Origin of the sequence: Enterobacter sp. BIGb0383, from assembly GCF_003751845.1 — a bacterium.
Taxonomy (GTDB): domain Bacteria; phylum Pseudomonadota; class Gammaproteobacteria; order Enterobacterales; family Enterobacteriaceae; genus BIGb0383.
In genome coordinates this window covers 287,930-344,905 of record NZ_RJKQ01000005.1, presented here as the reverse complement: position 1 = coordinate 344,905, position 56,976 = coordinate 287,930, and the positions used below count along the sequence as shown (strand labels likewise).

Annotated in this window: 52 protein-coding genes and 2 tRNA genes (2 of these 54 only partly in view); 25 read left to right on the top strand and 29 right to left on the bottom strand. The window is 55.6% G+C overall.

All coding sequences use genetic code 11. The annotated features are described in order from the left end of the window. On the bottom strand, nucleotides 1–1,103 hold the 5' portion of the coding sequence (gene mltD, locus EDF81_RS21615) for a murein transglycosylase D (RefSeq protein ID WP_123350221.1). 262 nt of this gene lie to the left of the window's left edge; only the first 1,103 of its 1,365 coding nucleotides appear in the window; its start codon is at nucleotides 1,101–1,103; its stop codon lies off the left edge, out of view. 75 nt (nucleotides 1,104–1,178) lie between these two features. Beyond that, nucleotides 1,179–1,934, bottom strand: a complete 756-nt coding sequence (gloB, locus tag EDF81_RS21610; protein WP_123350220.1) for a hydroxyacylglutathione hydrolase — start codon at nucleotides 1,932–1,934, stop codon at nucleotides 1,179–1,181. A 28-nt stretch (nucleotides 1,935–1,962) separates the two neighbouring features. On the opposite strand from gloB, the gene EDF81_RS21605 reads away from it, so the two are divergent. Beyond that, nucleotides 1,963–2,688, top strand: a complete 726-nt coding sequence (locus tag EDF81_RS21605) for a class I SAM-dependent methyltransferase (protein ID WP_123350219.1) — start codon at nucleotides 1,963–1,965, stop codon at nucleotides 2,686–2,688. 15 nt (nucleotides 2,689–2,703) lie between these two features. On the opposite strand, the gene rnhA is transcribed toward EDF81_RS21605, so the two are convergent. Further along, the gene (rnhA, locus tag EDF81_RS21600) at nucleotides 2,704–3,267 is read right to left on the bottom strand and encodes a ribonuclease HI (RefSeq protein ID WP_184999551.1); all 564 of its coding nucleotides are present in this window, start codon (nucleotides 3,265–3,267) and stop codon (nucleotides 2,704–2,706) included. On the opposite strand from rnhA, the gene dnaQ reads away from it, so the two are divergent. The 6 genes from dnaQ to EDF81_RS21570 all read left to right on the top strand — a co-directional run bounded on the left by dnaQ (nucleotide 3,221) and on the right by EDF81_RS21570 (nucleotide 8,358). Then, nucleotides 3,221–3,952, top strand: a complete 732-nt coding sequence (gene dnaQ, locus EDF81_RS21595; protein ID WP_221180836.1) for a DNA polymerase III subunit epsilon — start codon at nucleotides 3,221–3,223, stop codon at nucleotides 3,950–3,952. The two genes, rnhA and dnaQ, sit on opposite strands and share 47 nt — an antisense overlap. 129 nt (nucleotides 3,953–4,081) lie before the next feature. Continuing rightward, nucleotides 4,082–4,158: transfer RNA gene (locus tag EDF81_RS21590), tRNA-Asp, on the top strand. A gap of 138 nt (nucleotides 4,159–4,296) precedes the next feature. Continuing rightward, nucleotides 4,297–4,899: a CDP-alcohol phosphatidyltransferase family protein gene (locus EDF81_RS21585; protein WP_123350216.1), complete on the top strand. Its 603-nt coding sequence runs from the start codon at nucleotides 4,297–4,299 to the stop codon at nucleotides 4,897–4,899. 21 nt (nucleotides 4,900–4,920) lie between these two features. Beyond that, entirely contained in the window at nucleotides 4,921–6,687 is a 1,767-nt protein-coding gene (locus tag EDF81_RS21580) for a bifunctional alpha/beta hydrolase/class I SAM-dependent methyltransferase (RefSeq protein WP_123350215.1), read from the top strand. Beyond that, a complete protein-coding gene (locus tag EDF81_RS21575; protein ID WP_123350214.1) occupies nucleotides 6,677–7,972 on the top strand; it encodes a phosphatase PAP2/dual specificity phosphatase family protein in 1,296 nt (431 codons plus the stop codon). The genes EDF81_RS21580 and EDF81_RS21575 overlap by 11 nt, the downstream gene beginning before the upstream one ends. Further along, a complete protein-coding gene (locus EDF81_RS21570) occupies nucleotides 7,969–8,358 on the top strand; it encodes a hypothetical protein (protein ID WP_123350213.1) in 390 nt (129 codons plus the stop codon). The genes EDF81_RS21575 and EDF81_RS21570 overlap by 4 nt, the downstream gene beginning before the upstream one ends. Before the next feature lie 29 nt (nucleotides 8,359–8,387). On the opposite strand, the gene EDF81_RS21565 is transcribed toward EDF81_RS21570, so the two are convergent. After that, nucleotides 8,388–9,158 carry an amidohydrolase gene (locus EDF81_RS21565; protein ID WP_123350212.1) on the bottom strand — a complete coding sequence of 257 codons (771 nt, stop codon included), beginning with the start codon at nucleotides 9,156–9,158 and terminating at the stop codon, nucleotides 8,388–8,390. A 93-nt stretch (nucleotides 9,159–9,251) separates the two neighbouring features. After that, entirely contained in the window at nucleotides 9,252–11,696 is a 2,445-nt protein-coding gene (gene fadE / locus EDF81_RS21560; protein WP_123350211.1) for an acyl-CoA dehydrogenase FadE, read from the bottom strand. Nucleotides 11,697–11,935: 239 nt separating this feature from the next. Here fadE and lpcA point away from each other — a divergent pair, with 239 nt between their 5' ends. Further along, entirely contained in the window at nucleotides 11,936–12,517 is a 582-nt protein-coding gene (gene lpcA, locus EDF81_RS21555; protein WP_123350210.1) for a D-sedoheptulose 7-phosphate isomerase, read from the top strand. 47 nt (nucleotides 12,518–12,564) lie between these two features. Further along, on the top strand, nucleotides 12,565–13,332 hold the full coding sequence (locus EDF81_RS21550) for a class II glutamine amidotransferase (protein ID WP_123350209.1): 768 nt from the start codon (nucleotides 12,565–12,567) through the stop codon (nucleotides 13,330–13,332). Here EDF81_RS21550 and dpaA read toward each other — a convergent pair. Continuing rightward, nucleotides 13,303–14,040, bottom strand: coding sequence for a peptidoglycan meso-diaminopimelic acid protein amidase (gene dpaA / locus EDF81_RS21545; protein WP_123350208.1), 738 nt, complete (start codon nucleotides 14,038–14,040; stop codon nucleotides 13,303–13,305). The genes EDF81_RS21550 and dpaA overlap by 30 nt on opposite strands. 273 nt (nucleotides 14,041–14,313) lie before the next feature. On the opposite strand from dpaA, the gene dinB reads away from it, so the two are divergent. Beyond that, complete coding sequence (gene dinB / locus EDF81_RS21540) at nucleotides 14,314–15,369, top strand: DNA polymerase IV (RefSeq protein WP_123350207.1); 1,056 nt, start codon at nucleotides 14,314–14,316, stop codon at nucleotides 15,367–15,369. Between the two features lie 57 nt (nucleotides 15,370–15,426). Then, nucleotides 15,427–15,837, top strand: coding sequence for an ASCH domain-containing protein (locus EDF81_RS21535; RefSeq protein WP_123350206.1), 411 nt, complete (start codon nucleotides 15,427–15,429; stop codon nucleotides 15,835–15,837). 45 nt (nucleotides 15,838–15,882) lie between these two features. Here EDF81_RS21535 and pepD read toward each other — a convergent pair whose 3' ends face one another. Beyond that, entirely contained in the window at nucleotides 15,883–17,340 is a 1,458-nt protein-coding gene (pepD, locus tag EDF81_RS21530; RefSeq protein WP_123350205.1) for a cytosol nonspecific dipeptidase, read from the bottom strand. A 259-nt stretch (nucleotides 17,341–17,599) separates the two neighbouring features. Between pepD and gpt the strand changes: the two genes are divergently transcribed. The 3 genes from gpt to crl all read left to right on the top strand — a co-directional run bounded on the left by gpt (nucleotide 17,600) and on the right by crl (nucleotide 19,976). After that, on the top strand, nucleotides 17,600–18,058 hold the full coding sequence (gene gpt, locus EDF81_RS21520) for a xanthine phosphoribosyltransferase (protein WP_123350203.1): 459 nt from the start codon (nucleotides 17,600–17,602) through the stop codon (nucleotides 18,056–18,058). 214 nt (nucleotides 18,059–18,272) lie between these two features. Further along, nucleotides 18,273–19,517, top strand: a complete 1,245-nt coding sequence (gene frsA / locus EDF81_RS21515) for an esterase FrsA (protein ID WP_123350202.1) — start codon at nucleotides 18,273–18,275, stop codon at nucleotides 19,515–19,517. A 57-nt stretch (nucleotides 19,518–19,574) separates the two neighbouring features. Beyond that, a complete protein-coding gene (gene crl, locus EDF81_RS21510) occupies nucleotides 19,575–19,976 on the top strand; it encodes a sigma factor-binding protein Crl (protein WP_123350201.1) in 402 nt (133 codons plus the stop codon). A 71-nt stretch (nucleotides 19,977–20,047) separates the two neighbouring features. On the opposite strand, the gene phoE is transcribed toward crl, so the two are convergent. Then, nucleotides 20,048–21,112, bottom strand: coding sequence for a phosphoporin PhoE (gene phoE / locus EDF81_RS21505; protein ID WP_123350200.1), 1,065 nt, complete (start codon nucleotides 21,110–21,112; stop codon nucleotides 20,048–20,050). Nucleotides 21,113–21,429: 317 nt separating this feature from the next. Between phoE and proB the strand changes: the two genes are divergently transcribed. The 7 genes from proB to EDF81_RS21470 all read left to right on the top strand — a co-directional run bounded on the left by proB (nucleotide 21,430) and on the right by EDF81_RS21470 (nucleotide 35,257). Then, on the top strand, nucleotides 21,430–22,533 hold the full coding sequence (gene proB / locus EDF81_RS21500; protein WP_123350199.1) for a glutamate 5-kinase: 1,104 nt from the start codon (nucleotides 21,430–21,432) through the stop codon (nucleotides 22,531–22,533). Nucleotides 22,534–22,543: 10 nt separating this feature from the next. Further along, complete coding sequence (proA, locus tag EDF81_RS21495; RefSeq protein ID WP_123350198.1) at nucleotides 22,544–23,797, top strand: glutamate-5-semialdehyde dehydrogenase; 1,254 nt, start codon at nucleotides 22,544–22,546, stop codon at nucleotides 23,795–23,797. A 111-nt stretch (nucleotides 23,798–23,908) separates the two neighbouring features. Beyond that, a tRNA-Thr gene (locus tag EDF81_RS21490) sits at nucleotides 23,909–23,984 on the top strand. A 626-nt stretch (nucleotides 23,985–24,610) separates the two neighbouring features. Next, complete coding sequence (locus EDF81_RS21485) at nucleotides 24,611–30,682, top strand: hypothetical protein (RefSeq protein ID WP_123350197.1); 6,072 nt, start codon at nucleotides 24,611–24,613, stop codon at nucleotides 30,680–30,682. 237 nt (nucleotides 30,683–30,919) lie between these two features. Further along, nucleotides 30,920–33,025: a hypothetical protein gene (locus EDF81_RS21480; protein ID WP_123350196.1), complete on the top strand. Its 2,106-nt coding sequence runs from the start codon at nucleotides 30,920–30,922 to the stop codon at nucleotides 33,023–33,025. 451 nt (nucleotides 33,026–33,476) lie between these two features. Next, nucleotides 33,477–34,256, top strand: coding sequence for an MBL fold metallo-hydrolase (locus EDF81_RS21475; RefSeq protein ID WP_123350195.1), 780 nt, complete (start codon nucleotides 33,477–33,479; stop codon nucleotides 34,254–34,256). A gap of 14 nt (nucleotides 34,257–34,270) precedes the next feature. Beyond that, nucleotides 34,271–35,257: a GlxA family transcriptional regulator gene (locus tag EDF81_RS21470; protein WP_123350194.1), complete on the top strand. Its 987-nt coding sequence runs from the start codon at nucleotides 34,271–34,273 to the stop codon at nucleotides 35,255–35,257. A gap of 9 nt (nucleotides 35,258–35,266) precedes the next feature. Here the strand turns inward: EDF81_RS21470 and EDF81_RS21465 are convergent, their stop codons facing one another. The 5 genes from EDF81_RS21465 to EDF81_RS21445 all read right to left on the bottom strand — a co-directional run bounded on the left by EDF81_RS21465 (nucleotide 35,267) and on the right by EDF81_RS21445 (nucleotide 38,724). Next, a complete protein-coding gene (locus EDF81_RS21465; RefSeq protein WP_123350193.1) occupies nucleotides 35,267–36,853 on the bottom strand; it encodes an FAD-NAD(P)-binding protein in 1,587 nt (528 codons plus the stop codon). Nucleotides 36,854–36,997: 144 nt separating this feature from the next. Further along, nucleotides 36,998–37,306, bottom strand: a complete 309-nt coding sequence (locus tag EDF81_RS21460; RefSeq protein WP_123350192.1) for a type II toxin-antitoxin system RelE/ParE family toxin — start codon at nucleotides 37,304–37,306, stop codon at nucleotides 36,998–37,000. Next, entirely contained in the window at nucleotides 37,306–37,560 is a 255-nt protein-coding gene (locus tag EDF81_RS21455; RefSeq protein WP_123350191.1) for a type II toxin-antitoxin system Phd/YefM family antitoxin, read from the bottom strand. Before EDF81_RS21455 ends, EDF81_RS21460 begins: the two co-directional genes overlap by 1 nt. 100 nt (nucleotides 37,561–37,660) lie before the next feature. Further along, nucleotides 37,661–37,984 carry an AzlD domain-containing protein gene (locus EDF81_RS21450; protein WP_123350190.1) on the bottom strand — a complete coding sequence of 108 codons (324 nt, stop codon included), beginning with the start codon at nucleotides 37,982–37,984 and terminating at the stop codon, nucleotides 37,661–37,663. Further along, nucleotides 37,981–38,724 (bottom strand): AzlC family ABC transporter permease, encoded by a 744-nt coding sequence (locus EDF81_RS21445; RefSeq protein ID WP_123350189.1) that lies wholly within the window; start codon nucleotides 38,722–38,724, stop codon nucleotides 37,981–37,983. The genes EDF81_RS21450 and EDF81_RS21445 overlap by 4 nt, the downstream gene beginning before the upstream one ends. Nucleotides 38,725–38,827: 103 nt before the next feature. On the opposite strand from EDF81_RS21445, the gene EDF81_RS21440 reads away from it, so the two are divergent. After that, nucleotides 38,828–39,664: an AraC family transcriptional regulator gene (locus EDF81_RS21440; RefSeq protein WP_260232752.1), complete on the top strand. Its 837-nt coding sequence runs from the start codon at nucleotides 38,828–38,830 to the stop codon at nucleotides 39,662–39,664. Nucleotides 39,665–39,730: 66 nt separating this feature from the next. Here the strand turns inward: EDF81_RS21440 and EDF81_RS21435 are convergent, their stop codons facing one another. Both EDF81_RS21435 and EDF81_RS21430 read right to left on the bottom strand, forming a co-directional pair. Beyond that, nucleotides 39,731–40,294 carry a DUF1440 domain-containing protein gene (locus tag EDF81_RS21435; RefSeq protein WP_123350187.1) on the bottom strand — a complete coding sequence of 188 codons (564 nt, stop codon included), beginning with the start codon at nucleotides 40,292–40,294 and terminating at the stop codon, nucleotides 39,731–39,733. Between the two features lie 214 nt (nucleotides 40,295–40,508). Beyond that, complete coding sequence (locus EDF81_RS21430) at nucleotides 40,509–41,135, bottom strand: LysE family translocator (protein WP_123350186.1); 627 nt, start codon at nucleotides 41,133–41,135, stop codon at nucleotides 40,509–40,511. 118 nt (nucleotides 41,136–41,253) lie between these two features. Here EDF81_RS21430 and EDF81_RS21425 point away from each other — a divergent pair, with 118 nt between their 5' ends. Beyond that, a complete protein-coding gene (locus tag EDF81_RS21425; RefSeq protein WP_123350185.1) occupies nucleotides 41,254–42,159 on the top strand; it encodes a LysR substrate-binding domain-containing protein in 906 nt (301 codons plus the stop codon). On the opposite strand, the gene EDF81_RS21420 is transcribed toward EDF81_RS21425, so the two are convergent. The 4 genes from EDF81_RS21420 to EDF81_RS21405 are packed head-to-tail and all read right to left on the bottom strand — an operon-like array spanning nucleotide 42,148 to nucleotide 45,233. Beyond that, the gene (locus EDF81_RS21420) at nucleotides 42,148–42,840 is read right to left on the bottom strand and encodes an amino acid ABC transporter permease (RefSeq protein WP_123350184.1); all 693 of its coding nucleotides are present in this window, start codon (nucleotides 42,838–42,840) and stop codon (nucleotides 42,148–42,150) included. The genes EDF81_RS21425 and EDF81_RS21420 overlap by 12 nt on opposite strands. Next, nucleotides 42,837–43,586 carry an amino acid ABC transporter permease gene (locus EDF81_RS21415; RefSeq protein WP_123350183.1) on the bottom strand — a complete coding sequence of 250 codons (750 nt, stop codon included), beginning with the start codon at nucleotides 43,584–43,586 and terminating at the stop codon, nucleotides 42,837–42,839. Before EDF81_RS21415 ends, EDF81_RS21420 begins: the two co-directional genes overlap by 4 nt. Beyond that, nucleotides 43,583–44,401, bottom strand: coding sequence for an amino acid ABC transporter ATP-binding protein (locus EDF81_RS21410; protein ID WP_123350182.1), 819 nt, complete (start codon nucleotides 44,399–44,401; stop codon nucleotides 43,583–43,585). Before EDF81_RS21410 ends, EDF81_RS21415 begins: the two co-directional genes overlap by 4 nt. Before the next feature lies 1 nt (nucleotide 44,402). Next, nucleotides 44,403–45,233, bottom strand: a complete 831-nt coding sequence (locus EDF81_RS21405; protein ID WP_184999552.1) for an ABC transporter substrate-binding protein — start codon at nucleotides 45,231–45,233, stop codon at nucleotides 44,403–44,405. A gap of 250 nt (nucleotides 45,234–45,483) precedes the next feature. Here EDF81_RS21405 and EDF81_RS21400 point away from each other — a divergent pair, with 250 nt between their 5' ends. After that, nucleotides 45,484–45,669 (top strand): hypothetical protein, encoded by a 186-nt coding sequence (locus EDF81_RS21400; RefSeq protein ID WP_123350181.1) that lies wholly within the window; start codon nucleotides 45,484–45,486, stop codon nucleotides 45,667–45,669. Between the two features lie 53 nt (nucleotides 45,670–45,722). On the opposite strand, the gene EDF81_RS21395 is transcribed toward EDF81_RS21400, so the two are convergent. Further along, the gene (locus EDF81_RS21395; protein ID WP_184999553.1) at nucleotides 45,723–47,159 is read right to left on the bottom strand and encodes a GGDEF domain-containing protein; all 1,437 of its coding nucleotides are present in this window, start codon (nucleotides 47,157–47,159) and stop codon (nucleotides 45,723–45,725) included. Between the two features lie 133 nt (nucleotides 47,160–47,292). Continuing rightward, nucleotides 47,293–48,162, bottom strand: a complete 870-nt coding sequence (locus EDF81_RS21390; protein ID WP_123350179.1) for a D-amino-acid transaminase — start codon at nucleotides 48,160–48,162, stop codon at nucleotides 47,293–47,295. 257 nt (nucleotides 48,163–48,419) lie between these two features. Here EDF81_RS21390 and EDF81_RS21385 point away from each other — a divergent pair, with 257 nt between their 5' ends. Continuing rightward, a complete protein-coding gene (locus EDF81_RS21385; RefSeq protein WP_123350178.1) occupies nucleotides 48,420–49,412 on the top strand; it encodes a LacI family DNA-binding transcriptional regulator in 993 nt (330 codons plus the stop codon). 73 nt (nucleotides 49,413–49,485) lie between these two features. On the opposite strand, the gene EDF81_RS21380 is transcribed toward EDF81_RS21385, so the two are convergent. The 8 genes from EDF81_RS21380 to EDF81_RS21345 form a co-directional block, all read right to left on the bottom strand. After that, nucleotides 49,486–50,250, bottom strand: a complete 765-nt coding sequence (locus EDF81_RS21380; RefSeq protein ID WP_123350177.1) for an HpcH/HpaI aldolase/citrate lyase family protein — start codon at nucleotides 50,248–50,250, stop codon at nucleotides 49,486–49,488. A gap of 18 nt (nucleotides 50,251–50,268) precedes the next feature. Then, nucleotides 50,269–51,051: a 2-keto-4-pentenoate hydratase gene (locus tag EDF81_RS21375; RefSeq protein ID WP_123350176.1), complete on the bottom strand. Its 783-nt coding sequence runs from the start codon at nucleotides 51,049–51,051 to the stop codon at nucleotides 50,269–50,271. A gap of 11 nt (nucleotides 51,052–51,062) precedes the next feature. After that, the gene (locus EDF81_RS21370) at nucleotides 51,063–52,031 is read right to left on the bottom strand and encodes a D-2-hydroxyacid dehydrogenase (RefSeq protein WP_123350175.1); all 969 of its coding nucleotides are present in this window, start codon (nucleotides 52,029–52,031) and stop codon (nucleotides 51,063–51,065) included. 57 nt (nucleotides 52,032–52,088) lie between these two features. Continuing rightward, a complete protein-coding gene (gene tcuC / locus EDF81_RS21365; RefSeq protein WP_123350174.1) occupies nucleotides 52,089–53,399 on the bottom strand; it encodes a tricarballylate/proton symporter TcuC in 1,311 nt (436 codons plus the stop codon). A gap of 119 nt (nucleotides 53,400–53,518) precedes the next feature. Further along, nucleotides 53,519–54,790 (bottom strand): phosphopyruvate hydratase, encoded by a 1,272-nt coding sequence (gene eno, locus EDF81_RS21360; protein WP_123350173.1) that lies wholly within the window; start codon nucleotides 54,788–54,790, stop codon nucleotides 53,519–53,521. Next, nucleotides 54,787–55,815 carry a phosphotransferase family protein gene (locus tag EDF81_RS21355; RefSeq protein WP_123350172.1) on the bottom strand — a complete coding sequence of 343 codons (1,029 nt, stop codon included), beginning with the start codon at nucleotides 55,813–55,815 and terminating at the stop codon, nucleotides 54,787–54,789. Before EDF81_RS21355 ends, eno begins: the two co-directional genes overlap by 4 nt. Before the next feature lie 407 nt (nucleotides 55,816–56,222). After that, the gene (locus EDF81_RS21350; protein ID WP_123350171.1) at nucleotides 56,223–56,645 is read right to left on the bottom strand and encodes an Exc2 family lipoprotein; all 423 of its coding nucleotides are present in this window, start codon (nucleotides 56,643–56,645) and stop codon (nucleotides 56,223–56,225) included. A 148-nt stretch (nucleotides 56,646–56,793) separates the two neighbouring features. Then, a protein-coding gene (locus tag EDF81_RS21345) for a glycoside hydrolase family 28 protein (protein WP_123350170.1) crosses the window boundary here: on the bottom strand, nucleotides 56,794–56,976 show its 3' end. It continues 1,200 nt past the right edge of the window; only the last 183 of its 1,383 coding nucleotides appear in the window; its start codon lies beyond the right edge, outside the window — the gene reads right to left on this strand; its stop codon occupies nucleotides 56,794–56,796.

Genomic DNA, 56,976 nt, shown 5'->3' with positions numbered 1-56,976 from the left:
TGCAGATCTTTCGCCGTCACGCCGAGGCGCGATGCGATGCCTGAAAGCGTATCGCCTGAACGTACCTTGTAGCTACGACTCGGAAGCGGGGTGTTATCCGCAACCAGCGTCGGCTGCACGGCAGCAATTTCACCCGAGGCCAGCGATTCACGCAGCTGGTCCGCATGTTTCTGCGGGACCATTACATACTGCGGGCCGCTGGCACCCAGCGTAGAACCCTTAACGCCTGCGTTAAAGGTCTTCAGCTTATTGACAGGCATACCCGCCATATCGGCCAGCTGCGCTATCTCTACCGGGTTGTTCAGTCGAACACGCGCCAGTGCACGGCTTTCGTCTGTGGTTGGCAGACTGACACCGTAGCGTTTGCTGTTTTTGAGAATATCACTCAACGCCAGCAGTTTAGGCACGTAGATCTTCGTTTCCTGCGGCAGTGAAAGCGACCAGAAGTCCGTGGGTTTACCCCGCGCCTTATTGGCTTTCATTGCCTTCATTACCCGCCCTTCGCCGCTGTTATAGGCTGCGACCGTTAATAACCAGTCGCCGTCAAACATACGGTTCAGACGCTGCATCATGTCGAGTGCTGCCGTTGTAGAGGCAACAACATCACGACGCGCATCGTAGCTGCGGGTCTGTTTCAAACCATAATTTCGCCCTGTGCTCGGTATGATTTGCCAGATGCCTGCGGCATTGGCACCAGACGTTGCGTGCGGGTTAAAAGCGCTCTCCACTATGGGTAGTAGTACCAGTTCCATGGGCATGTTACGTTTTTTAACTTGCCCTGCTATCCAGTACATATACGGCTCTGCCCGTAAAGTTACATCGTGGAGATAGCTCTTATTACTCAAATACTTCTGTTTCTGTTCGCGAATCCGGGTATTTTCCGGAATTCCCATCTTTAGCTCGCCACCTATGAAAGCCCATAAGTCCTGTTCCTGCGCGAGGGATGTTCCATCGTCCATCCAGCGCGCCTGACTTATAAACTTTCCAGCTTCCCCTTGACCAGCTGCAGAAAGGCTCTGTGCGTGCTGCTTAACGTTGCCATCATTTGATGCCTGGCAACCCACCAGCAGGACAGAGGCGAATAATATCGCTTTTGCCTTCATGTGTGTGTCAAATTTTAGTTGCTTAAAAGACGAGCAATGATAACGGCGAAGTCTGGCGATGACAAGTAAGAATTGTCAGAAGTTGTCTTTCTTTGCCCGTAACCAGGCAAAACGCTCTTCAGGTTGTTGCAAATTTGTTTCTTTGCTAATTTCTTTAATTAAATCAGCATCATCCGTGCGTAAGAATATATTTATTTCCCGCTCAGTTTTCAGATTTGTAGGGAGTGTCATTTGGTTTTTTGCGCGTAACTCATTAACTTTTCGATAAAAATCACTAATGTGCGGATCGTGCGGCAGAAGGCTATGAGAAAACTTCATATTTGCTAATGTATACTCGTGCGCGCAACAAATCAGCGTATCCTCCGGAAGTGCATTTATCTTCTGGAAGGATTGATACATCTGCGTTGCCGTTCCTTCAAACAGACGTCCACAGCCGCCGGCGAACATCGTGTCCCCGCAGAAAAGATAAGGAAAACTGAAGAAACAGATATGTCCTAAAGTGTGTCCCGGCGTGCTGAATATGCTAAGCGTCAGGCCCAGTTCGCTGACATTTTCACCGTCTTTTACGCAGTGGGTGATGCCTTTATCGCGGGTTTCTTCCGGTCCGTACACCCGTAGTTCGGGGAAGTGTTCACGTAACGTACTGACGCCGCCAACATGGTCATTGTGATGATGGGTAAGCAGAATGGCCTGCGGCTGCCAGCCATTTTCAGCAATAGCTTTCAGTACCGGGGCCGCTTCGCCGGGATCGACAATCAGGCAGCGTCCGTCATCATCGTTCAGCACCCAGATGTAGTTATCCTGAAATGCGGGAATACTGTTAAGATTCATAAATTACCTCTCAAAGCGGACGGTTGTGATGAAACCAGCAAGGAAATCTGAGATTGTCGCGGCGCCTGAAGGCTGGGCCGGGATCCCCAGAGGGGAGTATTATCGCGAAGCGCTGGAGCAGCAACTCAAACCCTGGTTTGCCAAAATGTACGGCTTTCACCTGCTTAAAATTGGCAACCTCAGCGCGGAAATCAATTCCGAAGCCTGCGCAATCTCACATCAGGTGAATGTGTCACAGCAGGGAAGCCCTGTACAGGTTCAGGCCGACCCGCTGCAGCTGCCTTTTGCGGAAAAATCGGTGGATGCCTGCCTTCTCGCCCATACGCTGCCCTGGTGTTCCGATCCTCATCGCCTGCTACGGGAAGCGGATCGGGTACTGATCGACGATGGCTGGCTGGTTATCAGCGGTTTTAACCCGATAAGCCTGCTGGGGATCCGCAAACTGATGCCTCTGCTACGCAACAGGCCGCCCGCCAGTAGCCGTATGTTTACCCTTATGCGTCAGATGGACTGGCTATCGCTGCTGAACTTTGAGGTTCTGCACTACGGGCGTTTTCATGTGCTGCCCTGGACAAAGCAGGGCGGCAAAATGCTCAGTACGCATCTTCCTGCGCTGGGCTGCCTGCAGGTGATTGTTGCCCGTAAGCGGACCATCCCGCTCACCCTCAACCCAATGAAGCAGCGGAAGACCAAAACTCCGCTGCGATCTGCCGTCGGGGCCACGCGGCAGTATCGCCATCGTCAGGATGAGTAATAAAGAAAGGGCCGACTACTCGGGCTTATAGCCGACGTCATCCTGGGTTGGATTGCCCGCTGCGGCACGCGCCAGTTCATCACAGCGTTCGTTCTCAGGGTGCCCGGCATGGCCTTTGACCCATTCCCAGCGAATCTGATGGTGGCTCAGCGCGCTATCCAGCCGCTGCCACAGATCAACATTCTTCACCGGTTTTTTGTCCGCCGTTTTCCAGCCGCGTTTTTTCCAGTTGTGGATCCACTGGGTGATCCCCTGACGCACATACTGGCTGTCGGTACTGATCACGATATCGCACGGCTCTTTCAGTGCCTCCAGCGAGACAATGGCTGCCATCAGCTCCATACGATTATTGGTGGTGAGTCGATAGCCGCCGCTAAAGCTTTTCTCATGCTGTTGATAGCGTAGAATGGCACCATAACCGCCTGGCCCCGGATTACCGAGGCAAGATCCGTCGGTGAAAATCTCTACCTGTTTGCGCATCTCTGGTAGACTTCCTGTGTTAAAAACGACAAGTCTGACACAAATGACCGCTATGAGCACTGCAATTACACGACAGATCGTCCTCGATACTGAAACCACCGGTATGAATCAGATCGGTGCCCACTATGAAGGGCACAAGATCATTGAAATCGGTGCCGTTGAAGTGATCAACCGCCGTCTGACCGGGAATAACTTCCACGTCTACCTGAAGCCCGACCGGCTGGTGGATCCGGAAGCCTTTGGCGTTCACGGTATCGCCGATGAGTTCCTGCTGGATAAGCCAACCTTCGCCGACGTCGCCGACGAGTTTATGGACTACATTCGCGGTGCTGAACTGGTCATCCATAACGCGTCGTTCGATATCGGCTTTATGGACTATGAGTTCGGCAAGCTTAACCGCGGGATCCCGAAAACGGATACCTTCTGTAAAGTAACCGACAGCCTGGCGATGGCGCGGCGAATGTTCCCGGGCAAGCGCAACAGCCTTGACGCACTGTGCTCACGCTATGAAATAGACAACTCTAAGCGAACGCTGCACGGGGCACTGCTCGACTCCCAAATTCTGGCGGATGTCTTCCTGCTGATGACCGGCGGTCAGACATCGATGAAGTTTTCAATGGAAGGAGAGGGCCAGCAGCAGCAGGGCGAGGCTGAGATCCAGCGGATTGTTCGCCAGGCCAGTAAGTTACGGGTGGTATTAGCCAGTGATGACGAACTGGTCGCCCATGAAACGCGCCTCGACCTGGTGCAAAAGAAGGGCGGAAGCTGCCTCTGGCGGGCCTGACGGCACGCAAGCGGCATGAAAACGACCATTCGGGTTGTTTTTCCAGCAAACGATTCAAAGTGAAAGAAAAAGCGTTGACGAAAATCGAGGTGAACCGTAATATTCGCCTCGTTCCCTCAGGGGGACAGTGGAGCGGTAGTTCAGTCGGTTAGAATACCTGCCTGTCACGCAGGGGGTCGCGGGTTCGAGTCCCGTCCGTTCCGCCACTATTCAGAAGGCCTGAATCAGCAATGATTCAGGCCTTCGTCGTTTCCCCCCCTTCACGCTTTATTTGTCTGTTTTGTTCATCCGGTATATAACGTTTTCTGCTGTGGATGCCTCGGGAGAATACTTAAGGATGAATAATGACGCTCTATGACATAAAGCCACGCTTTCAGGATCTGCTCAGGCCGCTGGTCAAACGCCTGTGGTCGTGGGGCATTACTGCTAATCAGGTCACCTGCACGGCGATGCTGCTATCTATTGCCTGTGGCGCAGCGCTTGCCTGGTTCCCGCATCCTGAACTCTTTCTGATCCTGCCTTTCTTCCTGTTCCTGCGGATGGCGCTGAATGCTATCGACGGGATGCTGGCACGCGAATTCAATCAAAAAACATCCCTGGGTGCGATACTCAATGAGGTGGGCGATCTGGTTTCCGATGCCGCCCTCTATCTCGCATTTGCCATGCTGCCGGGCGTTTCCGTCGGGCTGGTCGTCGGTACGGTGCTGCTGGCCTGGCTGACCGAGTTTTGCGGTATTATCGCCCAGACTCTTAACGGGCAGCGGGACTACAAAGGGCCGCTGGGGAAAAGCGATCGTGCGCTGCTGTTTGGTGCTCTGGGACTGGCCATTGCGCTATGGGATGGCGCACTGGGCTACGGCAACGCCATATTCTGGCTGGCGGCTGTGCTGTCAGTCTGGACCTGTATTAACCGCTGCCGTGCCGCCATTGGCACGCAAAAAAACTAATTCACTATCAGGGAGAGAGAGATGATCGCGCAAAACCGACCATGTGATGAGGCTATATTTACCGCCAGCGATGGAACCGAACTGTTCTTTCGTCGCTGGACAGCGACAGAAACCGCAGCACCGCGGGTGATTGTGATGTTTCACCGCGGGCATGAGCACTCCGGGCGTATGCAGCATGTTGTGGATGAACTGCACCTGCCGGATACCGCTTTTTATGCCTGGGATGCGCGTGGCCACGGGCGTTCACCGGGGGATCGCGGCTACAGCCCGAGCCTGGCGCGTTCCGTTCAGGATGTGGATGAGTTTATTCAGTTTGTCGCCCGCGATGCCGGCGTGCAGATCGGCGATATTATGGTGATTGCCCAGAGCGTCGGTGCCGTGCTGGTCTCCACCTGGGTTCATGATTACGCCCCGAAAATTCGCGGTATGATCCTGGCTTCCCCGGCCTTTAAAGTGAAGCTGTACGTGCCCTTTGCCCGTCCGGGCCTGGCGCTGATGAAGCGGCTGCGCGGTCTGTTTTACGTTAACTCCTACGTGAAAGGGAAATACCTGACTCACGATCCTGAGCGTATTGCCAGCTTTGAGCAGGATACACTTATTACCCGGCCGATTGCCGTCAATATCCTGCTGGATCTCTATCGTACCGCAGAGCGTATTGTCGCCGACGCGCAGGCGATTACCGTTCCGACACAGCTGCTGATCTCCGGGAGCGACTTTGTTGTCCATCATAAGCCGCAAAAACAGTTCTATCGTGGTTTACGCAGTCCGATAAAAGAGCAGCATATTCTCCCCGGTTTCTATCACGACACCCTGGGAGAAAAAGACAGGCATCTGGCTTTCGACAAGATGCGGGCATTTATCGACAGGCTCTATGCGCAACCCGTGCAGCATTTTGATTATGCCGAAGAAGATCGCTTTAGCCCCGGAGCGGATGCGTATCGCGAGCTGCTGGCGCCGCCACCGCGCAACTCTCCTGAAGGCATAACCTATCGTCTGCTGCGCTACGGAATGGCGACGCTGGGTCAAAAATCCGCGGGCGTCCGTCTGGGCTTTGAGACCGGTTTTGATTCCGGCAGTACGCTGGACTATGTCTATCGCAATGAACCGCAGGGCGAAGGCCGCATTGGGCGCTTCTTCGATAAAGTCTATCTGGATAGCATTGGCTGGAAAGGCATCCGCGTTCGCAAAACAAACCTGCAGAAAACCATCCTCGATGCCGTCGCGCAACTGCGTGCGCAGCAGATGCCGGTTCGCGTGGTGGATATCGCCGCCGGTCATGGTCGCTACGTGCTGGATGCGCTGGAGGGCGTGGCGGATATCGAACAGATCCTGCTGCGTGATTACAGCGAGCTTAATGTCAGCCAGGGGCAGCAGCGTATTGAAGAGCGTGGTCTGCAGCAGCTTGCCCGCTTTGAGCAGGGCAACGCCTTTGATTATGACTCGCTGGCCTCGCTCAATCCGGCCCCAACGCTGGGCATTGTTTCCGGTCTTTATGAATTGTTCCCCGGTAACAGGGATATTAAAGCTTCACTTGCCGGGCTGGCTGCGGCCATTCCTCCCGGCGGCATCCTGGTCTACACCGGGCAGCCGTGGCATCCGCAGCTGAAGACCATCGCCTGGAGTCTGACGAGTCATCAGAATAATGCGCCCTGGGTGATGCGGGTGCGCACTCAGGGAGAAATGGATGCGCTGGTCGAAGAGGCCGGTTTTGAGAAGCAGACTCAGCTTATCGATGAGTACGGTATCTTTACCGTGTCTCTGGCGGTGAGACGTGTGAATGACCACTAATGTGTTTATTCCCGGTGCGCCCGGCCTCTGGAAGCGGGCCGTGCTCTGGCTGCTATTGCTGGCTCCGCTGTTTTTTATCAGCTACGGGCAGGTAAACCACTTCACGGCCACGCGGGCGGATGTTCAGAGCGTGGTTTTCGCCTGGGAACATCGGATCCCCTTTGTTCCCTGGACCATTATTCCGTACTGGAGTATCGATCTTCTGTACGGTATTTCCCTGCTTGTCTGCACCTCGCGCCGGGAGCTTGATCGTCATGCGCTGCGGCTGGTGGCGGCATCGCTGGTGGCCTGCGTCGGCTTTCTGCTTTTCCCGCTGCAGTTTACCTTCCAGCGCCCTGAAACCGGCGGGGTGGCCGGACTGCTGTTTCGCCAGCTGGAGCAGTTCGATCTGCCCTATAACCAGGCGCCGTCGCTGCATATTATTCTGGCCTGGCTGCTGTGGTTGCGTTTTCGGGCGCACCTGTCGGCAGGCTGGCGTAAAGTCTCGAGCGCCTGGTTTTTACTGATCGGCCTGTCGGTGCTGACCACCTGGCAGCACCACGTCATTGACGTCTTCAGCGGACTGATTGTCGGCGTGATCATCAGCTATCTGTTGCCCATAAGCTGGCAAGGTCGGGGAAGGGGGCTTCGGCCCTCAAACTACGGGCTGGCGAAGCGCTATGGCCTGGGCGGGCTGCTCTTTTTTGTCGCCGGTCTCTTTCTGCCGCAGGGCTACCTGCTGTTCTGGCCCGCGCTGGCGATGATTATCGTCGCCTGCGGCTACCTTGGGCTAAGAGAAGCGGTCTGGCAAAAAGACAGCAAAGGACAGATCTCGCTCTCTGCATGGATACTCCTTTTGCCGGTGATAGTGGGCGCTCACCTTTCTCGTCGCTATTTCTGTCGTCGTTTATCCCCGGTCAGCGAAATCAGCGAGGGTGTTGCTATCGGCTACTGGCCCGTCAGTATCGTGACGCAGGCATCGGTGCTGGACCTGACGGCGGAATTTAACGCCAGTCCGGCCGTGAAGGGGCGACCCTGTGTCTGTTATCCGCTGCTGGATCTCACCGTGCCCGATCGTCAGCAGTTACAGGAGGCGGTGGAGACACTCCGGCATCTGCATCTCCAGTATGGCTCCGTGCTGGTGCACTGTGCGCTGGGGCTATCCCGCAGCGCGCTGGTGGTGGCTGCCTGGCTGATGACAGCGCGGGGATTAACGGCCGCTCAGGCGGTCGAAACCCTGCGCGCTCGCCGCCCGGAAATCGTTCTCTCCGCCGCGCATATCGCGCTCCTGGAGGAGATCTCGTGAACGAGACGGAAATGACTCACCGGGTTATGCAGGCACACTGCGCCGCATGGCGCTATTTTGCTGCCCTGAGCCTGCCCGCGTTCGGGCTGATGCTGTGGCTGCCGTTAAGCCTCTTCAGCCCGGCGATAGCCCTGGTGTTCCTGGCGATGCACTATTTTTGCTGGCGTCTGTGGCTGGATGAACGCCTCTTTGCCCTGTTGATAAACAGCGACGATCCTGACCTGTTCGATCGTGGGCTACGGCGGATATGGCCCGGGAAAAACACGGTGCCCCGATCCTGGGAATCACGCTGGCAGGGCACCCGCACGCTGTTTTTCCGCGCGGGTGGCTGTTTGCTGCTGCTGTGGCTGCTGTCCTTTGCAGCCTTATTCATTGCGCTCTGGTAATCCTGCCTACGCCGCCAGCCCACCCGAACTCACCCCAGCGTAAAGGGATCGGCATCCTGCTGCGCGGGAAATTTCTCCCGGTATTCGCGTAGCGCGCTCATCGACAGATCGGCATCAATGCGCGTCGCCAGATGCGGCTCGGCGGTGGCGAGGATCTCGCCCTGAGGGCTGATAATCCGGCTGTCGCCGCGATAGTGGTGTCCGTTGCCGTCGGTGCCAACGCGGTTGCATCCGGCGACGTAGGCCAGGTTCTCAATAGCGCGAGCCACCAGCAGGGACTGCCAGTGCAGGGAGCGTGGGGCTGGCCAGTTGGCGACATACAGGGCCAGATCGTAATCGTCGCGGTTGCGTGACCAGACCGGGAAACGCAGGTCGTAGCAGACCAGCGGCAGAATGCGCCAGCCGCGCCACTCAAAGACCACGCGCGTATCGCCCGCTTCGTAGTGATGGTGCTCGTCGGCCATCCGGAACAGATGCCGCTTGTCGTAGAAGTGGACTTTGCCTTCCGGCTCGACCAGCAGAAAACGGTTTACCGGACCGCGTTCGCTTTGCAGCGCTGCGCTACCGGCAATCAGCGCGCCGGTCTCCTGCGCTTTAGCCTGCATCCAGGCCACGACCTCTTCCTGCGGCAGGGACTGCACCGCCGCTTCCATGGCAAAACCGGTGGTGAACATTTCCGGCAGAACGATAATGTCGCGTCCGGTTATCTCTTCCAGCTGGCGATCGAAATGACGAAGATTCGCCGGCCCATCCATCCAGACCAGCGGTTGTTGTAACAGGGTGATTTTTAAGCCAGGCACAATAGCGACTCCCTTAAATACTGCGTTTTCACACTCTAGCATGTCGGGAGCAATAAAAAAGCCCCGCAGAATGCGGGGCCAGGAGGAGTGATGTTATGCCGCTTCAGGCTTGCGGACTTTCTCCGGCACCTTTACCGGCTGGGTCGCCAGCGCTTCAGGCTCAAAGTCATCGACGTTGATACTGCGCAGACGGCTGGTTTCAGCGGTCACCAGAATTTCAGCCTCATCCGGGGTGATAATGCCCTGGGCCAGCGCCTGCTGGGCCAGCTCATCCAGTCGGGTGAAGGAGAGGTTTTTACCCAGCTCTTTACAGATACGCTGGTGGATAGGATCGGCGGCCATCACGTCCAGCAGCGCCTGCTCCATCAGCCCTGCCGGGTTAAACTCGCTCGGCGTCAGATACTGGCCGCGGCCAATACGTGAACGCGTCGCGCAAGGCGTTTGCAGGATCTTCGCCACCTTGTGGTCCAGCTTATCGGACGGCGCGTGGTAGTGACGTCCGGTCGGGAAGATCACCACGCTCAGCAAACCGGCAACAACGCGATTCGGGAAGTTCTTCAGCAGATCGTCCATCGCCTGTTCCGCCTGATACAGCGCATCCTGCACGCCCCAGTGGACCAGAGGCAGATCCGCTTCCTGACGGCCTTCGTCGTCGTAGCGTTTCAGGACCGCGGAGGCCAGGTACATCTGGCTCAGCACGTCGCCGAGGCGCGCAGAGATACGTTCCCGGCGCTTGAGGCTGCCGCCCAGCACGGCCATCGACACGTCCGACAGCAGCGCCAGGTTGGCGCTCAGGCGGTTAATGTGCTGATAGTAGCGGCGCGTCGCATCGCTGGTCGGCGTGGCGCTCGTCAGGCCGCGAGTCAGGCCCAGCCACAGGCTGCGTACTTTATTGCTGCCCACGTGTCCGATATGTTTGAACAGCAGTTTGTCGAAGGCATCCACATCGTTATTCTGCGCGGCGGCCATCTCTTCCAGCACGTACGGATGGCAGCGGATCGCCCCCTGGCCGAAGATCATCATGCTGCGGGTCAGGATATTGGCACCCTCAACGGTAATGGCAATCGGTGAGCCCTGGTATGCACGGGCGAGGAAGTTGCTTTCGCCGAGCATAATGCCTTTCCCACCGGTAATATCCATCGCGTCAATAATGGCGCGCTGGCCGCGATGGGTGCAGTGGTATTTCACAATCGCCGACAGCACCGCCGGTTTTTCACCGAGCATAATGCCGTAGGTAATCAGGGATGCGGCCGCGTCCATGACGTAGGCGTTACCGGCAATCCGCGCCAGCGGCTCTTCAATGCCCTCCATCTTGCCGATGGAAATTTTGAACTGGCGACGAATATGGGCGTAGGCACCGGTGGCCATCGCCACGGATTTCAGGCCACCCGTCGCGTTGGACGGCAGGGTGATGCCGCGTCCGACCGACAGACATTCCACCAGCATACGCCAGCCCTGACCGGCCATTTTCGGGCCGCCAATAATGTAATCAATCGGGACAAAGATATCGTCGCCGCGGGTCGGACCGTTCTGGAACGGCACGTTCAGCGGGAAGTGGCGACGGCCAATTTCCACGCCCGGCGTCGAGGTTGGGATCAGCGCACAGGTGATGCCCGGCTCTTCGTCTTCGCTCAGCAGATGGTCCGGGTCGGAAAGCTTAAACGCCAGGCCCAGCACGGTAGCGATAGGGGCAAGCGTAATATAGCGTTTGTTCCAGGTCAGGCGCATACCCAGCACCTGCTGGCCCTGCCATTCACCCATACAGACCACGCCGACATCCGGGATGGCGCCTGCGTCAGATCCCGCTTCCGGGCTGGTCAGCGCAAAGCAGGGGATCTCCAGGCCACGCGCCAGGCGCGGCAGGTAGTGATTCTTCTGCTCGTCGGTGCCGTAGTGCTGCAGCAGTTCGCCCGGGCCGAGGGAGTTCGGTACCCCAACGGTGATCGACAGGATCCCGGAAACGCCGGAGAGTTTTTGCAGAACCCGCGACTGGGCATAGGCGGAGAATTCCAGACCGCCGTACTCTTTCTTGATGATCATCGCAAAGAAGCGATGCTCTTTCAGGAAGGCCCACAGTTCCGGCGGCAGGTCGGCCAGTTCGTGGGTGATCTGGTAGTCGTTCGCCATCCGGCAGGCTTCTTCCACCGGGCCGTCAATAAAGGCCTGCTCTTCCGCCGTCAGCTGCGGCTGCGGATAGTTATGCAGCTTTTTCCAGTCCGGGTTACCCTGGAACAGGTCGCCTTCCCACCAGGTCGTCCCGGCATCGATAGCCTCTTTTTCGGTGCGCGACATCGGCGGCATCACCTTACGGAAGCTGCGGAATGCCGGAGCGGAGATCATCGCCTTGCGCATCGGCGGCAGGTTAAAGGGCACCAGCATGATGGCCAGCGGCAGCAGCACCCAGAGTGTCCACAGGCCCGCAAAACCCAGCGCCGCAGTCCAGGCCAGCAGTGCCAGGCTGCTGAGAACCAGGCTGACGCGATGATAAAACAGGACGCCGATCAGGATAAGCGTTGCGACAATACTCAAAATCATCATAGAGAATAACTCCCTTTCTTGTAGGAGGTCTGACCACTTGTGATGATTAGGTTGTAGTGGATGTGAATTCCTTTAGCAATCTGTTTACAAGATAATTACAACCTGGTTCACATTGTTGCCGTTTAACGGGGCACGCAAAATCAAAAGTCCGGCGGATATCTGTGGCTTTATCTTCTCGCTGTTCCCGCTATCCGGTAAACTGCCCTCTGTTATTTTCATCCATACTGAAGGATCTCCTCATGTACCAGGATCTCATTCGTAACGAACTGAACGAAGCGGCGGAAACGCTGGCTAATTTTCTGAAAGATGATGCCAATATTCACGCTATTCAGCGCGCAGCCGTTCTGCTGGCGGACAGCTTTAAAGCCGGGGGCAAAGTGCTCTCCTGCGGCAACGGCGGTTCCCACTGCGACGCCATGCACTTTGCTGAAGAGCTGACCGGTCGTTACCGTGATAACCGTCCTGCCTACCCGGCGATTGCGATTTCCGACGTCAGCCATATCTCATGCGTCAGTAACGATTTCGGCTACGATCATGTCTTCTCCCGCTATGTTGAAGGCGTGGGCCGCGAAGGCGACGTGCTGCTGGGCATCTCCACTTCCGGCAACTCTGCCAACGTGATTAAGGCCATTGAAGCTGCGCGTGCGAAGGGGATGAAAGTCATTACCCTGACCGGCAAAGATGGTGGCAAAATGGACGGCAGCGCGGACGTTGAAATTCGCGTTCCGCATTTCGGCTATGCTGACCGTATTCAGGAGATCCACATTAAAGTGATCCATATCCTGATCCAGCTTATCGAAAAAGAGATGGTTAAAGCATAAGTCATCGCGGGGGCGCTGGCCCCCGCTGTATACGGTGGGGGCGAAGTATGTGCGAATTGCTCGGGATGAGCGCCAATGTGCCAACCGATATCTGCTTTAGTTTTGCCGGGCTGGTTCAGCGCGGCGGCGGCACCGGGCCGCATAAAGATGGCTGGGGTATCACCTTTTACGAGGGCAAAGGCTGTCGTACTTTTAAGGATCCGCAGCCGAGCTTTAACTCGCCGATTGCCCGCCTGGTGCAGGAATACCCGATCAAATCCTGCTCGGTGATTGCCCATATCCGCCAGGCTAACCGGGGTCAGGTGGCGCTGGAAAACACCCATCCCTTTACCCGCGAGCTGTGGGGCCGCAACTGGACCTACGCCCATAACGGGCAGCTTACCGGCTATAAAACGCTGGAGACGGGGAATTTCCGTCCGGTAGGGGAAACCGACAGCGAGAAAGCCTTCTGCTGGCTCCTGCATAAGCTGACCCAGCGCTACCCGCGCACGCCGGGCAATATGGCGGCGGTGTTTAAATACATTGCGTCGCTGGCCGGGGAATTACGCGAGAAGGGCGTCTTTAATATGCTGCTCTCTGACGGTCGTTACGTCATGGCCTTCTGCTCGACCAATCTGTACTGGATCACCCGTCGAGCGCCTTTTGGCAAAGCGAAGCTGCTGGATCAGGATGTGGAGATCGACTTTAGCGCCGAAACCACACTAAACGATGTGGTTACGGTTATCGCCACTCAGCCGCTGACGGGCAATGAAACTTGGCATCAGATTATGCCAGGCGAGTGGATGCTATTTTGTCTCGGGGAGCCGGTAGTTTGAGGCCAGCTGCGGCTGGATGGCGTTGCTCAGCGGTTTATTGACCACGTAATTGCCATCCGCCACGGAGACGACCGGCGGCTGGCGCGTGGCGACGAAGTAGTCGTAGCCCGGCTTCAGTTGCTTCCAGAAGTCGATATAGTTTGAATACTTGTGGCGCTGCATATTGTCATCGGTCATGCGAAACGGATAGATGCTGACCTGCACGTTCGGCTGGCCAAACACCAGCGCGGCGGTGACAAACTGGAAGATCTCATCAATACCGCTGTCGGTCATGGCATAGCAGCCAACCGAGACGCAGGCACCGTGAATCATCAAGTAATTTCCCTGATAGCCGTGGGCGCGGTCGAACGCGTTAGGGAAGCCGATATTGATCGCTTTATAAAAGCGGCTGTCGGGCTTGAGCTGATTGCGCTGGACCGAGTAAAACCCTTCCGGGCTTTTGAAATCACCCTGTTTACGCTTGGGGCCCAGGCCACCGGAAAAGTTGCAGATTTTATAGCTGTCGAGGAGCTGATACTGCTCACCCATTTTGACGTACAGCTCAAGGATGCGCTCTTGTTTAAAGATCTGAATAAACACCGGCGAGCCCATCAGCTGCTGTTTATATTCTTTGCTAATCGGCGTGGGGGAACTGTTACTGCCTGTCAGACCGGCAAACGACACACACGGAATCAAAAGCATCGCAATAAAGAATGCGATTTTGCGCATACAACATGTTCCTTGATAGAGCGGTGATGACGGCCTGAGCGGCAGCGGGAACCGGAATTCAGACAATTCTGTATTAAGTGCGCTCACATTAGCATCACGGTAATTTTTCGCAAGCGCGGCCTGCGCGGATTTACGCTTTCATACATCTATTATCATTATTCTTCTCATGACCTGCTTCGATACGTTCCGGAATGCGCCAGGTGTATAAGAAATCGACTTCTCAATCGAGCCAGTAATGCTGTATACTTATCCAGTAACTGGGCGAGGTCAACGATGCGCAAAATCATACATGTCGATATGGATTGCTTCTTCGCGGCGGTAGAAATGCGCGATAACCCGGCCCTGCGCGATATTCCCATTGCCATCGGCGGCAGCCGGGTACAGCGTGGGGTGATCAGCACCGCCAACTATCCCGCCCGCAAATACGGCGTGCGCAGCGCCATGCCCACGGGAATGGCGCTGAAGCTCTGTCCGCACCTGACCCTCCTGCCTGGCCGTTACGAAGCCTATAAAGAGGCCTCCGTCCATATCCGTGAAATCTTCTCCCGCTATACCTCGCTGATTGAGCCGCTATCGCTGGATGAGGCCTTCCTCGACGTGACCGACTGCACCCGCTGTCAGGGTTCAGCGACCCTGATAGCCCAGGAGATCCGCCAGACCATTTTTGACGAGCTGCAGCTGACGGCGTCGGCAGGTATTGCCCCGGTCAAATTTCTGGCGAAAATAGCCTCCGATCTGAATAAGCCCAACGGCCAGTATGTGATCACCCCGGCTCAGGTTCCTGCGTTTCTGAAAACGCTGCCGCTGGGCAAAATACCCGGCGTCGGCAAAGTCTCGGCGGCTAAGCTCGAAACTATGGGGCTGCGCACCTGCGAAGATGTGCAGAACAGCGACCTGGCACAGCTCCTGAAACGCTTCGGTAAGTTCGGCCGCGTGCTGTGGGAACGCAGTCAGGGGATCGACGAGCGCAGTATCAACAACGAGCGGCTGCGTAAATCTATCGGCGTGGAGCGTACCCTTGCGGAGGATATTCATCAGTGGGATGAGTGTGCGGCGATTATCGAGCGCCTCTATCCCGAGCTGGAGCGTCGGCTGGCGCAGGTTAAGCCGGACCTGCTGATTGCCCGCCAGGGCGTAAAGCTGAAGTTTAACGACTTCCAGCTCACCACCCAGGAGCATGTCTGGCCGCGGTTAAATAAAGATGACATGCTCGCCACCGCCCGCAAATCCTGGGATGAACGGCGGGGCGGACGTGGCGTCCGGCTGGTGGGGCTGCACGTCACTCTCCTCGATCCGCAGCTGGAGCGCCAGCTGGTGCTGGGGCTGTAGAACCCGGCAACTTCCTGCTACAGTTTGTTCCATCTGACTGTAATTCAAGGACCTCTTATGCCGACAGCCGCGCAGCTACTTGCTAAATATCCTACCGCTACCGCCTGGTCCTTTGGCGATTCCCCTAAGCTTGCCGACGAACTGGCCGCGCTGGTGCTCTCCGGCAAAAAAACGGCGACCTGCAGCGCCATGCAGGCCTGTATTCAGGAAAATGCGCTGCCGGTTGTCGGGGCGATCAGCATTATTCTCGACGGTCGCGGCAAGCCGGTGTGCGCCATCCGTACCCTGGTGACCCGGCTCCTGCGTTTTAATGAGGTGACGGAATCTCTGGCCCGCAAAGAGGGCGAGGGGGATCTCTCTCTGGCGCACTGGCAGAAGGAGCATCAGCGTTTCTTCAGTCGGGAGGGAACCTGGTCGGCGGAGATGGAGCTGGTCTTCGAGGAATTTGCGCTGATCGAGCGCTTCTGAGAGGAAAACCATCCGCGCCGGGCGGCGCGGATGGTAAGGTCGTGATTACTTCGCCGGAATCGCTTTCAGCAGCGCCGTCAGCAGGGTCCAGTACTGGCCCACGCTTTCGATATGTACCTGCTCGTCCGGGGAGTGCGGACCGGTGATGGTCGGCCCAATCGACACCATATCCATCTCCGGATACGGTTTTTTAAACAGACCGCATTCCAGACCTGCGTGGATAATCTGGATGTTCGGCGTTTTGTCGAACAGACGCTGATAGGTTTCACGCACCAGCGCCATAACCGGGGAGCTGGCGTCAGGCTGCCAGCCAGGGTAGCCGCCTTTTGGCTGGGTTTTCGCGCCCGCCAGGCTGCCCAGGGATTCCAGGGTGCTAACCACGTAATCTTTACCGCTGTCGATCAGGGAGCGGATCAGGCAGATAATTTCTGCGCTGTCGTCGGAGAAGGTCACCACGCCGACGTTCAGAGAGGTTTCCACCACGCCTTTTGCCACGTCAGAGTTGCGGATCACGCCGTTCGGCGTGGCGTTCAGCAGCTTAACGAAGGCATCACGGGACTGTGCGGTCAGCGCCGGACGGTCACCGGCTGCGGTTTCCAGCAGCACCACGAGGTTTTTCTCTTTCGCTTCCAGCTCGTTTTTCAGGATTGCCTGAAACTCGCTCGCCAGCGTCTGCAGCGCGGCGGCTTTGTCCGCCGGAACCGCAACGGTAGCGAAGGCTTCACGCGGGATGGCGTTGCGCAGGGTGCCGCCGTTAAAATCAACCAGGCGCAGATCCAGCTCTGCCGCATGACCGGCCAGGAAGCGTGCCAGCAGCTTGTTGGCGTTGCCGAGGCCGAGGTGAATATCGGCGCCGGAGTGGCCGCCTTTCAGTCCCTTCAGGGTCAGCTTAAAGGTGCTGAAACCTGCCGGAACGGCTTCGCGGGACAGGGGCAGGGTGGTGATAAAGTCGATCCCACCGGCGCAGCCCATATAGATCTCACCCTCTTCTTCAGAGTCGGTGTTGATCAGAATATCCGCCTGCAGCCAGTTAGCCTGCAGACCGAATGCGCCGTCCATACCGGCTTCTTCCGTCATGGTCAGCAGCACTTCCAGCGGACCGTGCTCAACGCGGTCATCGGCCAGCACCGCCAGGGCAGAGGCCATACCGATACCGTTATCTGCGCCAAGCGTGGTGCCACGGGCTTTCACCCACTCGCCATCAACGTAGGGCAGGATCGGATCTTTGGTGAAGTCGTGAACGGTGTCGTTATTTTTCTGCGGCACCATATCGAGGTGCGCCTGCATCACGACCGGCTTGCGGTTTTCCATACCTTTGGTTGCCGGTTTACGGATCAGGATATTGCCGACCGCGTCGCGCTCAGCGTGAAAACCTTTCTCCTTCGCCCAGCCCATGATGTATTCGGCGAGTTGTTCTTCATGGTAGGAAGGGTGAGGGATGGAGCAAATTTTGGCAAAAATATCCCACAGCGGCTGCGGGGATAATTGAGACAACTCAGACACGATAGGTCTCCTTACGGCATCCTGCAAACGCACGTGCAGGTCAGCGGGTTAGCAAATAGACAGTCAGCACAAGCCAGGCTTGCGAGAGACTTTCGAGAATACCATTTTCCTCGCCTGCGGGTAGCCTAAAGCACGTAAAAACTCTGCCTGATGCTGGTTTGCACTGGTTTTTAGCGCTGCAGATCTCTATAATCTCGCGCAACCTATTCCCCCCTCGAACACTTTTTAAGCCGTATAAAAACAGGCTGGGACACATCACATGAGCGAAAAATACGTCGTCACCTGGGACATGTTGCAGATTCACGCACGCAAACTGGCTGCCCGCCTGATGCCTGCCGAGCAGTGGAAAGGCATTATTGCCGTGAGCCGTGGCGGTCTGGTACCGGGCGCACTGCTGGCGCGTGAACTGGGCATCCGTCACGTTGATACCGTATGTATCTCCAGCTATGACCATGACAACCAGCGCGAGCTGACCGTGATCAAACGCGCCGAAGGCGACGGTGAAGGCTTCATTGTTATTGACGATCTGGTCGATACCGGCGGTACCGCCGTGGCGATCCGCGAAATGTATCCGAAAGCGCATTTCGTCACCATCTTCGCCAAGCCTGCGGGTCAGCCGCTGGTGGATGACTACGTGATCGATATCCCGCAGGATACGTGGATCGAACAGCCGTGGGATATGGGCGTGGTCTTTGTGCCGCCCTTGTCCGGCCGCTAATCCCCTTCATACTTCAAGCTGCCTCTGCGTTGGCTGCGATCGCTCACCCCAGTCACTTACTGGTGTAAGCTCCCGGGGACTCGCTCCCTTGCCGCCTTGATGCAGCTTGAATTATTTTGGGGATAATATTTTAAACGCCCGCTTTTGCCGGGCGTTTTTTTTACCTGTCATCAGGTTACAATACCCCCATTGACGTACTTATGGAGGTTGTACGATGACCAAGGCCAATCTTAGCGAAACCCTGTTTAAACCCCGATACAACCAGCCGGAAACCTCGACTCTGGTGCGTCGGCAGCGTCATTACCATCAGCCTGACGTGCAGTCTCCGCTGGACGGGAAAAATGCGCCTCACTGGTACCGCATGATTAACCGCCTGCTGTGGTCATGGCGCGGGGTCGATCCGCGTGAAATTCTCGATGTACAGTCCCGGATCGTGATGAGCAACGCCGAGCGTACCGACCCGGCCCTGTATGACACCGTTAAAGGCTACCGCAGCGGCAACTGGGTATTCGAGTGGTCAAACCAGGCTATGCAGTGGCAGCAAAAAGCCTGTCAGGAAGAAGACTCAACCCTCAGCGGCCGTCACTGGCTGCATGCGGCAAACCTCTACAGCATTGCCGCCTACCCCCATCTGAAAGGCGATGAGCTGGCCGAGCAGGCGCAGGTGCTGGCGAATCGTGCCTATGAAGAGGCGGCCCAGCGTCTGCCGGTCGAAATGCGCGAGCTGGAATTCACCATTCCCGGCGGCGCGTCGGTCACCGGCTTCCTGCATATGCCGAAAGGCGACGGTCCTTTCCCGACGGTGCTGATGTGTGGCGGGCTGGATGGCCTGCAAAGCGATTACTACAGCCTGTATGAGCAATACTTCGCTCCGGCAGGGATAGCGATGCTGACTCTGGATATGCCCTCTATCGGCTTCTCTTCAAAATGGAAACTGACGCAGGACTCCAGCTTCCTGCACCAGCACGTGCTGAAAGCGCTGCCGAATATTCCCTGGGTCGATCACACCCGCGTGGCCGCCTTCGGCTTTCGCTTCGGGGCTAACGTGGCGGTGCGGCTGGCGTATCTTGAATCTCCGCGCCTGAAAGCGGTCGCCTGCCTGGGGCCGGTGGTGCATTGCCTGCTGAACGATCCCCTGCGTCAGGGCCGGGTGCCGGATATGTACCTTGACGTGCTGGCCAGTCGCCTCGGTATGGTGGATGCCTCCGATGAGGCTCTGCGTGTGGAGCTGAACCGCTATTCGCTCAAGACCCAGGGGCTGCTGGGCCGCCGCTGCCCGACGCCGATGCTGTCGGGGTTCTGGACGGACGATCCCTTTAGTCCGGAAGAGGAGTCGCGTTTAATCGTCTCGTCATCTTCCGATGGCAAACTGCTGCCGATCCCGTTCAACCCCGTTTATCGCAACTTTGACAAAGCGCTGCAGGAAATAACCGGCTGGATCCAGCAGAGATTGCGTTAAGTAATTGCTAAATTTCTCTGTTTTGGTAAAACAAATGACTCACAACAGGAGATCGCAATGACGTTACCGAGTGGACACCCGAGACCCAGACTGATTAAAAAGTTCACCGCGCTGGGCCCCTATATCCGGGAAGAGCAGTGCGATGAGACGCGTTTCTTTTTTGACTGTCTGGCCGTATGCGTCAACGTAAAACCGGCACCGGAAGAGCGCGAGTTCTGGGGCTGGTGGATGGAAATGAACGCGGAAGAAACACGCTTTACCTACAGTTACCACTTCGGCCTGTTCGATAAATCCGGCAAGTGGGAAAGCGTCAAAATCAAAGATCCTGAAGTGAAAGCGCGCCTGGAGGAGACCCTGAAAGGCTTCCATGAGCGCGCCCGTGAGCTGCTGGCCTCCCTCTCCCTGGCCCTGGAGCCGGCGGATGACTTTGCCGATGAGCCGGTGAAGCTCTCTGCCTGATGAATCAAAAAGCCCAAAGAAAAAGCCCTCTCGCGAGGGCTTTTGTATAACGAGGGCACTACAGACACAGATTAGAACTGGTAGGTCAGACCCACGGCTACGATATCGTCGTCAGCCAGCCCCAGTTTGTTGTCGCTGTCGAGCTGGTTGATTTTGTAGTCAACCATCGCGGACATGTTCTTGTTGAAGTAGTAAGTCAGACCAACATCGACATACTTCACGAGGTCTTCGTTACCCACGCCTTCGATATCTTTGCCCTTGGACTGTACGTAGCCCAGGGACGGACGCAGACCGAAGTCGAACTGGTACTGAGCAACCACTTCAAAGTTCTGCGCTTTGTTGGCAAAACCGCTTACACCGTTAACTGTTACCGGCGTCATATTGCGGGATTCAGCATACATCGCGGCCAGATAGATATTGTTGGCATCATACTTAATGCTGGAACCCCAGCCTTCAGCACGTTCACCCGTACCCACGGTACCGCCCTGCTGAGCGTTGGTACGGTCGGAGCTGGCATATGCGCCAGCGATGGTCACCGGGCTGCCGCCGAAGTCATAGCTCAGAGACGCGCCGTAGCCGTCGCCATTCTGTTTAGAGGTGCTGCGGCCTTCATTTTTACCCTGATACTGCAGGCCGAGGTCCAGACCGTCTACCGCGCCGAAGAAATCGCTATTGCGGTAAGTTGCAACACCGGTGGTGCGCTTGGTCATAAAGTTATCGGTTTTGCCCAGCGAGTCGCCGCCGAATTCCGGGAACATATCGGTAGCTGCCTGTGCATCGTACAGGATACCGAGGTTACGGCCGTAGTCGATGGAGCCGAAGTCTTTCAGTTTCAGACCGGCAAACGCCAGGCGGGTTTTCTGGCCTGAAGTGTTTTCATCGTTGTTGCCAGCGAACTGGGCTTCCCAGCGACCGTAGCCGGTCAGCTGATCGTTAATCTGGGTTTCACCTTTAAAGCCGAGACGGACATAGGTCTGGTCACCGTCGTTACCTTTGTCATCGCTCATATAGTGCATGGCTTTAACGCGACCATACAGGTCCAGCTTGTTGCCGTTCTTATTATAAACTTCTGCTGCCTGCGCTGCGGAAGATGCAACAATCGCCGTTACCACTAATGCCAGTGTGCTTTTTTTCATTTTCAAATCCTGAATTGTATACGCGCTTATCATCGCTGAACAAAGAACCGCCACTCTGAGGTTCGCGCTTCTGTTCCGTGGAAAAACAGGATGGTTTTTAACGTTTGTGGATTAAAGATTTATGACAAGTTCAGAATATTTCGAAAAAAATGAAATAAAGATTTACCTTCATAAAAATGTCAAAAAGCGCCGCTACGCTTGCCGATCCTCGCAGCATTTCAGGGCGGGTCATGCGATGAGAGTTGGCAAGCGCTTCTGGTCCTGTTACAACGTTTGTTTCGTATCACAATTTCCTATTTGTTGAATGGCAGAGAATCATGAGTGACAGCCAGACGCTGGTGGTAAAACTCGGTACCAGTGTGTTAACGGGCGGATCGCGCCGCCTGAATCGCGCCCATATCGTTGAGCTGGTTCGCCAGTGCGCGCAGCTGCATGCTGCAGGACATCGTATTGTTATTGTCACGTCAGGCGCGATTGCCGCCGGGCGCGAGCACCTGGGCTATCCGGAACTGCCGGCGACCATCGCGTCGAAGCAGCTACTGGCGGCGGTTGGCCAGAGCCGACTGATTCAACTCTGGGAACAGCTGTTCTCTATCTACGGCATTCATATCGGGCAGATGCTGCTGACCCGCGCCGATATGGAAGACCGTGAACGCTTCCTCAACGCCCGCGATACCCTGCGGGCGCTGCTTGATAACAATATTGTGCCGGTCATTAATGAGAATGACGCCGTCGCCACCGCCGAGATTAAGGTTGGCGATAACGATAACCTCTCGGCGCTGGCGGCGATCCTGGCCGGTGCCGATAAGCTGCTTCTGCTGACCGATCAGCAAGGGCTGTTCACCGCTGACCCGCGTACTAACCCGCAGGCGGAGCTGATCAAAGACGTTCACGGCATCGATGACGCTCTGCGAGCCATTGCGGGCGATAGCGTTTCCGGGCTCGGAACTGGCGGAATGGGCACCAAGCTGCAGGCCGCCGACGTGGCCTGTCGCGCGGGTATTGATACCATTATTGCCGCCGGAAGTCGTCCGGGCGTGATTGGCGACGTGATGGAAGGGATTTCCGTCGGCACACGCTTCCACGCGGGCGCCTCGCCGCTGGAAAACCGTAAGCGCTGGATCTTTGGCGCACCGCCAGCGGGAGAAATCACCGTTGACGAAGGCGCAACGTCGGCAATCCTTGAACGCGGTAGCTCTCTGCTGCCTAAAGGCATTAAAAACGTCACCGGCAACTTCTCCCGCGGCGAAGTCATCCGTATTCGCAGCCTCGACGGGCGCGATATTGCCCACGGCGTCAGCCGCTATAACAGCGATGCGCTGCGGCGTATTGCCGGGCACCATTCACAGCAGATCGACGCGATCCTCGGCTACGAGTACGGCCCGGTTGCGGTCCATCGCGACGACATGATCATTCGCTAAGGAGCCAGATATGCTGGAACAAATGGGCATTGCGGCCAAAGCCGCCTCATACAAGCTGGCGCTGCTCTCAAGCCGCGAAAAAAACCAGGTCCTCGAAACCATCGCCGACGCGCTGGAAGCGCAGACCGACGGCATCCTCAGCGCTAACGCCCAGGATCTTGCCGACGCCCGCACTGCTGGCCTGAGCGAAGCAATGCTGGACCGTCTGGCGCTGACGCCCGCGCGTCTGAAAAGCATCGCCGACGACGTTCGTCAGGTGTGCAGCCTCGCCGATCCGGTGGGCCAGGTGATTGACGGCGGGCTGCTCGACAGCGGCCTGCGTATCGAACGCCGCCGCGTCCCACTGGGCGTTATCGGCGTGATTTATGAAGCACGTCCTAACGTTACCCTCGACGTTGCCGCCCTGTGCCTGAAAACCGGCAACGCGGCTATCCTGCGCGGCGGGAAAGAGACCTGGCGCACCAACGCCGCGACGGTAAAAGTCATCCAGCAGGCGCTGGAAACCTGCGGCCTGCCGGCCGGTGCGGTACAGGCGATTGAAAGCCCGGACCGGGCGCTGGTCAGCGAAATGCTGAAGATGGACAAATACATCGACATGCTGATCCCACGCGGGGGCGCAGGCCTGCACAAGCTGTGCCGCGAACAGTCCACCATTCCGGTGATCACCGGCGGTATCGGCGTCTGCCATATCTACGTTGATGACACTGCGGAAATCGCCCCGGCGCTGAACATTATCGTCAACGCCAAAACCCAGCGTCCGAGCACCTGTAACACCGTCGAAACTCTGCTGGTACATCAGGGCATCGCTGACCGCTTCCTGCCTGCGCTGAGTAAGCAGATGGCCAAAAGCGGCGTTACCCTCCACGCGGAGTCGAACGCGCTGCCACAGCTGCAAGACGGTCCGGCAAAGGTTGAGGCGGTCAAAGCGGAACAGTATGACGACGAATATCTCTCGCTGGATCTCAACGTCAAAGTGGTTGCTGACCTGGACGATGCTATCGCCCATATCCGCGCTCACGGCACCCAGCATTCGGACGCCATCCTGACGCGCACCCTGAGCAACGCTAACCGCTTTATCAACGAGGTCGATTCCTCGGCGGTTTACGTCAACGCCTCCACGCGCTTCACCGACGGCGGCCAGTTTGGCCTCGGCGCGGAAGTAGCGGTCAGCACCCAGAAACTGCACGCCCGCGGCCCGATGGGCCTCGAAGCCCTCACCACCTACAAGTGGATCGGCTTCGGTGACGATACGGTTCGTGCGTAAAATCACCCCGGGTGATGCAAAAATAGCCGTTTGATTGCAAAGGGCATTGACGCATCACCCGCATAGTTTTAACCTCTTGCCCCGTGGTCACGCTCGTGACCCTGTCTTAACGCCGATATAGCTCAGTTGGTAGAGCAGCGCATTCGTAATGCGAAGGTCGGAGGTTCGACTCCTCTTATCGGCACCACTCCAGCTTTCTTATTACACCAAAAGTAAGCTCGTATCAGACCTCCACACTCCATATTCTCCGTGATCGATGTTTCTTTGTTTATAATGTATTAAATAATTGTTTATATAATGTTAACCACAGGCTAGCATAAACAAAACCCCTTGGGCTCAGGCTCACACTGGTTTTTGTGCATAGAAAGATGATCAATACATCTTAAGTTTTATGTTTTGTCTGATATTTTACTGATGATTCACCCTTGCGTGGTTTTTTGTACTGAGATGTGATTTTTCTCTGGTTTTAAATAAAAAGCCTTTCATTTTTTAACGTCTTGTTTTTCAGATAAAAAAGTCGCCTGTCATTTTCACACGAAAAAAGAAACGAAAATATGTCTACTCTCTAGAGTATCCAGGGAGAGTGGATCTCTGTTTCATTTTTTTTGAGTTATTGTTCTGAACGTTTTCCCGAAAGAGATAAAACTGCCCGGTCTTGTCGGGGGGAGGGGTCGGTTTGACGTTAATCTATTGAAATAAAACGTGATTCTAAACTTCATCCCAGGTCGCCACAAATCAATCTACGTCGATTTTTATCTGATGCCCGAGGTTTCCTGTTATCACTCCTATCGGATGACTACTGAGGATATTGCGATGCCATTCGTCAGCAAAATGAAAGAATACAATGAAATATCAGAACAAAGTCATGAAGAAGTAGATTCTTTGTTCCTGGAGGTTCTTGACGAAATATCCGAGGAAGACGACCCGCAACAGTCTCAGCCGTTATCAGGGGATAATTTTCATTTGCCTCCGGATAATAACGAGGGAAATTCTTCCTCACCATCAGATAAAGGAGATAACAACCGGTTTGGTGCATTTTTGCAGCAGGGTGTTGGGCTGATAAACATCATTGAGGGTGAGTTTCAGCAAAAGCGACCGGAATTCGAAGAGTACCTGCGTAAGGGATATAACATCAGGGGAGTAGACCGCAATGCGCTGAGTCGATTAGAGGCCATGCTGCATAGCACGTCTTCTGTCGATAACCATCCGGCCTGGCTGGGCATACTGATGGAGGCAAGGAGATATCTGCAAAACATAGCAAGGTTAGCGGATCCGTCGGAAACCTCGCCTGAAATACAGGAAGCTTTGGACCAGGCGAATGATATGACCGGTAACATTCGTGTTGCTCTGGAAGCACTTGACGCTGCTGGTATGGTCGGAGAAAAAGGATGGGCAGCAAAGGTTGATGAGGAGGTTAACAGGCATCTGCATGCGCTGGCGGGGGAGGCAATAACAAGACTCAATGCACATGGTGTGTTAACGGCCAGCAGCGATGATTACATCCGGACCAAAAACGAGCTTATGGGCCTGATGTCGAGTAAGGGGAATGAATTCAGGACGGAAAACGCCAAATTCAGCAAATTAAAACATTCGCTGCTGGCAGAAGATCGGGTCATGCGAATAAAAATGGCGACATATCTGGACAGCACGGCTGACCGACTGCTTGACGGTGCCAGAGATGCCAGAGAATATGCCCTGCGCTATCTTCATATTCGGGTATTCTCAGGAAATACCCCGCCGGACTCTTCGGGACCACAAAAGCGTGATGAGCCTGTTCATATCAGGATAGCCCGCCTCATTCTCCCCGTGACAGCGGCACTGATGGAGGTGGCAGCGACACTCCGGCAGCAGAGCGCGGACCTTCGTCCTGTGGACGAGGAAAGCCCTGAGGTCTATCAGGATCCCGTGGACGAGGCTATCGCCCTGATCAGACAGACTCCCAAAAAGCTGCGCACCCAACAACAGGGTCTCTATTTCGCTACCAGCAGTGTGGGGACGGCGCTCAAAGAAACCGTGTGGAAAGCGCGCCCCTTGCTGGGCTGGCAACCCGCCATCGGGTCTGATGGTGTCAAAAGCTCAGTCAAAGAAACGGGACTGCTGCTGCTGGACGAATTACACCAGATTGAGCGTCGGTTAAGGCTGTTACCCACAGCGGCCTGGGAGCTGCAGGAGTCGGTGGAGCAGCATCAGAGCCTGCTGGCGCAGACGGTTTATTTTAGCCCCCGGCATGTGCTCAATGCGGTACTCGATGAACAGTTAGATCAGGAAACGGTACGCTGGAAGGGGAAAATTCAGCGATCGGAGGATAAATTAACGGAGCTGATTGCGCCGGTAATCCTGTTTGCACAGGAAAAATGGGCCGATGATTTTTATTACGGGCTATCGGAGATACTAAGAGAGAAAAAATCGGACAAAGGAGAGTGGCAGGGAATTGACCAGTTTGATGGCGTCATGACAACAGCGATCAATAAAATTGCCATCATTGCACGTGATATTGAAGGTTCTGCGGTCCGCCTGGCCCGGCACGGGCATGCCGGCGGACAAGATCTGAGAAAGGAAGTGCAACGTTGGCTGCGCGAATTAAGTCTTCTTAAAGGCAGAGTCAGTGAGGGGGTAGCGAGGATCACCGGTGAATCCCTGAGTTATTACTCCCGCGCCGGCATGCTGGCACGCGGCGTCGCAGAATGGGCGGAGGATTTAAAACAGAGTTATCTGCGGGAGACAGAGCCTAAAAACCCGGAGGCTGCAGCCGCCGAATTTGAGCAGAGTCTGATGAGTGTGGTGAGAGATAACCCCCATTCTTTCCGCAAAAAGACAGATCCCGGGGCTGAGAGATTCCAGCAGCGGCTGAAACTGGAATTAAAACACGCGGCTCGGCATACGACGACCTGGCCCGCGACCCCGGAAGAGATTCTGGCGGGAACACGTACTTTACCGGACGATATAAAGCGCTGGGCACAGAAGAAAGTTGTCAGCGGTGCCATTTCTGCCGCCATAAGACAGGGGTTCAAAGTGGTCTCCAGCCCTGCTTCTCTACCGGGACGGCTTGTTCTTCGGAGTGCAAGAACTGGACTAGAGATGTTCCGGGGAATTAAAGCCATAGAGCGTGGTGTTAAATTTGGCCAGGGTCCGGCCACACGGATTAAAGCACAATTTATAGAAAATCAGCTTTCCAGAGGGGCATTCAGGCTGACCATGTCGCTTTCGCCTCTGGTAGGTCTGGGCGTATCTGCGGCAATCACGGTCGAGCGCTTATTCCGGGAAGATAAATACGCCAGGAAATTTGTTACCGAAACGCTAACCGATCTGCCGGAAGACATGCTCTGGCGGGGAGGTTATGCCGGGGTTAATCAGGTATTTAACGCGGTGTATGGGCTGGCCAAAGAAAAAGCAGCCACCGAACAAATGCACCAAATTCTGGAAGAATATAATCGTTCGAATACTGCCGCGGAAATAAAATTACATTCCTCAGTAAAATCCCCTATCACTTCTGCACGGGATAATGATGCGAAAGTGTCTGTTCTTGGTCACGGTAGTGAGGAATCCTCATCAAAGAGAAAAAAACGTTCTATTCAATCTTCGGCCAAACCTCTTCATGAACTTAGTGAGACTGAGAAAGAAAAGGCAGCGGCCGTGCAAATGAAGGCGTATCTGGATAAGTATAATAATTCGAATGCTGCTGAAGACATCGAATTAACTTCCGGAGTGAGCGCTCATGAGGAGCCTTTATCAGGCATAAATAAACGCTCTGCTCAATCCTCAGGCAGTCCCCTTTATGAGCTTGAGCTTAGTGATGCCGAAATAGAAGATATTGTGAAAAATACTCCGAAGGCGGTGAAATGGGAAAACTATTCAGAGGATGATGTCGATTTTGCCGTGCTAAAATGGTATATGGACGGTAAAGTTAAACAAGGCTGTCGACCTTATGCACCGCCTGAATTTTCCCCTGCTATGGAAGAGGGGGATGTTCTGGATATAAGTTATAACGATGAATATGGCAACCTCATTAGAGAGGAATATAACTGGGTTTATCTCAGTGGGCAATACTGGAATGTGCGAAATGTTGGGGGGCAGGAATTATCTATCCTTGTAGGCGATCAAGCTTTTTCGATCAATCCAGTTCCTGGGGGGGCAAAAAGATGGAAATTTGTCGGCAAGGAAAATATCAAGGCTGAGTATTTTTTATCAAGACTGGTTAAACATGATGGTGAAGTGTTTCGTGTATTAAGAGAAGATGCTAATAATATAATAAAACATCAAAATGTAGATTTCGACACATTTGCTCTGTATCTTGATGCTGCGATTAGTCGTCATATAACAAAAGCCAGTGATAATGGTGATGAAATTATCATGAGAGCTTTCCAGCGTGTTAATACTGAGGTTGAAAATAGTATTGTGGACCTGCGGCGTGATGACTCCGTAGTATCATTGACTCAAGAGAATAATTATCAACCTGCAGATGTTTTAGATCGAGAACAACAGAGCGGCCCTATCCTGGGAGCATCAAACTATCTATACGATATACCTGGTAATCTTAATCTTGATGATAACCAGGTTATTGATTACCTGTCGAAAATTAACAAGGCAGATGTACAGTACTACCGTGGTTTAGAAAAATGTATTGAGGATGTAAGTGTCGCGGAGGGGGTATATAGCATATCACTGCATCAATATTTTAAATTGAAGGGGGTATCAAAGGATAAATTTGATTCTGAAGATGACATTTTAAATGATTTAAAATTGAATTCAAATAACGAAGATCGAGACATCTCTGACGCGAGTAAAAAATGCATTGTGGATTTAAATTATATTAAATCCACAAGGGATAAGTTACGTGAATATATAGAAGGGAATAAAACTGATGCAGCACTGCGTTATGAGTTTTCGAACATCGCCGAAGATATTGACTCCAGGCCGCAAATTGCATCTACATATGATATTAAAATCCAGGATCTTCAAAGCAAAATAAAAATTGTAAAAGAAGAGCTTGATGCCAGTGGAGGAGGGTATAATGGTGATATGCAAGAACTTGCAAAACTTAAATTTAAGGCGATCCATTATCAATGGTTACGTAAAATAGCGAGTGATGAGGCTGCAAGTGAAGCTGAGGATGACCGTTATAGTAAACTAATTCCTGAGTATAAGTCACTAGCTTATTACAACGCAATGAAATATGTGCTTTTGAAAATTGAGAACGATAAAACGATTTCTCCCCTGGCGCGCATAAATGCTTATGAGGCAAGGATCGGGAAAGAACGTGTTACCAGTGTTGATATCTATGGTTATGAACTTCTTAATTGCTTCTTTATTCCGGATAGCTTCGGTGCTAAGACAGGGGTTCTGGTTGATCTGGATTCGCCCAAAGAATATAGCTATATTGAAGGTGAGAGTGATCTTAGTTCAGCACTTGAGGAACGCCTGCCTTCCACGTCCATCGACGGTCATAATATGTACACCAACGGGCCTCATGCGTTCCGGGACGTAAAATCTGGGGACTTCAAGTTTGAGGATTACTTTAATTATACCCCAAAGGCCCGGACGGATATTATCAGTCTGTCCGACCAGATTTCCAAAGCTTTTGATGATGATAAAGAGGCTGCAGAAAGTCGGTTAGACAGTAGTGCCTGGGTGGGCACAAAAAAAGTAGCACACTATGACGAGTGGGTTAAAAACAAAAATGTAATAAAGAAATCAATCTCCGGGCTTGACGTTAGCGACTCGGGTTTCCTTCGCACCAGAACATTATATTCAGGAGAGGGTAATGATATTCTCCCCTGGCACATAAAAATTATGCGAGGTATTGAACGTCCAGCTGAAACTATTTCAGTTGCAGTGCAAAAAAACAAAAGCATTGCCAACAGAGAGTCTCAGGAGCAAGCACAGATAAATATAAAAGCAGCGGCGAGAAAAGGGCAGTGGATTGACGCAACACTTTCCGCTGTCATAATATTTATCCCCGGTGGGGCTACCATAGGAATAGCACAGGCTTCTTCGGCAATATCTGCTGATATACTTGAAGGTAAGGATCCCGACACTTTCCAGGTGGCCAGTTTAGCTGTTAATTTGATTCCTGAAGCTAAAGTTGCTAAAGCCGTCGGGAAGTTCAGCAAGGCTGGGGCAAAAGTCGCCAAATACTCTATCATATTTGGTAAAAAATCCATGGATGCGGCTGGGCTTGGTATAAGCATAAAGACGGCTATAGAAACTGGGGATCCTCTCCATATTTATCAGGCTCTTCTCAACGCTGGTATAAGTAGTAAAGATGCCTGGTATACGGCAAGGCGCATTTTCTTAAATGTTAAAATGAGTTCGCCTCCACCTGTGGATAGTTTTTCGGTTAAGCCGCAGGAAAGTCGTCAGGCTACACCGCATGAAACTGCTGATCGAACCGTTCCGAGTCATCGCCCCGCAGGCGATGAAAGAAATATGCCATACAATGCAGATGTAAGTTCCGCAGATGTGAGGATACCCCCTGCAGAGAGAATTCATCCGTTCACTATTCGTGGAACAATAATTCTTGGCAGGAAGAAAAACGAAACGATAGAGATTTCCCGTGATAATGGAATGACCTGGAAGCAGGGGAATAATATCCATATGCTCGCGTATGTGCTACAAAACGCTGGCGGGAAATCTGCACTTCCTGATGCTGGAAGTCCTGCAATTGAGACATCATCGGCAGGAACCAGTACGAGTCCAGGATCCTCGAATGAGCAAGGTCTTAGCGATGCCCTGGAAAGGAGAGAGCAGCCAGATAACTATTTCCAGAATATCAAGAAGACTACTCCTGATGAAAGCGTAAGATCTTTTAAATACTTTAGCTCTTATATCAGGGGCAGGGTTCGTGATGGTGTTTTTGAGATGTCAAAAGATGGTGATAATAAATAGGTTAGGGGTTCCTGGATACATGAAACTCTATGGCGTTATAGATCTTTAGGGAAAGTAAGCGCAGCGGATCTCGATAAAAAAATTAACCTGGAGAGTAAAAGGCAAGGTGCTGGATCCTATTCTAATATCTGTTATGGCACTGCAATTAGAAATGCCGGTCAGGCTGAGGTTATTACACCTAAACAAACTGACTGGTTGTTAAATACAATTGCAAAGAAGGATAAGCGAGGGGAGGTTATGGGCTCCGAACATTATCGTGATGTATTTGGTTTGCAGAATAAAACGCCTTTAACAAAATTTGCGTCTGCCGCTATTACTGAATCCGGTTTTATACATGTAGGTGAACGGCGTAAAGACGGTAATGTAGTTTATGACCATATAGCATACGTACACGTTACCGATAAGGAAATATATCTTTATCAGGCCAATGGTGCTGATTTCTTAGACGCGATGAATGGAATTGATCGTAGCAAGGAATATAATAAAATTGGCAGGAATGTCTCTGGAAGTCATTATAAGCACCCTATGTCTGGAAAAGGGATGAGCCAATTTGATAGTTATTTTGAAAAACCTGATAAAGATGGGGTTCAGGCTTTTTTTGTATTTACCTCCGCCAGCGAAGTACAGGAAAAATATTATCAAAAATTGGCTTCAGAGGATGCGCAGAAGCCTGTAGCCTCTGAAGCCGGGCCATCATCTTTAAATCGTAATGGCGGTATCGAGCCGACACCACGTGAACCTGTACTTGTCGCTCAGGAGTATAAGCCGGCAACTGAGACTGAAACGGAACTCATCAGGAGTGTAACAACTGACCTGAAGTCAGGCATGGGTAATGATTACAATGCCTATATAACGCATCCAAAAGAAAATTGTGCAAATGCTGCTGTATCTATCAAAAAGATATTAAGTCAAAAGGGTTATGGCGATGCCAGAATAGTCGAGCTAGGCATTTGGCCTAACGGTGGGCCAGATACAATGCCGCTTAATCACTACGTGGTTATGGTCAAGAAAGATGGCTCAGAAATGGTTGTTGATTTGACGGCAGGTCAGTTTGCACAATATGAATTTACCGGACCTGTTATTGATACAAAAAGTAACTGGATTGCCCGATGGCAGGATGGGCTGAGAAATAAAACGAAGACGTTGGTTAAATTGGTTCCTGTTACCGGAGGAGTTAATACCTCACCCTTTAGCTCATATTCCGAATATACTAATTCCCACAAGGTCATTCCTGATGGTGAGCTGCTCAAGTCACCATCATGGTATCAAAATATAGGTGCGAAAGTCACTCCCAGCCAACCAGCCCCCTTATTCTACCCAATCGAAGATGCGAAGCCGGCAACCAGCGATCGTACAGGTAGCTCCGTAAGTGAGCCTGAAGTAACGAGAGATGCTTCCTCTTCTCAATCGGCAAACAATTATTACAAACCTTTCGGCCCTGACAGTTATATCGAGATGGGCCCCAATAATAGTATCGTAATTATCCGGGCTCATGGATACCCTGGAGACACAGGACATTATACCGCAAAGGCCGTTAGCGAAGTTATTCGTGACTATCTTAGCTCACGCGGAATCCCTATTGAGCAGGTCAGATATATAGACTTGCAATCCTGTTATGGCAAGACGATGGGGGCGTTGTCACAGGCGCAGGCAATAGCAAATAAACTGGGGGTGAAAGTTAAAGCATACTACGGTAAATTCACACCGTTACGTGGCTTAGACCCTGGCGAAAGTTCATTTTCCAAACCGCACAGAAATCCAGTCGCAGCGACAGCCTCAAATATGGGTAATGCCGCAGTTTATCACTTATCTGAAGCAACCCTTGCGGTCAGACGAAAACTGGGTATTGGGCGTTCTTCAGCAACTCAGAGTGAAAGACCCCCGGTTTATCCCCTGGCAAACGCATCTGATCTGGATGTACCGCCGAGTCAGAAAACAAAGGCAGGGTTGCTTATGGAGGGCATGCTTAAATTAGGCAGTATAGATGCCACTGACGGGAGGAATAAGTATGATGCGGATAGCGCTCGATTTGCACTTACAACTGTAGGAAAAAATTTATCAGATATCCTGGTATTAAAAAATGCAGATGATTCAGATCTCCAGATAATTACACAACAATATTTTGGCGATCAGGATTTAAGCCAGGACGATATGTCAAAAATAATTTTATTTATGAGCAAGGTAAAAATGTCATCAACCAGTGATCAGTTAGAAGGTCTTTTCTCAGGGAAGATCCCGGAAGACTGTCCAGATAATATATCCGCCATTTTAGAACGTGTTTCTCCAGCACAAATACTCTCGTTTTATTTGCATGTTTTCGGAGATAACGCCGTGGATAGTTAGCTCTTTAAACATGAGCGAACGCCCCAGAGATTCTATTTTTCTGGGGCGCAATGCATTTCACACGAATGCAAAAATGCTCTGCGTTTACAGAGGGATAAAGCTCTGGTGGGATCAGGTCACGGCGTGCGTAGTCGTCGAATAAATGTTTTCAAAATACTTATTTTTTGGTTTGCGCTTTGTCGGGATCACTTTCGTTAGTGCTCCACTCTGCCTGTTTAACGTTGATTTATTTATTCTCAGTATTGCTGATTCTGTATCTTTGACATTTTCAGGTGGAGATGAAATGGTCTTTGGGTAAGATAATGATATAAAATAGCGTGCTGTCACTAATCGTGCAGCCCATCTTCTCTATCTGGCCCAATCCCATCGAACATTGTCCCTTAGCCATATCACTCCCTCTGCACGCTCTTTTTATACTGGTCGTATCGTTAATCACATCGCCAGGATAACCATGAAACTGACTCAAATTCGTAATGCCACGCTGCTGCTGGAGTATGCCGGAACCACCTTTCTTATCGACCCGATGCTGGCGGAGAAAGAGGCCTGGGAAGGCTTTGCCGGCACGGCGCGTTCCCATCTGCGCAATCCGATGGTCGCGCTTCCGGTGCAGGTTGAGACGCTGCTTGCAGCCGATATTGTTATTGTGACCCACACCCATATGGATCACTGGGATGACGCCGCCCAGAAATGCATTCCGTCGAATAAGCTGATTTACACCCAGCACCAGGCGGATGCAGAGCTGATCCGCTCTCAGGGGTTCACGAATGTGCGCGTCCTGCAGGATGAAAACGTCTTTACCGACGGGCTGACTATTTACAAGATCGAGGGCCAGCACGGTAGCAACGACGCTTATGCGGTGCCTCCTGTGGCCGAAAGACTGGGGGATGCCTGCGGGCTGGTCTTTACCCATCATGATGAGCAAACGCTCTATATTGCGGGCGATACGGTGTGGGTTAAACCCTATCTTAAGGCGCTACAGCGTTTTGCGCCGGATGTGGTGGTACTGAATATCGGTGATGCGCATATCGATGAGTTTGGCCCGATTATTATGGGCGCACAGGATACGCTGCGTACGCTTCAGGTGTTGCCTGCGGCGACGCTGGTCGCGTCACATATGGAAGCAATCAACCACTGTCTGCTTAGCCGTCGTGAGCTGCGCGAGTTCACGCAGCAGCAGGGGATTGCAGACAGGGTAGCGATCCCGGAAGATGGTGAAAGCCTGACCTTCTGAATCTGAGGAACCCGATGCCAGCACTTTCCGTTGCGGTCGTCGCCACGCCCGGCGTAAGCCCTTTCCATTTCTCCGTTCCCCTGATGCTGTTTGGGCAGGCGGTGACGGAGCCTGGTTTGTTTGAGGTGATGGTCTGCGCCGAAACCCCCGGCGTGGTGCGTTCCTCTATGGGCTTCTCTATTGAGGTTGAGCACGGGCTGGAGCCGCTGCGCAGCGCCGATATCATTGTGATCCCTTACTGGCATCATCCGGATGAAAAGCCCGGCCAGCCATTGCTTGATGCGATTTGTGACGCCTGGGCACGCGGTGCGGAGGTGGTCGGGCTGTGTCTCGGTGCCTATGTGCTGGCCTATGCGGGATTGCTGGATAACCGGCGTGCGGCCACGCACTGGGAGTTTGAGCAGGATTTTCGGGCGCGTTTTCCTCAGGTTCATCTGGACAGTAATTCTCTCTATACCAGCGATGAGCGGCTGATTACCTCTGCCGGAACCGCCGCCGGTATCGACTGCTGTCTGAATATTGTGCGTCAGCACTACGGCAGCAGCGTGGCGAACCATGCCGCGCGCAGGATGGTGGTTCCTCCCTATCGGGAAGGCGGTCAGGCGCAGTTTATTGAGCATCCCGTACCGACCAACACCAGGGATGAGGCGATCAACACGCTGCTCGACTACCTTCGCCGCAATCTCGAAAAAAACTACGATCTGGACGCACTGGCCCGCGTTGCCAGTATGAGCCGCCGCACCTTTACCCGACACTTCCTGAAAGCAACGGGCGTGACCGTCGGGGAGTGGCTCAACGCCCAGCGGCTTCAGCGCAGTCAGGAACTGCTGGAAACCACCAGCGCCAGTATTGAAAGCGTCGCAGAGATGGCCGGTTTCCAGTCGCCGGTTTCATTTCGTCAGAGCTTTAAGGCGCGTTTTAACGTTAGTCCCAGCGAGTGGCGACGGGCATTTCGTGGCCCCGAATCCCTTCATCAGGGCGTTTGCCCGGAGAAACGATGATCCCTGGTGTCAGCGACTGCCGTCGGGCACTCGGGAAAGAGTCCTGGCTATCGCTTCGCCTATCTCCGCGCAGACGGTCAGGCCCTGAACAAAGGGCCGGTTATGCATCAGCCAGGGCAGAGCGCCCAGGGCGATACGACCTCGTACGCTGGCAGGCTCCAGCAAAAAATAGTTGTCATCAACAGGCGGTACGTCCTTGCCGTCTGCCATCAGCTGCTGGCGCAGGGTCGGGAACGGCAGGTCTTTGGTCTTCATTGCCTTCTGTCCACGAGCATCAATAAACACATCGAATTGATGTACTCGCTGCTGGACGGTGATAAGCGTGCGCTGCGCCGCAACCTCCATTTTATAATCCGGTCCGAGCGCCAGAATACAGGCAATACCTGCCTCACGAAGCGCCAGCAGCCTGCGGATCGACTGCGGTGGTATCGCCGCGTAGTTATCAATAAAGACGCGGGCAAGACCTGCATTGAAGCGCTTTCTGTCACGGGCGTTCAGATGCTCAACGGCAGGTTCAATGGCTTCGTGCAGGCGTAGCACCGTGTAGCGCCACGGCACCGTCAGCCTGTCACGCTTATTATGTTCCACTTCCGCGAGGTTGGCCTGTGCCCAGCGAAAAGGGTCGCGCGCTTTGCGGTCAGCAAACCAGGCCTCGCTGAAGCTGTCGGCATTAAGCCTCTGAAGAGCAATACGCTCGCTCCATTGCGGGTCTGCCTGTTCAAGTTCCTGCACCATCAGCTGAAAAACCCTGTCCAGTAGTCCCTCGCTTCCGGCGGCAATCGCTTTATTCAGGGTGCTTTCGGTAACGACCAGCAGCGGTTCCCAGGGAATAGGGCAGTAGAAGTCCGCTTCCGGCAGAATGCCCGAGCGGGACATCAGGGCAATCTTCAGCGCCTTACTGCCTTTATCAGGACCGTACTGGACGCTGTTATCATCCTGTTCAGTAAAAGTACCGTGCTGTATCGCCACGGCCATTGCCGCGTCGATCCCGCTCAGGGAAGTGCCCATAATGCCGACGTTGCAGGGCGGGATACTGGCCTCCATCAGCCCTGACCAGGGGCTGGGGAAAAAGGAACGCGTGGACGGGTCTTCCTCGGGCCAGACATGTCCGGTGGCGATCACGGCCGTATCGTACTGCTCTGGCGCATTCTGTCCCTCCGTCCACAGCAGCACCCCGTCCGGCAGCGCCTGCAGATCGGTCACCCGACAGGATTCATGAACCTCTACCACAAAACCGCACGCTTTCGCCTGCGCAAGTAGCGCCAGAAACCGATCCCGGAAATACTCTCCGAGCAGCATCCGCGGCAGAAACTGCCGCTCGTGCAGGGAGTCCTTATGCACGTGATAGCGCGCCAGATGGGCCTCGCTCTGGTTGCGAAGCCAGTCAATATAGGAGATGAAAATGGGGGGGATCTCAATGCTGGCAATATTAGCCAGCATCATTTTTGAATTCTCTTCATCGCTGTAGGGCATCCCGACGCCCGCTTTATCCGCCTGCTCGTAAAGGGAGAGTGCAAGCGGTATGCCATTTTTAAGCAGTGAGAAGAGGGTATAAACACCCGTCGGCCCGGCACCGATAATCGCGATTTTTTTCACTAAGCTGCACCCATTCTTATCTTTATTGATAAAAACAAGTGTGGTCGAAAACGCGTATTGGGCCAGTGGTGCTGGGGGAAAAGGCGGAACGAGGGGCCCAGGACAGGAGAGGGAAGGGTAGTGTGGCAGACAATCCGTTACGTTCTACAACCCGCGCAGACGCAGCCTGTCCGGTAATCGGCTTTGATGGAGTATGCCAACAATGGTAATTCCATGAGACGCGGGCAGATAGTAAATCGTATGGCTGACATAGATAAAATGCCATAGCCCTTTGATATCAATCCCTTCGGTGTTACTGGTGCCCATTTTACTGTTTTCCGACAGGCGCTGCATACAGACCTGCAACCCAGCCAGGTAATCACGTGTTACCAGTACGCCAAATTGCTTTAGTGAATACTTTTTTATTTCGCGAAGATCCTCTCGCGCATCATCGGTTAACTGGTATCGGGGCATCAGAGATCCTTCATCAGCTCATCAAAAACTTTATCACCGTCGTGTACATGACCCGCTTCTGCCTGGGCAATAGAATGCGCAAGGCGATCGCGCAGTTGCTGAAGCTTTAGCTCCTCGTAGGCCTGGTAGTCTTCGATCGACATTACTACCACAGAGGGCTTACCGTTTTTTGTAATGCTTATTGGTTCACGCTGCGCTTTTGCGAGCAGTTCGCCAAACTGGGTTTTTGCCTGGTTCGCAGTAAAACTGAACATGCTTACCTCCTCAAATGGCACTAATCGTTCGATTCGTTCGTATTTTAATCGCTTTTTGTCTCCTTCGCTACCTTTTCCTCCCCAAAAAAACTGCCGGGGATCACGCCCCCAGCAGATACTTCAGCACCAGTATGCCCACCATCCCGGCAATCACCGTGACAAACAGGCTGCGGGTCACGATCCCACACACTGTTGCCAGCGCGGCGGCCATCAGTGACATGCTGAGTCCGGACGGCGAGAGCAGCGGCTTATGGACAAGTTCGCTGGTGATAATCGCCGCCATAATGGCGGAGGGGATAAAGCCCAGCCAGTTCTGCACCACCGGTGCCATTCTGAAGCGGGAGAGCAGGATCAGCGGCACGGTGCGCATCAGGGCGGTGATACCTGCGGATAACAGAATAGTGATAAGCAGGCTGGTGCTCATTTGCTCTCTCCTTTAGCGGTGAACCTCAGCGCCAGCGTGGCGAGGGTTGCGGCGAGGGTGGCGGCCAGGATCACGACCAGGCTGGCCTCGAGGTGCTCAACGGTCACCAGCGTAACGACCACGGCGACGGCGATGGTCAGGCTCTCCAGGGTTTTACGGCGGCTGGCGAACCAGGTCATCAGCAGCAGGCCGATAAACATAGAGACCAGGCTAAAGCTCAGGCCGTCAATCAGCGACGCGGGCAGGGCGGTCGCCAGCCAGGCGCCGACCACGCAGGCGAGGATCCAGTTAAGCCAGGCGACCACGTTGAGCCCCAGCATCCAGGCGAAGGGGATCGATCCGTTGCGGCTACCGTACTGGGCCGCCACGCCAAAGGTTTCGTCGGTCAGCAGCAGGCCGCTAATCAGCTTTTGCATCGTGGTCGAATCACGGAACCAGAGGCTTAAAGAAGAACTCATCAGCAGATAGCGCATATTGACCAGCAGGACGCTCAGCACCACCGACAGCATCTCCGCGCCTGCGGCCCACAGGGAGTAAAACAGGAACTGCGCCGAACCGGTGTACAGCAGACCGGCCAGCAGGGCGGTTTCAAGGACGGAGAACCCCGCCAGCGTGCCGATAGCCCCGGCGGCAAAGCCGATGCTCCAGTAGCCCGGCACGGTGGGCAGGCAGGCGATAACCCCACTGCGAAATGCGCTGGCACCGTGCTCTGCGGGTGCTTCTTCGATATTGAGTGACATTTTGTGTTCCAGTAGACTCGATAACATAGCGTTAGTGTATAAGAATGGTCCGGCGGAGATAGCATAATCCTGCTGTTTGCGTTCCGATAACCGACCGGTGTGGATGATGAACAACAAGCGTGATGATATTAAACTGTGGCGGGACAACGGTCTGTCGGGCGGGATGGAGATCCTGCGCGCCTCCTGTTTCGAGCACAGCTATCCGGCGCACTTTCACAATGAATTTGTGATTGCCGCCTTTGCCCGTGGGGCGCAGCGCCATCGCGTCTGTCGCCATGCGGGCGTCGCGGCTGCCGGGACGGTGATGATTATTCACCCCGGCGAAGTGCATACCGGCGAGGCGCTGCAGCGGGATAAAGGCTGGGACTACAGCGCCTTTTATCCGTCTGAATCGCTGGTGGAAGAGGCGGCGGCGTCGGTGCTGGGCGGAAGGGGCAGCGTGAACTTCGGGCGCGATGTGATGCGCCACGACCCTAAGGTAGCCCGTGGCCTGCTGCAGGCTTCGCTGCTAATGACCCAAAGCCAGGATCCGCTGGAAAAAGAGTGCGCGCTCTTTCAGATGCTCGGAATGGTTATCGGCCACTACGGGCAGCGTACCCACAGAGGGGCTGCCACGCGCGCCCTGCGTGCGGATATGCGCAGGGCGACCGACTTTTTACAGACGGCGTATCACCAGCCGGTCACGGTGGGAGAAGTGGCAAGCATCGTCGGGCTGAGCGAGTTCCACTTTATGCGGACTTTCCAGGCCAGTACCGGGCTGTCTGTGCACCGCTATCTTACCCAGATCCGCCTCGCCAGAGCGAAAACGCTGCTGGCCCAGGGCGTCAGCGCGGCCCAGACGGCGCTGGACGTCGGCTTTTTTGACCAGAGCCACTTTACCCGCCACTTCCGCACCCACTTCGGTATTACGCCCGGGGCATTCGGGGCTGCCTGTCGCTAAACCGTTCGTATCATAAAAAAACGCCAGCCCGGACCCGGGACTGGCGTTTTTTGGGTTTATTCACGCTTAACGGAACGGCGCGTTCAGCGGTACTTCGGCATCCGGCTGTTTAGTGATGCGGTTGCGCAGATCGCGGCGGATCAGCTCAATCGCCCAGAACCAGAAGACGTGACCGAGGATCTCAGAGATATACTCGTGCGCCGGCAGCTCGCTCAGCGGTGGCGTCAGGTGCAGCAGCGGGAAGCTGATACCGTGGACGAACAGCGTCGCCAGCAGACCGGCCATCGCGCCCTGCCACAGCTTCACTTTCGGGAAGACTTCTGCCACGACGCAGTAGCCGATCGCGAACACCAGGGAGAAGATGATATGGGTGATCATCACCGGGTTGATAATGTGCTCAGAGAAGGTATAGACGGTGCTGGTGGGGTCGATACCCAGGTAGTCACGCAGGAACAGGTACGGCGGGTTGAATTCGTTACGTCCGCCGGTGAAGGTACGCGGCGGCAGCGGAACCTCTGCACCCCATTTCACAAACGCCGACATAATCCCGCCGATGATCCCGACAAAGAACGCGACGCCATAGCGGCGGCGGCTCGGATCGGTGGTCTGGAATAAATCCTTTAGATTCATGGTGCTGGTTACCTTCCTTTACATAAGATTACATAAAGAGTAAGGCGTTCAGCGGCGGATTCAATCTGTTTTGTGATGTGAAACGCACTTCCATGACTTTAAGCAATTCCTTTTGAACTACGTCGTTCAGGATCTACCTGGAAATAGTGGATTGTAAAAAGGGGAGTATAATGCTCCGTCCGAAACGTTTCGGATCAAAACAATGTTTCATATTTTAGGCGGCGGAAAAGAGCATCGCGCGGGCGTTATAGACGAGGCTGAAAAGCGCTACGGCGAGCAAAAAAAGTGCGGAAAACGTCTCCATTTTTGCCATCCAGCGCGGGGATAACCAGCGTGTTACCGCAAAGATATAGAGTGAAAGCACGGTCAAATCTAGCAGGATCCAGACCAGGGTCAGCAGCGTCAGGCTGGTGCCGATCCCCGGCGTAACGGCAATAAACTGCGGAAAGAACGAGACGAAAAACAGAATATCTTTCGGGTTGGCGACGCCGGTCAGATAGCCTGCAATAAGCCCTGAGTGTGCTGTTGGCTCCTTTTCAGATAGGGTCTGCTGCTGGCGACGAGGCAGCAGACTGCCGAGGGCAATGACGCCAATATAGATCGCCCCCAGGATCCCCAGACCGGCCAGCCAGTGTGGGTTTAGCGCCACGATACCGGTCAACATCAGCGCGGCACCGGCAATCAGGGTCAGCGATGCCAGATTGGTGCCGATCATCGTGCGTACGGCGCTGCCATAGCCGTCGCGTGCGGCGGCGCGGGTGACCAGCGCAATCACCGGTCCGGGCGTGAGCAGCAGGGTCAGGATCGACAGGATATAGGCGGCCAGCAGCGGCTTATTCATGATAATTACTCACTCTTTGATAGCGAAGAGTTCGTATTGTCATGCTTAGTAAAAGGATTGAAAAACGGATAATAGTGCGATTAACTGTGAGTAAAACTCACTCTTATCCCGGTGAAATATGTCCCTTCCTCCTCTCTACGCCCTGCGCGCCTTTGAATCCGCCGCGCGGCTGGGGTCATTCAGCCTGGCCGCCGCAGAGCTGCACGTTACACCCGGCGCCGTCAGCCGACATATCAGCACTCTGGAATCCTGGTTTGACTGCCAGCTGTTTATTCGCCACGGTCCAAAGGTAGAGGTCACCGGAGCCGGGCGGCTGCTGGCGAACGAGCTGGCCGTGGGGTTTCAGTCAATTGAGCGGGCCTGTCAGGCCTTTCGCCATCGCGCCGGCAGGCTGCGGTTGAAAGCGCCCTCAACCCTGACCATGCGCTGGCTGCTTAATGTGCTGCAGGCGTTTCATCAACGGCAGGCCCGGTCGGTGGTCGATATGACCAGCGTCTGGATGGACATGGACAGCGTCGATTTTGCCCGCGAGCCGTATGATTGCGCGGTCCTGCTCGGTAACGGGCAGTTTGGACCGGATACCGACAGCGCCCTGCTGTTCAGGGAGTGGCTGATCCCGGTGTGTGCGCCCGCGATGGCCGGGCAGGCGGCAGGCGATCTCTCCCGCTGCGAACTGATCCACCCGTCTGCCGACCGGCGCGACTGGCGGCGCTGGCTGAAAAAAACGACCGCCTGTCCTGGGCTGCAGATAACCGGAGGGAAGGTATTCGAGACGCTGGAGCAGGGCAATATGGCAGCCATCAGCGGCCACGGCGTCTCGGTCGGGGATCTGCTCCTCAGCCTCGATGCCGTGCGCGACGGCCTGCTGGCACTGCCGTTTTCGCAGGCGGTTGCCACCGGCGACGGCTACTACCTGATCTGGCCGAAACAGGCGGTACAGCAGGCCACGGTCCGCCAGTTGCTCGACTTTATGCTGCAGCATCTCCCCGGCGACATACCGGAGGGGATCCAGCTACTGGAGTGAAACCCGTTTGTTGGGTAGCCAGCGCCGCGCCAGCAGGCTTAAGCCGCAGCACAGCAGATAATAGACCGCGCCGGTAAAGACAAAGATCGCTACCGGGTAGATCTGCACCCGGCTGTTAACCTGGCCTGCGACCGTGGTCAGCTCCGGCACGTTAACGATAAAGGCCAGCGAAGTATCTTTCAGCAGGCCGATAAAAATGCCCACCAGCGAGGGCAGAACGTTGGGCAGCGCCTGGGGCAGCAGGATCAGCCGAAGGGTTTTCCCGCTGCTGAAGCCCTGGGTCAGCGCCGCTTCACGCTGGCCTGAGGGCAGGGCATATAGCCCGGCCAGGACCGAATGCATCACCGAGGCGGCGGTAAACCAGGCCAGTGCCAGGGTCACCGTCATGGCACCGGGCAGATCGCTTCCGGTGAGCATCGGCAGCAGATACCAGAGCCAGAAAATCACAAAGATCAGCGGGATACCGCGAATGATCTCCGCCCACAGAAACAGCACCCGGCGCACCAGCCCGCCGAAACGCCAGGCCAGACAGGCCAGCAGGATCCCGCCCGGCAGGGCCAGCGCGGCGGCGCCGATCGCCATCAGCAGGGTCAGCACCACGCCGCCGGGCTGGCCTTCCGGCAGCCGTCCCCACAGCAGATAGTCAAGGTTATCGCTAATCACATTCAGGTTGGCGATCATGTTCTTCGTACCTCAGGCCGGGAGCCGGTAAACGGTGTCAGCCGGGTCAGCAGTACGCCAAAAATCACACCGGTCAATAAATAGAGCAGGGTTCCCACGGCAAAGGCTTCCAGCGCGTGGGCGTTATAGCTCTCGACCTGTCGCACCTGATAGGTCAGCTCGGCAAAGCCAATCCCGCTGGCTAAGGATGAGAGCTTCATCAGGTTCAGATACTGGCCGACAATCGGCTGCCAGGCGTTTGCCAGCCCCTGAGGCAGCAGAATATGGCGAAACAGCCCCAGGGTTGAAAAGCCCTGAGTGAGGGCCGCTTCGCGCTGGCCGTCGGGAATGGCACGCAGGCCGGAGGCGATCTCCTCAATCAGGAAGGCGGAGGTAAACACCCCCAGTCCCCACATGGCGCAGAGAAACTCCGGCGTCAGCCACCAGACGTTGCCCGGCAGAATCGACCAGCCGTGCTCGTCGTTAACAAAATCCTTTACCGTCAGCGGCAGAAGGTTCCAGGCCGCGAAGTACCAGAACAGGAGCTGAACCAGCAGGGGCGTATTGCGGAACAGTGACACCCAGCAGGCGACCAGCGCCCGTCCGGGGCGTCCGCCCGCCAGCCTGAGCCCCAGCAGCATAATGGCCAGTAAGGTTGCCAGCACGATCCCGGCGACGCTGACCCACAGGGTGGTCAGAAAGCCGGAGATCAACCATTGCAGAGGCGGTCCGCTGAACACGCCCTGCCAGTCGAGAACAGGGTTCACCCGGCGGACTCCTGATGCAGCGGGTCGAGCACTTTTTGCAGAAAGCGACGGGTGCGGGGATGCTGTGGCCGGGCGAAGAACTCGGCGGCGGGTGCGGCTTCGAGAATATCCCCGCCGTCAATAAACACCACCCGATCGGCAATCTCCCGGGCAAACTGCATTTCATGGGTGACGACGATCATGGTGATCCCGCTGTGTGCCAGCGCCTTCATGACCGCCAGCACTTCGCCGATCATCTCCGGATCCAGGGCTGAGGTTGGCTCATCGAACAGAATAATCTCCGGCGAGGAGGCGAGGGCGCGCGCGATAGCCACTCGCTGCTGCTGGCCGCCCGAGAGCTGCGACGGCATGTGTTCTGCCTTGTCTGCCAGGCCAACCTGCGTCAGCAGAGCCAGCGCCCGTTCACGGGCGGCGGCTTTCTGCCAGCCGTGAACGAACTCCAGCGCCGTGGCGACGTTGTCCCGGGCGTTAAGGTGTGCGTAGAGATTAAACTGCTGGAAGACAAAGCCCACGTGGCTGCGCAGCTGATATAGCTGCCTGCCCTGCAGCCGTCGGGTGGGCTTACCGTCGATCAGAATCTCACCGGCGCTGAGGGTTTCCAGCTGGCTTATCAGGCGGATCAGCGTCGATTTTCCCGAGCCGGATGGGCCGAGGATCGCCACCACCTCGCCGGGCTGAATGGTCAGGTTGATACCGTTAAGCACCCGGCGATCGCCATACGTTTTCACCACGTCGCGAAATTCAACGCTGGCGCTGTCCAGACGTGAAAAATCCGCGGCACCGGCCGCGGAACGTGTTAATAGGGAAAACCGCATATTATTTTGCTTCTATGGTAAACGAGCGTGGCTGCGGCGTAGTGGTGGACGGGCCAAACCAGACGTCATAAATCTTCGCCGCCTGGCCGTTTTGTTCAAGCTTCACCAGCTCATCGTTAACCGCCTTCAGTAGCGCGGTTTCACCCTTTTTCACGCCCACGCCGATCTCTTCTTTACTCAGCAGGTCGGGAATGATTTTAAAATTCGCTTTATCCGGCGCGCCCGCCAGCAGACCCGCCAGGATGGTGCTGTCCTGGGTAATCGCCTGTACGTTACCGTTGCGCAGCGCGGTCAGGGCCAGCGGGATATCGTCATAGGCCAGCACGCGTGCCTGCGGGAAGCGCTGATGCAGCGCCTGTTCGCCCGTGGTGCCTTTGACTGCGCCGATACGCGCCCGGCCGTAGTCATCCAGCTTATCGCCAGATTTAGCCGGCACCAGGAACTGCTGGCCGGTCACAAAATAGGGCGTCGAGAAATCAATCACCTGGGCGCGTTCCGGGGTGATGGTAATATCCGCCACGATCAGGTCGGCTTTACCGGACTGCAGCAGCGGAATACGGTTGGCCGGGTTGGTAGCAACCAGCTCCAGCTTCACGCCCAGCGCTTTTGCCAGGGCGTTGGCGAAATCAACATCGTAGCCGACGATTTGGTGGGTATTTGCGTCCACCGAACCAAACGGCGGGTTGGCGTCGAAGGTGGCCACTTTTACCACGCCCGCCGCCTTAATATCCGCCAGCTGATCGGCCTGCGCCACTGTTGCAAATGCGCCACCGAATCCCAGCAGGCCTAAAGCCAGCGCCAGTTTTTTATACGTCTCAATAGGTTGTGCCATAGATTCCTCTGATATCCCTTGTTTTTTATTTTGTCCTGTTACGCTCCCACAATTAATTTCCGCCGCCAAAGACGAATTTATTCTTATTTATCTCAGAAAGGTTATTAGTAAAAGTTATGTTATTGGCAGGTTATCAAGAAGGAATATTCGGCTATTACCGGGAAATGGCAAAACTCCGCCGGAATTCGCATTTCACCCGGCGAATAAACCAGGCTTTACTGCAGGGAAGACAACGACAGGAGGGTGAAAAATGAAACATCGGAGACGACAATCTGACGGCCCGACGGTTTTCCAGCGCCTGACCCGGCTGTGGACCGGTAAGCCGGAGCACAGCACCCGGGGTCTTTTAGAATCCGTTCTGCCGGTTGCCAGCCTTTATGGTGTGGATACGGCCAATATCGACCCGGAGTGGTTCCGTGAACAAAGAACACGCTGAACATCGCCTGACGCGCGAAACTTACTGGAACGAGCTGTGCGAAGCGGTACGTATTACGCGATGCAGATCCGATCCCGCCCGCTTTGCTTGGCCTGATAGAGCGCCGCATCGGCCTGATTAATCACCGCACCCAGATTAAAGCCCGGGCCCATCACCGTACTGTACAAACCAATACTCACCGTCACATTCAGATCCAGTGGGTACGTCGCCTCATGGATCCGCTGCATAATCTGCTGTGCTTCCTCAAAACTTTGCGCCCCGTCGACCCGAGGGAACGCCAGAATAAACTCCTCTCCACCCCAGCGGCACAGCTGCTCATGATGTTTCACCGAGCGGCTAAGGGTTTTTGCCACCTGCTGCAGGACGTCGTCGCCAACCCGATGCCCGTGCTGGTCGTTGATCTGCTTAAAATGGTCGATATCGATAAAGATAATCGAGAAGGGTGTTCCCGTTTCGACCCGTTTTAAATAGCGCTCCTGGGCGGATAAAAAGGCCCGGCGCAGGGTGGTGCCCGTCAGGCTATCAATATCCGCAATATGCTTCAGACGGCGGACCAGACGTCGGTTCTGGGTGATATAGAAGGAGATCATCACGATAGTCAGGGTCAGGATTGCGATACCCATACGCGAGGAGTTGGTCAGATTGAACAGTAGTTCCTGAGGGATCGTATCCTGATACAGCTCAATATGGCTGACGTAAATTACGCTCAGCACTGTCGAGGTATAGGCGCAGAGCAGCGCCATCAGCGTCAGAGAGTAGCGCACGGCGCAGAGGGCCAGCGGCAGCAGGGTCAGCACCACTCCGCCGATGGTAAAGAACCAGGCCAGCCCCACCTGAAAGGTGATCAGTGAGAAGACCAGCAGACCGCTCTGGCGCAGAGACGCGACGGGACGGCGGGCGATACTCAGCAAAAAACTTTTGGTCCGCCGGTAAAACATCAGCGGCAGGATCAGCATAGTGCAGGTCGCGAGCTGCTCGCTAAACCAGAGGATAAAGGCTTCCGACGGGTCCGGCAGTTCAGCGCGTGCGACCAGCAGGTAGTAGGTCAGGGCCCCGGAAAACGCGATTGCGGCGGCACAGGTAAAAAGCAGAATAATCAGCAGATTATGCGATCGCTTAACCACCGCCGGGAACAGTTTCAGCAGTACAATCAGTCCTGCCAGAACGCCCAGGGTATCGCACAGCCCGTAGCGCATCCGATCGAACAGCGGCACCTGGGGCAAAATCAGCTGCGAGGCGCTGATTTGCCCGGCGTAATAGGCCAGCAGCATGGTCGCAATCATCGACACGGTGAGCCCGCTGCGCGGGCGCAAATGAACGCAAAGAGCGAAACCGGATACCGCAACGGGCCATAAAATCGAGAGGCCGCTGTCGTCGTGGATTTGTAAGAAGGTCAGCGCAAGAAAAAAGGCCGCGAAAAAGAGAATACCCATCCGCAGGAGGTGAATAAGGCTCTGGCGGAAGAACGAATTAAAAGGGATTCCGGGCATAGTCTCTGGCCTTTTGGTATGGAGCCTGGCGAATTTTTCAGGCCAATAAGCGCAGGAATTGTATGCCATTACGCCGTAAACCAGAGGCTAGGATGCCCTGTTAGCTACTTTTTTTCTATTCCTTCCGTGATATTTATTGCGCCTCATCGCTCAGCTCAGGCAGCGCCGCCAGATACATCTCCCGCACCTGTTGCGTCACCGGTCCCGGCGTGCCGTCGCCGATGGGCTGTCCGTCGACGGCGACGACCGGCCAGACAAAGGTGGTGGCGGAGCTGATAAAGACTTCGCGGGCCTGCAGCACCTCATCGAGAGTAAACCGACGCTCCTCTACCGTCAGGCCCTGCGCCTGCGCCAGACGCAGAATCGCCTGGCGGGTGATGCCGGGCAAAATAGTGTTGCCGAGCGGGCGCGTGACAATCGTACGATCGCCCTGAACCAGGTAGCAGTTGCAGGCGCTGCCTTCGGTGATATAGCCATCTTCCACCAGTAGCGCATCGTCCGCGCCCTGGGCGTGGGCCAGGGCTTTGGCAAGCGAGGGAGCCAGCAGCTGAACGGTTTTAATATCCCGCCGCTGCCAGCGGATATCCGGGCAGGTAATCACCCGGATCCCGCTTTTTGCCTGGGGTGGGTTGAGTACGGCACGGGCCTGGGTAAAGAGCAGCAGGGTGGGCGGTACGGTGGGTGAGGGGAAGTTAAAATCCCGATCGCCGCTGCTGCCGCGAGTTAGCTGTAGATAGATGCCGCCTTCCAGCAGAGCGTTGTCGGCAATCAGCCTGCGGTGGAGGGCTAGTAGCTCTGCCTTATCGACCGGAAGCTCTAGCTGCAGCTCCCGACAGGAGCGCTGAAGGCGGGCGTAGTGCCCGGCAAAATCGACCAGTCGGCCATTAACCACCGCCGTCACTTCATACACCGCATCGGCGAACAGAAAACCACGGTCAAAAACCGATACCGTAGCCTGGGTTTCCGGCAGCCAGTTGCCGTTAAGATATACCGTGCGGGGCATTGCTCTCTCCTTACCTGCAGTGGGATCGTCGACGGCCAGAATTAATTATGCGTAGTACCGGAAAAATTATCCGGATATATTCCGTAGTCGTCGGGATTATTGCCTTTAAATCGGGACAGGCTTTATTCTGCACGTTACGGCGGCGCTGGCTAATTTTGTTTTCTTATTCTTACTAGCGCTATGGTAGTCTGTGCATCTGTCTGAAATCATTATGACGTTCGCCCATAGCCCGGCAGTTTGCGTAATAAGGTGACCCGGTGACAATAAAAAACCTGGCAGCCATTTTGGGGCTGTCACATTCCACAGTATCACGGGCGTTAAACAATCATCCGGCCATCAGCCAGGCCACCAAAGAGAGCGTGATGCAGGCGGCGCGGGAATATGGCTATATTCCCAATAATGCGGCCAGGGCATTGCGCAATGCCGGTAGCGGCGCGTTCGGGCTGATTATTCCTGATATTCAGAATGACTTTTTTATTGCCGTCACCAATGCGCTGGCCCGTGAGTCGGCGGAAAGCGACTGGCAGATGATGCTGGCGATCACCGACGACCGCCCTGAAACGGAGCTTAATGCCCTGCGGCGGATGATGGCCGCCAGCGTCGACGGCATCATTATTGCCCCTTCGGCCCGGCCGCTGGCAGAAACCGAAGCGCTCATCACCCGCACCCGGGCGGTGCAGCTCCTGCGCCAGCATCCCGGGATCCAGGCGCCAGGCATCGCCATCGATGAGTACAACGGTATCCAGCTGGCGGTGCAGCATCTCCAGCAGCTCGGCCACACCCGCATCGGCTATATCGGTTCCTCAGGCGAACTGAGCACCGGCAGAGCGCGTCTTCAGGGTTTTCTGCAGCAGTTTGCCCCCGGTCAGCAGGCGGCGCTGCGGGAGATTATTCATACCGGCCCGCCGCAGGTTGCCTTCGGCGTTGAGGCTTTCAGCCAGATGATGGACAGTGCCCGACCACCCAGTGCCCTGGTGCTGGGCAGCCAGCGTTACACCCTGGATATCCTGCTGGCGGCAAAGGCGCGGGGTATCCGTATTCCCGAGGATCTCTCCCTGGTCGCCTACGGGGATGTGCCCTGGGGCGGGCTGCTGGAGATGACGTTAACCCGGGTAAGCCTCCCGGCGCAGGCGATCGTCGACGCCTGCCTGGAGCGCATTCGTCAGATTATGGGCGATGAGAGCGATGCCCTTAGCAACGCGATTTTCGCGCCGCAGCTGGTGGAAGGTGATTCCAGCAGGGCGTTATAAAAAAAATGGATGTGTGCCGGGCACACATCCCAATTGAACTACCAGCAGGTTGTACAACGGACACTCAGGCGGATCAGCTAAACTTAGCTAACAGCTGCTCCGCGCCTTTGGTCATCAGCCCCTGATCGGAGCCGATAGCAATCATGGTGAATCCCAGTTCGATATAGCGGCGGGTTTGCGCCTCGTCGGTACAGAGAATGCCTGCCGCTTTACCGGCTGCCCGGATCCGGCGACCGGCCTCTTCAATGGTTTTTACCACCTCCGGGTGCATCGGCTGCCCGATATAGCCCAGGCTGGCGGCCAGATCGCCGGGGCCGATAAAAAAGGCGTCCACGCCGTCAATTGCCGCCATGGCGTCGAGGTTCTCCAGCGCGGCGGTGGTTTCCGGCATCACAATCAGGCAAATTTCCCGATCGCAGGCGGTGGCGTAATCCTTAATCCGGCCAAACTTTGACGCCCTCGGTGCGCCGCAGTAGCCGCGAATACCGTGGGGTGGATAGCGTACCGCCGACACCAGCGCGCGGGCCTGCTCGACGGTGTCGACCTGCGGCACCATCAGGGTATTCACCCCGGCATCCAGATAGCGTTTGATCAGCGAAATATCCTGATTGGGCAGGCGCACCATCGGCTGCGTCGGGCCACCGGCGGCGCAGGCCTGTAGCTGGGCGTAGATATCCCGGTAGTCGCTGGGACCGTGCTCTGCGTCGAGACCGATAAAGTCATAGCCGCATCCGGCGAGGATTTCGGCGGCGATTTCGCTGCCCAGCTGGGTCCAGATCCCAAGCTGAGTGCGGCCATGCAGAATGGCGTGTTTGAAGTGGTTCTGCTCAAGTTCCATGCGTTTCTCCTCTCCTGATTAGCGGGCGAAGGTGGTGGTCACCGTGCCCAGACCGGATATTTCGGCGGTGAAAACATCTCCGGGCGCGGCGGCAATGGCCGGACCCAGCGCGCCGGTGATCACAAACTCGCCCGCACGCAGTGGATTTCCGGCGCGAACCAGCTCGTCCGCCAGCCACTGCAGCGCCGCCAGCGGGTGGCCCAGACAGGCAGAAGCGGAACCTTCGGACACCACCGTATCGCCCCGGCGAGTGACCATCTGGCTGCGGGTGATATCAACCTCCGTCAGCCTGACCGGCCTGGTGCCGAGCACGACCAGGCTGGCGGAGGTGTTATCGGCGATAAAATCGCAGGATTTGACGTTCCAGCCGGTGACCCGGCTGTCGACGATTTCAAAGGCCGGAAGCAGATAGTCGCAGGCGTTGATCATGTCGATGATGGTGTGCCGCTCACGGGTCAGATCCCGCTTCAGTACCACCGCAATTTCTGTCTCCACGCGCTGCTCGGTGAGCGCCCGGCGGACGATCTCCGTGCCTTCGGCCTGGACCATATCGGCATAGAGGGTGCCATAGCAGGGCTGAGACATGCCGAACTGCTGCTGGACCGCCTTACTGGTGAGCGCCAGCTTGCGCCCGACCCGACGACGTCCCTCGGCCTGCCAGATCCGGTCGTTGTACGCCTGGATCATATAGCCGCTCAGGGCATCGTCGGCGGTGAAGTTATCCCGCACCGGCTCACCCGCGCGACCGTTTTCCCAGGCGGCGCGTAGCTGTCCGGCGGCGTGAATAATGGCATTTTCCATCGTCTGGCTCCTTATTTCCCCTGGCCGTCGACCCGGTTCTGCGAGCGACCGGCCAGGAAGGCGTGAATGTTATCCACGGTGGTGTCGAGAATGCGCCCGCGCGCCTCGACCGAGGCCCAGGCGATATGCGGCGTCACCAGGCAGTTTGTTGCCGACAGCAGCGGGTTATCACGCGGCGGCGGTTCCTGAGTCAGGACATCAACCGCCGCACCGGCGATCCGTCCGGCGTTAAGCGCCTGGGCCAGGTCGGCCTCGTTGATCAGGTCGCCCCGCGAGGCGTTCAGCAGCAGCACCGACTTTTTCATTTTGTCGAGGGCGGCGGCGTTGATCATGCCCTGGGTTTTCGGGGTCAGCAGACAGTGGAGGCTGATCACATCCGCTTCGGCATAGAGCGTATCGAGGTCAACATAGCGCACCCGCTGATTCTCCTGGGCCGGATCGCGATACTCGTCATAGGCCAGCACCTGCATACCCAGCGCCTGAGCCACCGCGCCAAACGCCTGACCAATACGGCCGTAGCCGATAATGCCGACGTTTTTCCCGGCCAGCTCCAGCATCGGGTGCAGCCAGTAGCAGAAATCCGTTTTTTCACTCCAGCCGCCCGCGCTGACGTCGGCGGCGTGCTCGCTAACCCGGTTACACAGCGCCAGCAGCAGGGCGGTCGTGAACTGAGCCACGGTAGCGGTGCCGTAGGTTGGCACATTGGCGACGGCGATGCCGCGCGCTCTGGCGGCGGCAAGGTCGATGATGTTATAGCCGGTGGCGGTGACCGCAATCAGCTTCAGATTCGCGCACTGCGCCAGGATGTCGGCCCCCAGCGCCACTTTATTCACGATGACGACCTGCGCATCGCCGATGCGCTCCACCACCTGCTCCGGGGCGGTGTTGTCATACACTTTCAGCGCGCCGATTTTTTCCAGTGCATCCCATGACAGATCGCCGGGGTTCAGTACGCCCCCATCCAGTACCACAAGTTTCATAAGCCTTCCCGTACGGTAAAGGGCAGCGCCATTGGGCGCTGCCGTGTGTTAAGCGCTTTAATGCAGTTCGACCTGCTGATTAATTGCCGTTTGTTTATGATCCAGGGTCCAGACAGCGGCCAGGCTCAGGAGCGCATTCAGTCCAAGCCAGACGCCGACCATGGCGTTGCTGTCAAAGGTGTGGTTCAGCCAGGTACAGATTGCCGGCGTCAGTCCACCCAGCACGGCGGCGGCCACGGCCTGGGCAAAGGAGTAGCCTGCGGTGCGCGCATGAGCCGGCACCAGTTCCACCATTGCCGCCACCTGAACCGAGCTATAACTGGCGTAGATAAAGGAGAACCACAGCTCAAAGACCACAAACTTAGTGACCGTTGGCTCGGCGGCGAGCCAGGAGAGCATCGGCCAGGCGGTGATCGCCGCCGCCAGGGTGACAACAATCAGCATGGTGCGGCGGTTGACCCGGTCGGCAATCATCGCCGTAATCGGCAGCCAGAAGAGGATCGACAGGCCGACAAAGAAGAGGGTAATAAAGCCGACGTGTTCGCCAAGGTTCAGGCTTTTAATAAAGGTCGGGGCATAGGTGGTAACAATTTGCGCCGTCACCGTCGCCATCGCGACCATCCCCATACAGGTGAGGATCACCCGCCAGCCTGAGACCAGGCTGCCGCAGATCTCCCGCATGGTCGGGGTGGTTTTTTTCTTCGCGAAGACTTCGGTTTCCTGCAGATTCGAGCGCAGCCAGAACATCAGCGGGATCACCGCACAGCCCAGCAGCAGCGGGATACGCCAGCCCCAGTCGTGCAGCGCTTCCGTTGACATCGTATTCAGCAGCACCAGACCCACGATGGAGGCGGCCATCACCGCAAACTGCTGAGAACCCGCCTGCCAGCAGGTGTAGAAGGCCCGGCGGTTGCGCGGGGCGATCTCTGCCAGATAGACCACCACGCCGCCCAGCTCAGCACCCGCCGAGAAGCCCTGTAGCAGCCTGCCGAGAATAACGATAATGGGGGCAGCAATGCCGATGCTGGCGTAGGACGGGGTGCAGGCCACGCACATAATGCCGATGGACATCAGTGACAGGGCCATAATCAACCCTTTACGTCGTCCGTGGCGGTCGGTGTAAGAGCCTAAAATAATCGCCCCGAACGGGCGGGCAAAGAACCCGAGGGCGAAGGTCATGAGCGTCAGCATCAGCGAAACATATTCGTTATCCGACGGAAAATAGGCCTGCGAAATATAGCGGGCGTAATAGCCGTACACCATAAAGTCATATATTTCGAGGGCGTTACCGGCGCCAACCTGGACGATAGGTTTGACCTGCATTTTGTGTCTGGCGGCGGGGATTGCCGCGCTACTGTATTCGGCCATTCTTGAATCTCCTGTAGGGGTACAGATTTGAAATTCATCTAAACGGAACAAACAGTTAAAAAACGTCAGGTTGGCTCCTTCACCTATAGATAACGCCTGTTCAGGGTGTCAGGGTCTGGTTATTTTCGCCCCAGTGCCCGGGTGCCGAAGAACGTCAGCGCGTTAGAATCTTCCAGCCGGATGGCCTCGTTCCATTTCGCAGTGCGTTCGGCGCGGGTGATGGAGCCTACCTTCAGCTGTCCGGCATTGAGCCCCAGCGCAAGGTGGACGATGATGTGGTCTTCGGTTTCGCCGGAGCGGGCGGAAACGATCGTGCCGTAGCCAGCCTCTTGCGCTGCGCTATAGGCCTGGCGCAGCTGGCTGATGGTGCCCGCCTGGTTGGCCTTCAATAGCACAGCATTGCAGGCGGATTTCGCCGCGCCGTCGCGAACCCGTTCGGCGCTGGTGACAAAGTAGTCGTCACCAACGATCTGCACTCTGCTGCCCGCCGCTTTGGTAAAGGCGATAAGCCCGGCTTCGTCATCTTCCGCCAGCGGATCTTCAATCGACAGGATCGGATAGCGATCCAGCCAGCCCAGCAGCAGCTCGCACATCCCGTCCGAGTCATACTCCGTGGACTCCAGGGCCAGCCGATAGCGGCCGTTTTTACCAAATTCAGACGAGGCGATATCCAGCGCCAGAGAGACATCCTGCCCCGGCGTAAAGCCCGCACCCTCGATGGCCTGGACCAGCGTATCCAGCGCCTGCTCGTTGCTGGCAAACTCTGGCCACCATCCGCCTTCGTCGGCCACGCCGTGCAGATGGCCGCGCTGGCGCATAATTCGCCCGGCGCTATGATAGACCTCGGCAGTCATCTCCAGCGCCTGCTGGAACGAGGTGGCGCCGTTGGCAATCACCATCAGATCCTGAATATCGATCCGTCGTCCGGCGTGTGCGCCGCCGCCAAAGATCTGGATCTGCGGTAGCGGCATCTCCACTTTTCTGTCACCGGCCAGGTATTTCCACAGAGGCAGTCCGGCGTCACTGGCGGCGGCGTTGAGTGCCGCCATCGAGCAGGCCACCGCCGCATTGCCGCCGAGGCGGGAAAAGGTCCCGGTCCCGTCGAGCTCAATCAGAATGTTGTCGATAAGCCTCTGGTCGTGGATGGCGATCCCCGCCAGTGCCGGGGAGATCTCCCGGCGAATGCGGGTGAGGGCGTGCTGCACGTCTTTGCCGCCCAGTACGCTGCCGCCGTCGCGCAGTTCCACCGCTTCATGGGTACCGCAGGAAGCTCCTGCCGGCGCCATGCCGCGCCCGGTAATACCGTTAGCGAGATGCACCTCCGCCTCGACGGTGGGCCAGCCGCGTGAATCCCACACCCGGCGGGCGACGATATGTTTGATAGTGCTCATGCGCAGATCTCCTGAGTCCAGAATGCCTGGATATGTGATAGCTGAAGGGGTTGCTGTTCCAGTAGCTGGCAGGCGGCGCGTCGTACCCTGGAAGCCGCCTGCTCACTGAGATATTCCACCGGGGATTTACCGTCCACACGGGCCAGCAGCAGGCAGGGCAGCAATGTCGCCACCCGCGCCTCCAGAGCGGCAGACGGTTCCCATTTCGCGCCGCCAAGCCAGGCCTCTCCAAGCTGCCGGAAACACTGCATTAGCCTCTGCTGCGTCTCCGGGTCTTCCGCGTGCGCGGCTTTGAGCAGGAAATGGTTCAGGCAGAACGCCGCATCAAACGCCGGATCGCCGTACCAGGCGCACTCGGCGTCGAGGATCGTCGGACCCGAGGGACCACGCAGAATATTTTTCGGGCTGATATCGCCGTGCACCAGAGCGATACGCGTGTTCCGGGTGCGCTCCAGCACGGCGTGGATCCGCCCGGCATACTGCGGATACTGGCGGGCGATCTCGCCCAGATAGGGGTCGAGACGCAGGGAGAAAAAGTGGTCGTCATACGCAAACTGGCGCGCCAGCTCCTGATTATGCGCGGTGTGGCTGTGGATGCTGCTCAGCAGCTCGCCCAGCCGTGCGGCGAAGTGGCTGTCAATCTCGCCCGCCAGCAGCTGGTTTTTCCAGTTGGGGAAGCTGTCGGCGGGCAGGTAGTCCATCACAAAACAGAGCCGGGATTTATCGACGCCGACAATACGCGGTACCGCCTCTGGCCGGATGGCCGCGATGGTTTTCATCCAGTCGATTTCGGCGAAGACGCGTTCCAGCGGGGCGTGCCACTCTTTGGCGACCTTGAGGGTGGGCAGAGCCTGCTTCAGGCAAAACTCTCCCGCAGCGGTCGCGATCTTCAGGATATTGGACGAGACGCCGCCGGTGAGGGCGGAGACCTGCAGCGGCTGTTCAGCCTGCAGCAGACCCATATTCTGCAGTACGCTGCGTATGGCCTGCCGGTCGGTGGAGAGGTCGATAAAACGCTGTTCCATGATTCACCTGTTTGCCCGTTTTAATGGTCACAATCGGGATCCTGAGGGCGTAAAAAGCCCATCGACCTGCGAGGCCGATCCCGGAAACTGAATCTTTTGGTTGCCAGAAAAAGCGCCGGTTTTGATTCACCGGCTGTTTTCTGAATCACTGCATAGCGGTTGATGCGTTCCCGTATTTCAGGAACGTATTAATTTATGCACACGTGTGCATTGAGGTCAACGCAGGCAAATTTTGTTTTGTGAGGAAGGTGGAAAAAAATAGCAGGCGAAGTAATTATCCCATTGTTTTATAAATGGAATAATTAGTGTGATTTAGATCGTATTTAATAATGTTGGCGCTAACAAGGTAGCGCCTCGAGAGCATCGAAAAGAATGCTTAGCCCGGAAAGAGGGTGGGGAAGTGAGGGCTATTTTCGCCCCTGATAACCGTCCATATAGGTGGTCGTTATTGCGGCGATCATCGCCTTACGTTCCTGCGTGGAGACCGACTTATTGTTGTCGTAATCCTTACCGGCAAACGATGTTTTCCCCCGTACGGAGGCCAGGAACTCATCGCTGGTATAGGAGGCTACACGCTGGCGCACAGCTTCCGCCGTTAAGCCCGCGTCGCGGTCTTTTTTCCCCGCCTGCCAGAACTGGTCGAAGAACGGAACCATCATTCGGGCGGTATCGGCCTTGTTGGTTCTGAAATTAGGGTCAAACCCGTCATCAGCGGCGTAGACATAGTGGCGGGATTCGCGTTCCGCGCTGGTGCCAGGCTGCGTGCAGCCGGAGAGAACAAACAAGGAGAGCAATGCAGAGGCGGCCAGCGCCAGACGAGTTCCATTCATCGGATATTCCCTGATTTAACGGTTTATGCATCAGTGCGTTAGACGGGGAAGGTAGCATAAATGCGTAAAAAACGCACTGCCTGAAATGGCGGGAAAAAAGGGCGTACTGCGAGTGCATGGGTTACGTATGGTGCAGCACGCCCAAAAATTATTCTGTAATCACCGCCCCCGCGTCTTTCTGCAGGACCGGACCCGCTTTCACCGTCACCTTCAGGCCTTTGGTTTCCAGTTCGGCGTTGCGTACCCGGATCCCGCGATCGGCTTCAATGGAGACGTTGGTAAAGTGGAAGCCGCTCAGCGGTGCTTCCGGGGTGCCGATAATATAGGCCGC

What these genes read in the sequence shown, in the direction of transcription:
- gloB (WP_123350220.1), bottom strand. Translation starts at nt 1,934, where the DNA reads ATGAATCTTAACAGTATTCCCGCATTTCAGGATAACTACATCTGGGTG.
- EDF81_RS21605 (WP_123350219.1), top strand. Translation starts at nt 1,963, where the DNA reads ATGAAACCAGCAAGGAAATCTGAGATTGTCGCGGCGCCTGAAGGCTGG.
- dnaQ (WP_221180836.1), top strand. Translation starts at nt 3,221, where the DNA reads ATGAGCACTGCAATTACACGACAGATCGTCCTCGATACTGAAACCACC.
- EDF81_RS21585 (WP_123350216.1), top strand. Translation starts at nt 4,297, where the DNA reads ATGACGCTCTATGACATAAAGCCACGCTTTCAGGATCTGCTCAGGCCG.
- EDF81_RS21580 (WP_123350215.1), top strand. Translation starts at nt 4,921, where the DNA reads ATGATCGCGCAAAACCGACCATGTGATGAGGCTATATTTACCGCCAGC.
- EDF81_RS21575 (WP_123350214.1), top strand. Translation starts at nt 6,677, where the DNA reads ATGACCACTAATGTGTTTATTCCCGGTGCGCCCGGCCTCTGGAAGCGG.
- fadE (WP_123350211.1), bottom strand. Translation starts at nt 11,696, where the DNA reads ATGATGATTTTGAGTATTGTCGCAACGCTTATCCTGATCGGCGTCCTG.
- lpcA (WP_123350210.1), top strand. Translation starts at nt 11,936, where the DNA reads ATGTACCAGGATCTCATTCGTAACGAACTGAACGAAGCGGCGGAAACG.
- EDF81_RS21550 (WP_123350209.1), top strand. Translation starts at nt 12,565, where the DNA reads ATGTGCGAATTGCTCGGGATGAGCGCCAATGTGCCAACCGATATCTGC.
- dpaA (WP_123350208.1), bottom strand. Translation starts at nt 14,040, where the DNA reads ATGCGCAAAATCGCATTCTTTATTGCGATGCTTTTGATTCCGTGTGTG.
- dinB (WP_123350207.1), top strand. Translation starts at nt 14,314, where the DNA reads ATGCGCAAAATCATACATGTCGATATGGATTGCTTCTTCGCGGCGGTA.
- EDF81_RS21535 (WP_123350206.1), top strand. Translation starts at nt 15,427, where the DNA reads ATGCCGACAGCCGCGCAGCTACTTGCTAAATATCCTACCGCTACCGCC.
- gpt (WP_123350203.1), top strand. Translation starts at nt 17,600, where the DNA reads ATGAGCGAAAAATACGTCGTCACCTGGGACATGTTGCAGATTCACGCA.
- frsA (WP_123350202.1), top strand. Translation starts at nt 18,273, where the DNA reads ATGACCAAGGCCAATCTTAGCGAAACCCTGTTTAAACCCCGATACAAC.
- crl (WP_123350201.1), top strand. Translation starts at nt 19,575, where the DNA reads ATGACGTTACCGAGTGGACACCCGAGACCCAGACTGATTAAAAAGTTC.
- phoE (WP_123350200.1), bottom strand. Translation starts at nt 21,112, where the DNA reads ATGAAAAAAAGCACACTGGCATTAGTGGTAACGGCGATTGTTGCATCT.
- proB (WP_123350199.1), top strand. Translation starts at nt 21,430, where the DNA reads ATGAGTGACAGCCAGACGCTGGTGGTAAAACTCGGTACCAGTGTGTTA.
- proA (WP_123350198.1), top strand. Translation starts at nt 22,544, where the DNA reads ATGCTGGAACAAATGGGCATTGCGGCCAAAGCCGCCTCATACAAGCTG.
- EDF81_RS21485 (WP_123350197.1), top strand. Translation starts at nt 24,611, where the DNA reads ATGCCATTCGTCAGCAAAATGAAAGAATACAATGAAATATCAGAACAA.
- EDF81_RS21480 (WP_123350196.1), top strand. Translation starts at nt 30,920, where the DNA reads ATGGGCTCCGAACATTATCGTGATGTATTTGGTTTGCAGAATAAAACG.
- EDF81_RS21475 (WP_123350195.1), top strand. Translation starts at nt 33,477, where the DNA reads ATGAAACTGACTCAAATTCGTAATGCCACGCTGCTGCTGGAGTATGCC.
- EDF81_RS21470 (WP_123350194.1), top strand. Translation starts at nt 34,271, where the DNA reads ATGCCAGCACTTTCCGTTGCGGTCGTCGCCACGCCCGGCGTAAGCCCT.
- EDF81_RS21460 (WP_123350192.1), bottom strand. Translation starts at nt 37,306, where the DNA reads ATGCCCCGATACCAGTTAACCGATGATGCGCGAGAGGATCTTCGCGAA.
- EDF81_RS21455 (WP_123350191.1), bottom strand. Translation starts at nt 37,560, where the DNA reads ATGTTCAGTTTTACTGCGAACCAGGCAAAAACCCAGTTTGGCGAACTG.
- EDF81_RS21450 (WP_123350190.1), bottom strand. Translation starts at nt 37,984, where the DNA reads ATGAGCACCAGCCTGCTTATCACTATTCTGTTATCCGCAGGTATCACC.
- EDF81_RS21445 (WP_123350189.1), bottom strand. Translation starts at nt 38,724, where the DNA reads ATGTCACTCAATATCGAAGAAGCACCCGCAGAGCACGGTGCCAGCGCA.
- EDF81_RS21440 (WP_260232752.1), top strand. Translation starts at nt 38,828, where the DNA reads ATGATGAACAACAAGCGTGATGATATTAAACTGTGGCGGGACAACGGT.
- EDF81_RS21435 (WP_123350187.1), bottom strand. Translation starts at nt 40,294, where the DNA reads ATGAATCTAAAGGATTTATTCCAGACCACCGATCCGAGCCGCCGCCGC.
- EDF81_RS21430 (WP_123350186.1), bottom strand. Translation starts at nt 41,135, where the DNA reads ATGAATAAGCCGCTGCTGGCCGCCTATATCCTGTCGATCCTGACCCTG.
- EDF81_RS21425 (WP_123350185.1), top strand. Translation starts at nt 41,254, where the DNA reads ATGTCCCTTCCTCCTCTCTACGCCCTGCGCGCCTTTGAATCCGCCGCG.
- EDF81_RS21420 (WP_123350184.1), bottom strand. Translation starts at nt 42,840, where the DNA reads ATGATCGCCAACCTGAATGTGATTAGCGATAACCTTGACTATCTGCTG.
- EDF81_RS21410 (WP_123350182.1), bottom strand. Translation starts at nt 44,401, where the DNA reads ATGCGGTTTTCCCTATTAACACGTTCCGCGGCCGGTGCCGCGGATTTT.
- EDF81_RS21405 (WP_184999552.1), bottom strand. Translation starts at nt 45,233, where the DNA reads ATGGCACAACCTATTGAGACGTATAAAAAACTGGCGCTGGCTTTAGGC.
- EDF81_RS21400 (WP_123350181.1), top strand. Translation starts at nt 45,484, where the DNA reads ATGAAACATCGGAGACGACAATCTGACGGCCCGACGGTTTTCCAGCGC.
- EDF81_RS21395 (WP_184999553.1), bottom strand. Translation starts at nt 47,159, where the DNA reads ATGCCCGGAATCCCTTTTAATTCGTTCTTCCGCCAGAGCCTTATTCAC.
- EDF81_RS21390 (WP_123350179.1), bottom strand. Translation starts at nt 48,162, where the DNA reads ATGCCCCGCACGGTATATCTTAACGGCAACTGGCTGCCGGAAACCCAG.
- EDF81_RS21380 (WP_123350177.1), bottom strand. Translation starts at nt 50,250, where the DNA reads ATGGAACTTGAGCAGAACCACTTCAAACACGCCATTCTGCATGGCCGC.
- EDF81_RS21375 (WP_123350176.1), bottom strand. Translation starts at nt 51,051, where the DNA reads ATGGAAAATGCCATTATTCACGCCGCCGGACAGCTACGCGCCGCCTGG.
- EDF81_RS21370 (WP_123350175.1), bottom strand. Translation starts at nt 52,031, where the DNA reads ATGAAACTTGTGGTACTGGATGGGGGCGTACTGAACCCCGGCGATCTG.
- tcuC (WP_123350174.1), bottom strand. Translation starts at nt 53,399, where the DNA reads ATGGCCGAATACAGTAGCGCGGCAATCCCCGCCGCCAGACACAAAATG.
- eno (WP_123350173.1), bottom strand. Translation starts at nt 54,790, where the DNA reads ATGAGCACTATCAAACATATCGTCGCCCGCCGGGTGTGGGATTCACGC.
- EDF81_RS21355 (WP_123350172.1), bottom strand. Translation starts at nt 55,815, where the DNA reads ATGGAACAGCGTTTTATCGACCTCTCCACCGACCGGCAGGCCATACGC.
- EDF81_RS21350 (WP_123350171.1), bottom strand. Translation starts at nt 56,645, where the DNA reads ATGAATGGAACTCGTCTGGCGCTGGCCGCCTCTGCATTGCTCTCCTTG.